At 44.0% G+C, this 57,671-nt stretch carries 55 protein-coding genes (2 of these 55 cut by a window edge); 28 read left to right on the top strand and 27 right to left on the bottom strand.

Annotation, left to right across the window (positions count from 1 at the left end):
• From R7035_RS12870 to ltnD, 6 genes are all read right to left on the bottom strand, one after another.
• Positions 1-1,203, bottom strand: partial view of a GntP family permease gene (locus tag R7035_RS12870; protein WP_170893356.1) — the 5' portion only. Its footprint begins 291 nt before the window's first position; the window shows 1,203 of its 1,494 coding nt (coding positions 1-1,203); it begins with the start codon at positions 1,201-1,203; its stop codon lies off the left edge, out of view.
• Positions 1,203-2,162, bottom strand: a complete 960-nt coding sequence (gene denD / locus R7035_RS12865) for a D-erythronate dehydrogenase (RefSeq protein ID WP_170893357.1) — start codon at positions 2,160-2,162, stop codon at positions 1,203-1,205. The genes R7035_RS12870 and denD overlap by 1 nt, the downstream gene beginning before the upstream one ends.
• A gap of 61 nt (positions 2,163-2,223) precedes the next feature.
• Positions 2,224-3,000: a 2-oxo-tetronate isomerase gene (otnI, locus tag R7035_RS12860; protein WP_005375365.1), complete on the bottom strand. Its 777-nt coding sequence runs from the start codon at positions 2,998-3,000 to the stop codon at positions 2,224-2,226.
• Positions 3,000-3,647: an aldolase gene (locus R7035_RS12855; protein WP_005385078.1), complete on the bottom strand. Its 648-nt coding sequence runs from the start codon at positions 3,645-3,647 to the stop codon at positions 3,000-3,002. The genes otnI and R7035_RS12855 overlap by 1 nt, the downstream gene beginning before the upstream one ends.
• 11 nt (positions 3,648-3,658) lie before the next feature.
• On the bottom strand, positions 3,659-4,915 hold the full coding sequence (gene otnK / locus R7035_RS12850; protein WP_170893389.1) for a 3-oxo-tetronate kinase: 1,257 nt from the start codon (positions 4,913-4,915) through the stop codon (positions 3,659-3,661).
• A gap of 25 nt (positions 4,916-4,940) precedes the next feature.
• Complete coding sequence (ltnD, locus tag R7035_RS12845; RefSeq protein ID WP_064354560.1) at positions 4,941-5,849, bottom strand: L-threonate dehydrogenase; 909 nt, start codon at positions 5,847-5,849, stop codon at positions 4,941-4,943.
• A gap of 274 nt (positions 5,850-6,123) precedes the next feature.
• Between ltnD and R7035_RS12840 the strand changes: the two genes are divergently transcribed.
• Positions 6,124-6,882 (top strand): DeoR/GlpR family DNA-binding transcription regulator, encoded by a 759-nt coding sequence (locus tag R7035_RS12840; RefSeq protein ID WP_005375354.1) that lies wholly within the window; start codon positions 6,124-6,126, stop codon positions 6,880-6,882.
• Positions 6,883-7,059: 177 nt separating this feature from the next.
• On the opposite strand, the gene R7035_RS12835 is transcribed toward R7035_RS12840, so the two are convergent.
• From R7035_RS12835 to ppiC, 6 genes are all read right to left on the bottom strand, one after another.
• Positions 7,060-8,814, bottom strand: a complete 1,755-nt coding sequence (locus R7035_RS12835; protein ID WP_081107500.1) for an ABC transporter permease subunit — start codon at positions 8,812-8,814, stop codon at positions 7,060-7,062.
• A 4-nt stretch (positions 8,815-8,818) separates the two neighbouring features.
• A complete protein-coding gene (locus tag R7035_RS12830) occupies positions 8,819-10,333 on the bottom strand; it encodes an ABC transporter substrate-binding protein (protein ID WP_005441857.1) in 1,515 nt (504 codons plus the stop codon).
• Positions 10,323-11,171, bottom strand: a complete 849-nt coding sequence (locus tag R7035_RS12825) for an ATP-binding cassette domain-containing protein (RefSeq protein WP_170893359.1) — start codon at positions 11,169-11,171, stop codon at positions 10,323-10,325. Before R7035_RS12825 ends, R7035_RS12830 begins: the two co-directional genes overlap by 11 nt.
• 20 nt (positions 11,172-11,191) lie before the next feature.
• The gene (locus tag R7035_RS12820; protein ID WP_170893360.1) at positions 11,192-11,953 is read right to left on the bottom strand and encodes an ATP-binding cassette domain-containing protein; all 762 of its coding nucleotides are present in this window, start codon (positions 11,951-11,953) and stop codon (positions 11,192-11,194) included.
• A gap of 171 nt (positions 11,954-12,124) precedes the next feature.
• The gene (locus R7035_RS12815; RefSeq protein ID WP_170893361.1) at positions 12,125-13,429 is read right to left on the bottom strand and encodes an MATE family efflux transporter; all 1,305 of its coding nucleotides are present in this window, start codon (positions 13,427-13,429) and stop codon (positions 12,125-12,127) included.
• Positions 13,430-13,772: 343 nt separating this feature from the next.
• On the bottom strand, positions 13,773-14,114 hold the full coding sequence (ppiC, locus tag R7035_RS12810) for a peptidylprolyl isomerase PpiC (RefSeq protein ID WP_080276970.1): 342 nt from the start codon (positions 14,112-14,114) through the stop codon (positions 13,773-13,775).
• Between the two features lie 214 nt (positions 14,115-14,328).
• Here ppiC and R7035_RS12805 point away from each other — a divergent pair, with 214 nt between their 5' ends.
• Positions 14,329-15,243 carry a chemotaxis protein gene (locus R7035_RS12805; RefSeq protein ID WP_005385059.1) on the top strand — a complete coding sequence of 305 codons (915 nt, stop codon included), beginning with the start codon at positions 14,329-14,331 and terminating at the stop codon, positions 15,241-15,243.
• Positions 15,244-15,323: 80 nt separating this feature from the next.
• Here the strand turns inward: R7035_RS12805 and R7035_RS12800 are convergent, their stop codons facing one another.
• From R7035_RS12800 to hutW, 4 genes are all read right to left on the bottom strand, one after another.
• Positions 15,324-15,860 (bottom strand): ATP:cob(I)alamin adenosyltransferase, encoded by a 537-nt coding sequence (locus tag R7035_RS12800; protein ID WP_005375333.1) that lies wholly within the window; start codon positions 15,858-15,860, stop codon positions 15,324-15,326.
• Between the two features lie 97 nt (positions 15,861-15,957).
• Positions 15,958-16,488 carry a heme utilization protein HutZ gene (gene hutZ / locus R7035_RS12795; RefSeq protein ID WP_005375331.1) on the bottom strand — a complete coding sequence of 177 codons (531 nt, stop codon included), beginning with the start codon at positions 16,486-16,488 and terminating at the stop codon, positions 15,958-15,960.
• A 56-nt stretch (positions 16,489-16,544) separates the two neighbouring features.
• Positions 16,545-17,048 (bottom strand): heme utilization cystosolic carrier protein HutX, encoded by a 504-nt coding sequence (gene hutX / locus R7035_RS12790; protein ID WP_005375329.1) that lies wholly within the window; start codon positions 17,046-17,048, stop codon positions 16,545-16,547.
• 32 nt (positions 17,049-17,080) lie between these two features.
• Positions 17,081-18,451, bottom strand: a complete 1,371-nt coding sequence (gene hutW / locus R7035_RS12785; RefSeq protein ID WP_025768508.1) for a heme anaerobic degradation radical SAM methyltransferase ChuW/HutW — start codon at positions 18,449-18,451, stop codon at positions 17,081-17,083.
• 160 nt (positions 18,452-18,611) lie between these two features.
• On the opposite strand from hutW, the gene R7035_RS12780 reads away from it, so the two are divergent.
• The 6 genes from R7035_RS12780 to R7035_RS12755 are packed head-to-tail and all read left to right on the top strand — an operon-like array spanning position 18,612 to position 23,193.
• Positions 18,612-19,358: an energy transducer TonB gene (locus tag R7035_RS12780; RefSeq protein ID WP_064354554.1), complete on the top strand. Its 747-nt coding sequence runs from the start codon at positions 18,612-18,614 to the stop codon at positions 19,356-19,358.
• Positions 19,358-20,056 (top strand): MotA/TolQ/ExbB proton channel family protein, encoded by a 699-nt coding sequence (locus tag R7035_RS12775; RefSeq protein ID WP_017821236.1) that lies wholly within the window; start codon positions 19,358-19,360, stop codon positions 20,054-20,056. Before R7035_RS12780 ends, R7035_RS12775 begins: the two co-directional genes overlap by 1 nt.
• Positions 20,053-20,466, top strand: coding sequence for an ExbD/TolR family protein (locus R7035_RS12770; RefSeq protein WP_005375322.1), 414 nt, complete (start codon positions 20,053-20,055; stop codon positions 20,464-20,466). Before R7035_RS12775 ends, R7035_RS12770 begins: the two co-directional genes overlap by 4 nt.
• 28 nt (positions 20,467-20,494) lie before the next feature.
• Positions 20,495-21,364, top strand: coding sequence for a hemin ABC transporter substrate-binding protein (locus R7035_RS12765; RefSeq protein ID WP_170893362.1), 870 nt, complete (start codon positions 20,495-20,497; stop codon positions 21,362-21,364).
• 9 nt (positions 21,365-21,373) lie between these two features.
• Positions 21,374-22,411 (top strand): FecCD family ABC transporter permease, encoded by a 1,038-nt coding sequence (locus R7035_RS12760; RefSeq protein WP_054578656.1) that lies wholly within the window; start codon positions 21,374-21,376, stop codon positions 22,409-22,411.
• Positions 22,411-23,193, top strand: a complete 783-nt coding sequence (locus tag R7035_RS12755) for a heme ABC transporter ATP-binding protein (RefSeq protein ID WP_005385036.1) — start codon at positions 22,411-22,413, stop codon at positions 23,191-23,193. Before R7035_RS12760 ends, R7035_RS12755 begins: the two co-directional genes overlap by 1 nt.
• Before the next feature lie 113 nt (positions 23,194-23,306).
• On the opposite strand, the gene R7035_RS12750 is transcribed toward R7035_RS12755, so the two are convergent.
• Positions 23,307-23,768, bottom strand: a complete 462-nt coding sequence (locus R7035_RS12750; RefSeq protein ID WP_005385033.1) for a TetR/AcrR family transcriptional regulator — start codon at positions 23,766-23,768, stop codon at positions 23,307-23,309.
• Between the two features lie 607 nt (positions 23,769-24,375).
• Between R7035_RS12750 and R7035_RS12745 the strand changes: the two genes are divergently transcribed.
• Complete coding sequence (locus tag R7035_RS12745) at positions 24,376-24,675, top strand: YfcZ/YiiS family protein (protein ID WP_005375307.1); 300 nt, start codon at positions 24,376-24,378, stop codon at positions 24,673-24,675.
• Between the two features lie 88 nt (positions 24,676-24,763).
• On the opposite strand, the gene R7035_RS12740 is transcribed toward R7035_RS12745, so the two are convergent.
• A complete protein-coding gene (locus R7035_RS12740) occupies positions 24,764-25,036 on the bottom strand; it encodes a YnjH family protein (protein ID WP_170890007.1) in 273 nt (90 codons plus the stop codon).
• A gap of 319 nt (positions 25,037-25,355) precedes the next feature.
• Here R7035_RS12740 and R7035_RS12735 point away from each other — a divergent pair, with 319 nt between their 5' ends.
• Positions 25,356-25,955, top strand: coding sequence for a hypothetical protein (locus tag R7035_RS12735; RefSeq protein WP_170893363.1), 600 nt, complete (start codon positions 25,356-25,358; stop codon positions 25,953-25,955).
• Positions 25,956-26,031: 76 nt separating this feature from the next.
• Here R7035_RS12735 and R7035_RS12730 read toward each other — a convergent pair whose 3' ends face one another.
• Entirely contained in the window at positions 26,032-27,138 is a 1,107-nt protein-coding gene (locus R7035_RS12730; RefSeq protein ID WP_136976508.1) for a 1-acyl-sn-glycerol-3-phosphate acyltransferase, read from the bottom strand.
• Positions 27,139-27,329: 191 nt separating this feature from the next.
• Between R7035_RS12730 and R7035_RS12725 the strand changes: the two genes are divergently transcribed.
• Positions 27,330-27,938 carry an AraC family transcriptional regulator gene (locus tag R7035_RS12725; RefSeq protein ID WP_318146156.1) on the top strand — a complete coding sequence of 203 codons (609 nt, stop codon included), beginning with the start codon at positions 27,330-27,332 and terminating at the stop codon, positions 27,936-27,938.
• Positions 27,939-28,047: 109 nt separating this feature from the next.
• On the opposite strand, the gene R7035_RS12720 is transcribed toward R7035_RS12725, so the two are convergent.
• Positions 28,048-28,530, bottom strand: coding sequence for a hypothetical protein (locus R7035_RS12720; protein WP_005375301.1), 483 nt, complete (start codon positions 28,528-28,530; stop codon positions 28,048-28,050).
• Between the two features lie 14 nt (positions 28,531-28,544).
• Complete coding sequence (locus R7035_RS12715) at positions 28,545-29,078, bottom strand: nicotinate-nicotinamide nucleotide adenylyltransferase (protein WP_054578655.1); 534 nt, start codon at positions 29,076-29,078, stop codon at positions 28,545-28,547.
• Positions 29,079-29,256: 178 nt separating this feature from the next.
• Between R7035_RS12715 and nadE the strand changes: the two genes are divergently transcribed.
• Positions 29,257-30,087: an ammonia-dependent NAD(+) synthetase gene (nadE, locus tag R7035_RS12710; RefSeq protein ID WP_005375299.1), complete on the top strand. Its 831-nt coding sequence runs from the start codon at positions 29,257-29,259 to the stop codon at positions 30,085-30,087.
• Positions 30,088-30,187: 100 nt separating this feature from the next.
• On the opposite strand, the gene R7035_RS12705 is transcribed toward nadE, so the two are convergent.
• The gene (locus tag R7035_RS12705; RefSeq protein WP_064354885.1) at positions 30,188-32,005 is read right to left on the bottom strand and encodes a hybrid-cluster NAD(P)-dependent oxidoreductase; all 1,818 of its coding nucleotides are present in this window, start codon (positions 32,003-32,005) and stop codon (positions 30,188-30,190) included.
• 267 nt (positions 32,006-32,272) lie between these two features.
• Between R7035_RS12705 and R7035_RS12700 the strand changes: the two genes are divergently transcribed.
• Together R7035_RS12700 and pyrC are read left to right on the top strand one after the other, a co-directional pair.
• Positions 32,273-32,437 (top strand): YqaE/Pmp3 family membrane protein, encoded by a 165-nt coding sequence (locus tag R7035_RS12700; protein ID WP_005375297.1) that lies wholly within the window; start codon positions 32,273-32,275, stop codon positions 32,435-32,437.
• Between the two features lie 155 nt (positions 32,438-32,592).
• Positions 32,593-33,621 carry a dihydroorotase gene (pyrC, locus tag R7035_RS12695; RefSeq protein ID WP_053350086.1) on the top strand — a complete coding sequence of 343 codons (1,029 nt, stop codon included), beginning with the start codon at positions 32,593-32,595 and terminating at the stop codon, positions 33,619-33,621.
• Positions 33,622-33,716: 95 nt separating this feature from the next.
• Here pyrC and R7035_RS12690 read toward each other — a convergent pair whose 3' ends face one another.
• The gene (locus R7035_RS12690) at positions 33,717-34,622 is read right to left on the bottom strand and encodes a DUF808 domain-containing protein (protein WP_062730918.1); all 906 of its coding nucleotides are present in this window, start codon (positions 34,620-34,622) and stop codon (positions 33,717-33,719) included.
• Positions 34,623-34,794: 172 nt separating this feature from the next.
• On the opposite strand from R7035_RS12690, the gene R7035_RS12685 reads away from it, so the two are divergent.
• From R7035_RS12685 to R7035_RS12655, 7 genes are all read left to right on the top strand, one after another.
• Positions 34,795-35,715 (top strand): M14 family metallocarboxypeptidase, encoded by a 921-nt coding sequence (locus tag R7035_RS12685; protein ID WP_054578652.1) that lies wholly within the window; start codon positions 34,795-34,797, stop codon positions 35,713-35,715.
• 760 nt (positions 35,716-36,475) lie between these two features.
• Positions 36,476-37,420 carry an ABC transporter permease gene (locus R7035_RS12680; protein ID WP_033906772.1) on the top strand — a complete coding sequence of 315 codons (945 nt, stop codon included), beginning with the start codon at positions 36,476-36,478 and terminating at the stop codon, positions 37,418-37,420.
• Positions 37,417-38,370 carry an iron chelate uptake ABC transporter family permease subunit gene (locus R7035_RS12675; protein WP_053307879.1) on the top strand — a complete coding sequence of 318 codons (954 nt, stop codon included), beginning with the start codon at positions 37,417-37,419 and terminating at the stop codon, positions 38,368-38,370. The genes R7035_RS12680 and R7035_RS12675 overlap by 4 nt, the downstream gene beginning before the upstream one ends.
• Before the next feature lie 53 nt (positions 38,371-38,423).
• Complete coding sequence (locus R7035_RS12670; protein ID WP_054701806.1) at positions 38,424-39,392, top strand: siderophore ABC transporter substrate-binding protein; 969 nt, start codon at positions 38,424-38,426, stop codon at positions 39,390-39,392.
• A 94-nt stretch (positions 39,393-39,486) separates the two neighbouring features.
• Positions 39,487-41,667, top strand: coding sequence for a TonB-dependent receptor (locus R7035_RS12665; protein WP_318146155.1), 2,181 nt, complete (start codon positions 39,487-39,489; stop codon positions 41,665-41,667).
• A 264-nt stretch (positions 41,668-41,931) separates the two neighbouring features.
• Positions 41,932-43,542 (top strand): ATP-binding cassette domain-containing protein, encoded by a 1,611-nt coding sequence (locus tag R7035_RS12660; protein ID WP_132936314.1) that lies wholly within the window; start codon positions 41,932-41,934, stop codon positions 43,540-43,542.
• Positions 43,539-45,230, top strand: a complete 1,692-nt coding sequence (locus tag R7035_RS12655; RefSeq protein ID WP_132936313.1) for an ATP-binding cassette domain-containing protein — start codon at positions 43,539-43,541, stop codon at positions 45,228-45,230. The genes R7035_RS12660 and R7035_RS12655 overlap by 4 nt, the downstream gene beginning before the upstream one ends.
• Positions 45,231-45,433: 203 nt before the next feature.
• Here the strand turns inward: R7035_RS12655 and R7035_RS12650 are convergent, their stop codons facing one another.
• Positions 45,434-46,222 carry an AraC family transcriptional regulator gene (locus R7035_RS12650; protein WP_047101782.1) on the bottom strand — a complete coding sequence of 263 codons (789 nt, stop codon included), beginning with the start codon at positions 46,220-46,222 and terminating at the stop codon, positions 45,434-45,436.
• 98 nt (positions 46,223-46,320) lie between these two features.
• Here R7035_RS12650 and R7035_RS12645 point away from each other — a divergent pair, with 98 nt between their 5' ends.
• From R7035_RS12645 to R7035_RS12635, 3 genes are all read left to right on the top strand, one after another.
• Positions 46,321-47,226 (top strand): DMT family transporter, encoded by a 906-nt coding sequence (locus tag R7035_RS12645; protein WP_262651878.1) that lies wholly within the window; start codon positions 46,321-46,323, stop codon positions 47,224-47,226.
• Between the two features lie 145 nt (positions 47,227-47,371).
• Positions 47,372-47,857 carry an acyl-CoA thioesterase gene (locus tag R7035_RS12640; protein WP_005375279.1) on the top strand — a complete coding sequence of 162 codons (486 nt, stop codon included), beginning with the start codon at positions 47,372-47,374 and terminating at the stop codon, positions 47,855-47,857.
• Between the two features lie 171 nt (positions 47,858-48,028).
• Positions 48,029-48,274, top strand: a complete 246-nt coding sequence (locus R7035_RS12635; protein ID WP_005375277.1) for a hypothetical protein — start codon at positions 48,029-48,031, stop codon at positions 48,272-48,274.
• A 367-nt stretch (positions 48,275-48,641) separates the two neighbouring features.
• Here R7035_RS12635 and malG read toward each other — a convergent pair whose 3' ends face one another.
• The 3 genes from malG to malE form a co-directional block, all read right to left on the bottom strand.
• The gene (malG, locus tag R7035_RS12630; RefSeq protein WP_005375275.1) at positions 48,642-49,532 is read right to left on the bottom strand and encodes a maltose ABC transporter permease MalG; all 891 of its coding nucleotides are present in this window, start codon (positions 49,530-49,532) and stop codon (positions 48,642-48,644) included.
• A gap of 12 nt (positions 49,533-49,544) precedes the next feature.
• Positions 49,545-51,119: a maltose ABC transporter permease MalF gene (gene malF / locus R7035_RS12625; protein WP_005375273.1), complete on the bottom strand. Its 1,575-nt coding sequence runs from the start codon at positions 51,117-51,119 to the stop codon at positions 49,545-49,547.
• Between the two features lie 79 nt (positions 51,120-51,198).
• The gene (malE, locus tag R7035_RS12620; protein ID WP_005375272.1) at positions 51,199-52,377 is read right to left on the bottom strand and encodes a maltose/maltodextrin ABC transporter substrate-binding protein MalE; all 1,179 of its coding nucleotides are present in this window, start codon (positions 52,375-52,377) and stop codon (positions 51,199-51,201) included.
• A gap of 672 nt (positions 52,378-53,049) precedes the next feature.
• Between malE and malK the strand changes: the two genes are divergently transcribed.
• The 4 genes from malK to R7035_RS12600 all read left to right on the top strand — a co-directional run.
• A complete protein-coding gene (gene malK, locus R7035_RS12615) occupies positions 53,050-54,168 on the top strand; it encodes a maltose/maltodextrin ABC transporter ATP-binding protein MalK (protein WP_005375271.1) in 1,119 nt (372 codons plus the stop codon).
• A gap of 422 nt (positions 54,169-54,590) precedes the next feature.
• On the top strand, positions 54,591-55,991 hold the full coding sequence (locus R7035_RS12610; protein ID WP_033906767.1) for an undecaprenyl-phosphate glucose phosphotransferase: 1,401 nt from the start codon (positions 54,591-54,593) through the stop codon (positions 55,989-55,991).
• A 10-nt stretch (positions 55,992-56,001) separates the two neighbouring features.
• Positions 56,002-57,207, top strand: coding sequence for an outer membrane beta-barrel protein (locus R7035_RS12605; RefSeq protein WP_318146154.1), 1,206 nt, complete (start codon positions 56,002-56,004; stop codon positions 57,205-57,207).
• A 12-nt stretch (positions 57,208-57,219) separates the two neighbouring features.
• Positions 57,220-57,671 carry the 5' portion of a polysaccharide biosynthesis/export family protein gene (locus tag R7035_RS12600; protein ID WP_005375265.1) on the top strand. Its footprint extends 82 nt past the window's final position, so only the first 452 of its 534 coding nucleotides appear in the window; the start codon lies at positions 57,220-57,222; the stop codon falls past the right edge of the window.

Raw genomic sequence — 57,671 nt, 5'->3', positions numbered from 1 at the left:
TGCGAATAAAAGGTTAACGTCAGGAATATTTACTAAAACTGGGGCAGATATAGAAGCAGCGGTTATCATGGAGACTGTACCAGAGCCCTGAATAATACGAACTAACGTCGCAATAATAAATGGAATCATAACCGCAGAAATAGGAAGCCCTGCAACTTGGTTAGCAATCTCTGCGCCCGCACCCGTTTCACGCAATACGGCACCTAACGCGCCACCAGCTCCTGTTACTAACAAAATGATGCCACAAGTGGAGATTCCTTGTTCCATCTTTTCATTCGCTTCTTCTTTGGTAAGGTTATTACCCAACGTGTAAACCGCTAATAACGTCGCTATTGATAGTGCAATAGTAGGGCTGCCGATAAAAGCGATAAATTGACCAAATGTTGTTGCAGTCAGCCCTTCGAAACCGAAAGTCCCCTCTAATAAACCCATCACTGATTTCGCAAGTATAAGTAAAATAGGGATAATAATTGGAGCGATAGATCTACTTAAAGATGGTAGGTCTTTCGCTTCTTTACTTGCAATGTACTCTTTGTGATCATTAATCAGTTGCTCACTAGACTTCGAGAAATGTTCGGTTGGAATGAATTCAGGAAACTGCTTTTCTAACCATCTTGCATACCAAACAATACCCATGACACAAGGCGCTGCGATCATCAAACCAAAAACTAACATGCTGGCAAGATCGACACCAAAGATACCAGCAACGCCCAAAGGCCCTGGAGTCGGCGGAATAGCGTGATGCGCTACGACCAAGCCGCCCGCCAGAGCAACCGTAAGCGTTAAAATCGAGCGATTGGACGTTTTTGACAAAGACTTCGCAATTGGATAAAGAATGATAAGCGCGCTATCCACAAAGATTGGGATGCTAACAATATAGCCAGTTACAGCAAGAGCGGCCTCTTCTTTCTTTTTTCCTAACCACTTTATAAAATTATAGGCAATACTTTCTCCTGCTCCAGAAGCCTCTAAAATAGCCCCCATCATAACGCCGAGACCGATGACAATCCCTATACCGCCTAATGTTCCACCAAATCCTTTGCTAACGGTCGCAATCGTGTCGTCAACACTTAACCCACCAATAATACCTGCGATACATGCCGCAATTAACATCGCAATTAACACATGTACTTTTGTACGTAATACAAGAAAAACAAGGACTGATACGGCTACTATTAGTCCAATTACTGAGGTTGGTAACATTAGACAATCTCCATATTGTTAACAGAAATAAATTGTTGTAATACATCCTTGAAATTACTGTCTGCTTTAAATCCAAGCTCCAGTTCTTTAGTACAATCAATTTTTTGTGGCCAACTACTCACAATACGATCAATACCCGCATCATGCTCATAAGTAATATAATTAGAAAGTTGTTTACCCATTAGAGTGCCCATTGTTTGAATCATCTCAGCTGGTGTAGTTTGAATACCAGGTAAATTAAGCGTTCTATAGGACAGATTATTTAACTGCTCATAAGGCATTAGCCCTGCATATTGAATATTGTCCACCACTCTAGACGGGCTCGATATCCAAAGTTTTAGCGTAGGGTCTACAGGACAATTTGATTCTTGAGCATTCATAGGCTCACGAATAATTCCGCTTACGAAAGAGCTAGCGGCAAGGTTTGGTTTCCCAGGGCGAATACAAATAGTCGGTAAACGTACGGATACAGCTTTAACAAAGCCTTTACGGGCATAGTCGTTAACCAATAACTCACCTATGGCTTTTTGCGTCCCGTAGGATGACTGAGGATGAAGTGCTGTTATTGGTGTAATCGTTTCCGGAAGATCACCACCAAAGACAGCTAAAGATGAAGCAAACGTAAAACGAATATTAGGGTTTACTTTACGGCAACGCTCAAGCAATAACTGTGTGGTCGTCAGGTTTACAGCTACACCTAAATCAAAATCTTGCTCAGCATGGCTCGATACAATTGCCGCTAAATGAAAAATGTGTGTCGTTTCGGCAGTAATAACTTGGTCTATATTTTCTCGCTTTGTCATATCCATGACTAAAGAAACGACTCGGTCATCAATGCCCTCTAAGCGCGACTTTTGAATGTCGACAATAGTAATACTTTCAGCTTTGTTTTCTTTTAGTAGTGATTTGGCAAGTAGGGTTCCGAGAAAACCCGCCCCTCCAGTTATGATAATATTCATAGTCACGACCCTTTGTTTTTGTAATTGGTTTCAAGTTATTTATGGATAGAAATTAAAATTGTTATAGGTATGGTTTAACCCAACTAAGGCCTAGCTGCGTGCTATGCCTTGGGTTGTATTCACAACCGATCCAGCCTTGGTAACCAGAGTCATCCAAAACATTGAATAGGTGTGGGTAATTCAGTTCGCCTTCCGATGGTTCGTGCCTTTCAGGCACAGAAGCAATTTGAATATGGCCTGTGTATGGCGCCACATCGCGAATCAACGTACTCAGATCACCGTCCATAATTTGTGCGTGATAGAGATCGAGCTGCAATTTCACGTTTGGACGAGCCACTTGTTTGATGAGTTCAACCGCTTCACGTTGATGTGCAACAAAGTAGTTCGGTACATCGCGATTGTTGAGTGGCTCAATCATCAGCTCAACACCATGTTCGGCAAACTTATCCGCTGCATAACGAATGTTTGAGATAAAGGTTTCAATATGCTGATCACGAGTGAAGCGTGAATCAACAATGCCAGACATAGCGTGAACCTTTTTACAGTTCAGTGCCTTGGCGTACATCAACGCAGTCTCGACGCTCGTTTTAAATTCATCCTCACGCCCCGGAATAGCTGCAAAACCTCGTTCACCTGCATCCCAATCACCTGGAGGCATGTTGAATAACGCTTGCTCAAAACCAAACTGCTGTATCTTGCTTGCTAGTTCTTGCGCTTCGAATGCGTATGGAAAAAGGTATTCCACCGCTTTGAAGCCCGCTTGGTGTGCTTTTTCGAAACGATCTAGAAAAGGAACTTCTGTGAACAACATTGTCAGATTTGCCGCGAATTTAGCCATTACTTACCTCTCCCTTTTAGGTCTTGAATCTCAGTATCCGTTAAATAGCGGATGTTGCTGTCTTTAAGAATGAACGCTAGCTTCGCTGTCTCTTCTAGCTCTTCTGCGTTATCCACTGCATCTTCAAAGTCCGTACCCGTGATCACTGGACCATGGTTCGCCAGGAGGAAAGCTCTGTAGTCACTAGCCCGCTGCGCAAGTTCTTCAGCAATCTGAGGGTCGCCCGGGCGCAGGTACGGAATCACTGGCAGTTCGCCAATGCGCATTACAAAGTAAGGTGTGAAAGCTTTGATGGCATTCTCGCGATCTAGACCTTCAAGACAAGAAAGCGCCGTCAAGTAAGTAGAATGCAGATGCACAATCGCATTACACTTTGAGTTATTTCGATAAATCGCCAGATGAAAAGCGACTTCTTTTGATGGCTTTTCACCAGAGATATGGTTGCCATCAATATCCACAACCGAAAGCTCTTCAGCAATCAAGCGGCCGAACGAGGAACCAGTTGGCGTTGCCAGAAAGTGTCCATTAGGCAGCTTTAGAGAAAGGTTGCCAGCGCCGCCAGTCGCATAGCCACGTTCAAACATTGAGCGAGCCATAGTGACCATTTGCTCTCGCAGTTGTTGTTCTGTCATCAATTCTTTATTCATCACAACCTCACCTATTCAAAAAACGACTGTGCTTTGGCAAAGAAGTGTTCATCGCCGAAGTTGCCCGATTTCAGAGCCAAAGAAAGCTCGCCTTCAAGTGACTTCACCCAAGGTACACCAGGTGCGATTTGAGGACCGATATGAAAACCTTTTACGGCTAGGCTTTGGGTTACAACCCCTGAGGTTTCCCCACCCGCAACGATGAAGTTTTTCACACCGTGCTGCTGAAGTTTAACTGCAAGTTGGCTAAAGAACTGTTCAACCGCGTGACTTGAAGCATGCGCGCCAAACTCTTGTTGAATCGCTTTTAACGCCGTTGCATCTGCGGTTGCGTAAACCAGTGGTGCGAACTCGCTTTCGATGTTGGTCATGACCCAATCAAACACTTGATTTGAGTAGTCTTCTTCCGTCAGACACGCCTTCACATCAATAGCAAAGTGTGGCGCTTTTTCTTTGTAAACAGCGACCTGTTGGTTGGTCATGACAGAACAAGATCCAGATAACACAACGGTTGGTGCCTTTTTAGGGTTCCCCTCTTGCTTCGCATCACTTTGATCTTCAAGGTTCTCTATCCAGTTCTTAGCAATACCCGCAGCCAAACCAGAACCACCAGTTACCAGTTTTAGAGACTTCGCTGCTTGGCCAAGTGTGACGAGATGCTCTGCATTGAATGCATCAACCACTGCGTAGCGGTTGCCTTGTACTTTTAGCTCTTCAAAGCGCTCAATTACCGCTTTTGGACCTTGTTCAATTATTTGGAAGTTCACCAGGCCAGATTTGCCTTGAGATTGAGCATCCATCATACGAACTAGGCTTGAATCAGTCATTGGGGTCACAGGGTGATTACGCATACCTGAGTCGCTTAGCAAGTCTTGGAATACAAATAGATGGCCGTTGTAAACTGTGCGACCATTCACTGGTAATGATGGGCATACAATGGTGAACGCTTCACCTAGCTCTGCAAGCAGTGCATCCGTTACAGGACCAATGTTACCTTCTGCTGTGCTGTCAAACGTTGAGCAGTACTTGAAGTAAAACTGCTGACAGCCATTTGCTTGCAGCCACTTAAGCGCAGCTACTGAATCCTCGATTGCCTCATCTACAGGACAAGAGCGAGATTTAAGACTGATCACGACCGCATCTGCGTTTACATCAATCTCTTCTTTTGGAATACCGTTAAGCTGAACTGTGCGCATGCCGTTTTCTACAAGAAAACCTGCGATGTCTGTTGCGCCAGTAAAGTCGTCTGCGATAACGCCTAATAACATCATTTTTTCTCCGTTTTACGTGCGCTTATTTCTGTTTGTTTTCTACACCTGGAAGCTCAATACCATCAAAAATCTTGATAACGGCACTGTCGTCCTCCTGACCAAAACCAGCATTGCTTGCACTCAAAAACATGTTTAGTGCTGTGCTTGATAGAGGAAGTGGAAATTTGAGATCTTTTGCTGTGTCCGATACGAGGTTTAAATCTTTCACAAAGATGTCGACCATAGATTTAGGGGAGTAATCACCATCAACTACATGCTTCATGCGGTTCTCAAACATCCAAGAGTTACCCGCTGCATTCGTCACCACGTCGTACATCAGGTCAAGAGGAATGTTTGCACGTGCCGCTAATGCCATTGCTTCAGCACCAGCTGCGATATGAACACCTGCTAGCAATTGGTGGATAATCTTCACAGTTGCGCCTAGGCCAATCGCTTCACCGATGTTGTAGACTTTAGCTGCCGTTGCGTTGAGTACTGGTTCAAGTGCATCAAATGTGCTTTGCGCTCCCGACGCCATAATAGTCATCTCACCTAATTCTGCTTTTGCAGCACCACCAGATACCGGTGCATCAAGCATCACAAGATTGTGTTCTGCCAATTTCGCTTCAATTTGTTTTGCGTCTTCTGCTGAGATGGTTGCTGAAACCATCACTGGCGTATTCGGCTTAAGCACTTTAGCAAGACCGGTTTTGAACAAGACCGTGTTAACTTGAGCTGCGTTCACAACAAGAACTAGAACCGAATCAAGCTTATCTGCAAACTCAACTGCATTTGTAGAAACTGCTTTTGCACCGAATGAACCTAACTCTTCAAGCGCTTGAGAATTTAAATCGAAACCATAGACATCTAGGCCTGCACGCACACATGACTTTGCGGCGCCCATTCCCATAGAGCCTAAACCGATAACACCTACAGATTGAACTTCACTCATAAAAACAATGCCTTCTGGTCTATTAAACTTTGTTAATTCTTGTTTGGTTGATGTGATTATATGTGAAGATTAATACTAAGACCTCGCTTTGAATCACATTTTTTCACACAAATTAACAATGTCGTGATATATACCTCTTTATGGGCAGAGATATTCCGGGTAGTTAACACAAGCGAAGGCTGTTCTTACAACGTTGAGAACATAATTCACAGATATTCACAACAAATGAAAAGATTGGTAGGATACTGAAAAACAAGAATATAGAAGTGAAACTATGATCCCAGCAGAACGTCAAAGAACCATATTATCCCTGTTATCACATCAAGAAGTGTTAAGCATTTCAGATTTAACCGACCACCTTGGCGTATCACATATGACCATTCGTCGTGATATCGTGAAGCTTGAATCCTCAGGTAAAGTCGTTTCTGTTTCTGGTGGAGTGCAACTCGCTCAAGCTCTACATTCCGAACTTTCCCATGATGCGAAGGTCGAGCAACAAGCGGATGAAAAAATTCAAATTGGTAAGCTGGCGGCTACGTTAATTGGTCAAGACGCTACGATTTACTTGGATGCGGGAACAACCTCTCTAGAAATCGCCCATCAAATAGCAAATCGTAATGATCTTTTAGTGATCACCAATGACTTCTCTATTGCTGCTTTCCTTATGACGCACAGTGAATGTGAGCTTTACCACACAGGGGGAAAAATTGACCGCGAGAACCAATCCACCATTGGTGGAAAAGTCGCAGAGTTCTTGAATGGGCTAAATATTGATATCGCCTTTATTTCGACTTCATCTTGGAGCTTGAAAGGCTTATCAACACCTAATGAAAATAAAGTTCTCGTTAAAAAAGCAATCATCAAGGCGGCACAAACCAATTATCTGATCTCAGACTCAACTAAATACGGTCAGATAGCGAGCTTTCATGCATTAGACATCGAGCAATTGGACGGAATTATTACCGATCGAAACCTATCCGAAGTGGTCACTCAAGAATTAACGGATAAAGGATTACGTGTGTATAAAGAGTAACACTACCTAAACATCTGAGTTCGCGTAACTTTTATACTCGTTAATTTATAGGTGCTTCCAATATACGTAGGCCGTGCTGTGTACTTTCTGGCAGAAAACACATCCTTTTGTTTTCTAAATTACCAAATTACTGATTACATCTGGATATGGAAGCTCACTTCACTTTATCGCTGCTCGTCACTTGTCATCAAAAATCAAATTCACCGCAATTGCCATCAAAACTAAGCCTGAGATTGGTAGCAAGACACCCAATGGTGAGCGCTCTATGTAAGGCAAGTTTTCAGCAATCAATAAGCCCCACTCAGGTTCTGGCGGCTTAACGCCAAGTCCGATAAAACTCAGAGAAGTCAGGCTGAGCGTAATGTAAGGCAAACGCAGAAACGCATGACGAATCAATGGCGGCAGCACATAAGGTAACAAGTAGTAACGGAGTACTCGCCACTGACTGGTTCCCCAAATGGGCGCAAGATGCGTGTAAGGCTGCGCTTTGGCTTCCATCAACAAACTTGCACAGTGCGCCGCTAATGGTGCCCATGACACCATAACAATCGCAATCAAGGCACTGTTTGGGTTCATCCCCGTTAGACCAGCAATCAGCAGACCCGCCACAATGTATGGCACACCTTTGGTGATCTCAATTAAGCCTTGGCTATAACGAGTCACGAAGCCGAGCAACAAACCAATCACCAAACTTAGGAACGTTGCGATGATGCCCATTTTGATTGTCGACATCATACCGCCGCCAACGCGAGCAAGCAGATCTCGCCCGACCGCATCGGCACCAAACGGGGCTGCTAAGCTTGGCGATTCAAGGCGAGTAAATTGGATGGTGTAAGGATCGCGCATTAACGCCCATCCCGCACAACCAATCAGCAAGGCAAAGATTGTGGCACTGACGATGCGTTTGGTAGTGCTTTGGGTAAAACGGAACGTGCTGTGACTGCTGATCAGCTTGCCACTTGTGACACTGTGCCCGAGTAACCAACGTTGCAATAAGATGCTCGCACTGCTGATCAACATCGAGAACACCAGCAACACCAACAAGCCACCTTGCAGCATCGGCAGATCTTGTGACTTCGCCGCGCCTAAAATTAGTCGTCCGATACCTGGAATGGAGAACACCTGTTCCACAGCAACCGCACCGCCGGTTAAACCAATCACCGTCATTGCGATTTGAGGAATCAAGTTACTAACGGCACGCCACAAGGCAAAGCGTAAGATTTGAAACTGACTGACGTTAGCCGATAGCCAAGTGATCACCCAAGGCTCATCTAGTACACGCTTGAGGCTGTCATTGAGCAAGCGCCCGAACAAGCCAGCAGCAGGCAATGCCATTGCCAAACTGGGTAGCCAGAGGTTTTGCACACCTTGCCAACCATAAGGCGGGAACCAGCCCAACCAGATGGAAAACACCATGATCAGCAACGAAGCAATCACGTATTCAGGCAATGAAACCAACACCGAACTGAGCGTGTCATGATGCTTGTCTAAACGATTCTGTTGCCAACGACGCACAGTGTAAAGCACGCTCGCCATGCACATTACAAATGCCATGCCTAGCGCTGTAAGCATCAGTAATAGTGACGTTTTTGCAGTTTGTTGAACGCTCTCCATCACGGATGCGCCACTCACCCAAGAGACACCTAAGTCACCTTGCATGGCAAGCGTCAACCAATCCCACAGTCGCTCAGCAGCGCTGCGGTCAAGTTGAAGATCTTCTCGAATTGCTTGCAGAGCTTCCGCCGTCAGCAATTGTTGAGCACCCGCACGGGCACGCAGGATTGATTGGCTTGGATCGATACCTGCAATATCCGGCATCAAACCCACCAGCACAACCACTACCCCGAGAGACAGGAAGCGCGACAAAAAACGCGTAAACCATTCAGGCATACAAGCGCTCCAACGAGAGCGCATGTTGGCAACAGACGACATCGAGTTAGTTCACCTCAGTAAACTGGTCGATCAGGCGACGCTCACGTGGGTCGCGTTGAGCATTCTTCACGCGGTCACTCTCACCTTGGATTACACGCTCGTGAAGCAGTGGAATCACAGCGTATTGCTCAAGGATTTTGCTTTCTGCTTCGATGATCGCTTGTTGGCGTTTCTCACCCAATGGCTGACGATCAGCGTGTTTCAATGCTGCGTCCACTTCTTCAGAGCAGAATTGTCCTAGGTTGTAAGAACCTTTACAGCTAAAGTCACTTTGCATGTACGCCACTGGGTCACCAGAATCCAGCACTGTTGCACGTGACAACAAGAACGCATCGAACTTACCTGCTAGTGCATCGTTTTCGATTTGTGCATATTCACGAACGTCTAGCTCAACCACAAAGCCAGCCGCTTCAAGTTGTTGCTTTAGCAGCACCGCTACTTCTGGCAACTCAGCACGGTCGGTAAATGTACCGATGGTGATCTTCTCACCATTCGCGTGGCGCATTTCCATGGTTTCCATACGAGGGTTCGCATCACGAATTGGTTGAGCCCATGCCAATGCTGGACCTAACAGACCTTTCGCTGAATCGGCGTGGTTCTCGTAAACCGTTTTGATGATTTGCTCACGGTTAACCGCTTGAGCCGCTGCTTTACGCAAACCGAACTGGCTAAACACATCTGATTTGTTGTTTAGGTAAAGCGTATTGGTACGTGGCATTGCGACTTCGTGCAGTTGTGAAGATTCCATCATCGCGATTTGCGAAACAGGAACGGCTTCAACGACATCCGCCTCACCGGTACGTAGTGCAGCAGCACGAGCAAAACCGTTTGGTACGTATTCAGCAAAAATGCTGTCTACTTTCGCTTTTTCGCCCCAGTAACCATCAAAACGCTTCAGTTTCGCGCTGGTTGTCCCGTTGATTTCTGTCAGAACAAATGGACCCGTACCCGCATTGATTGGCACAACACGACCGTTTTCTTGGTATGCAGCACCAGAAAGGATCGCTAGCTGTGGGCTAGATAGACGGCTTGGCAACAATGGATCGTTAAAGGTCGTTTTGATTTCAACAGTGAAGTCGTCCAATGCGCGAACTTGCCATTCGATACCATCCAAAATGCGTGGCTTAGGTGCGGCATCTAATGCTTTTTGTAGAGAGTTCACAACCGCGTTGGCATCAAGGTCAGAACCATCGTGGAATTTCACGCCCTTACGTACCGTAAATTGCCACGTCATCGGGTCAACTTGTTCCCATTCCGTTGCCAGCATAGGCTCTGCTACCGACTGATCGTTTAGGTTTACCAACGTTTCTGCCGTGCTCCAACGTGATAGTTTGAACGCGTCATCTGAAAGTGGTGACAAACCTGTGCGTGGTGGCTGCATCATGGCAACGCGAATTTCCGTTGCTTGCGGTGCAGCTGCTTTTTCCGCTTCTGGCTTGCTTTCGCCAGAGTCAAAACAACCCGTCAGCAGTGCGCTTAAAGCCAGCGACAAAGCTAACTTGGGAGTACTAAGGTGCATAAGAAACCTCTCCAATGGTTTTTGTGAATTCATTACTTTTGTGTTGAGCGCTCATCAAGGCTCTCGTGATCAAGTGCGATGGGTTATTTGCCACGTTTTGTGCCGTGCCGTGCTCGACAACACGTCCTTTGTCTAACACCAGGATTTCATCGCATAGGGTTTGTGCCGCATCGAGGTCATGTGTCACCAAAATCAGGCGCATCTGACGGCTCTTTTGAATGCCTGCCAACAAGTCGAGAACCTGTTTACGACTGACGGGGTCTAGGCTGCTGGTTGGCTCATCGGCAACCAACACGCAAGGTTCGACAATCAAAGCTCTGGCAATAGCCGCACGTTGCGCTTGCCCAACTGATAATTGCTGCGGGTTGCGATCCAGCAATGTGAGATCCAAACCGACATCCGCCAAAACCTTTTCCACCTTCTCATTGAGCTCTTGCGTCAAACCAATGTTGCTTAACGGCTCCAGTAAGATCTGGCGAACGGTGTAATACGGATTCAAGCTAGACTGCGGCTCTTGCGGAATCAGTTGAATGTGCTGACACAACTCTTGTCGCTGCTTAGCCGAGCTACGCGATAGCGGATAGCCACACACATACACTTCACCAGATGTGGGCTTACGAAGACCGAACAAAAGCTCAATCAAGGTCGATTTACCCGCACCAGAAGGACCAACAATCGCAATATTCTTTGTGTCGATGGCAAGATCCAATTGTTCGAGCGCTTTAAACGGTTTGCCCCCCAACCAACTTGGTTTGGAGTAATAGTGAACACTGGCTTGCTCAAAGCGAACTTCCGCCGATTTAGGCTGCGTGTGCCCGCTCAAGTTGTGCTTAGTCAAAATAGGCTCCAGAGATGAAGTTAAGGCAGCAGTTGCGCAAGTTGTTGGCAGAAAAGATGCGAACTTTGCTGAATGGCTTGCCATGGTGCGCCATAAGCCACCATGGTGTTGTCCGCAATCACCAAGACTTTGTCACACGCCAAAGCCGCAGAGAGATCGTGCGTGATCAACAAACCACTGATGTTGCGTTGCTGAACACTACTGCGGAACAACTCAAGGATCTCCGCTTCGGTGATTGGATCGAGCGCACTGGTAGGCTCATCAGCGATGATCAAGTTGGCACTACCAAGCAACGCAATCGCAATACAAATACGCTGGCGCTGACCACCAGATAACTGGCTTGGATGCTGCGCTAATGTTGCTTTTGGATCCGCAAATCCGAGTTGAGACAACAAGGTCGTCACCGTTTCTCGGTTTGCTGAAGACAAGCGCGTGTTGTTGCCCGTCAATGCCAAACACAGTTGTTGTTCGACAGACGTCAATGGATTCAGCGCTTTAAGTGCATCTTGGAAAATGACCGCGGGACGCTGCGATTGACTGCGTTGCAGCATGGCAGTTTGTGCGACTTCACTGCTGTTAAGCTGGATACTTCCGTCTACCCAAATATCAGACGGCAAAAAACCTGCGACGGCTTTCGACAACATGGATTTACCAATGCCGGAAGGTCCCATAATGGCAAGAACTTCACCTTGAGACAGCTCAAAAGAAATGTCTTTGAAGAGTGTGCGCTCTGAGTCTGTAAGGCTGAGATTATTAACGGAGAGTATTGGTTGAGAAATCACGGCATAAACTAGATGTAATAATATAACATCACAAATAATATCATGCGGGTTAAAGCAAGGAAACCAGTCGGAAAGGTTATTTCATCACCTTTTTCAGATTTATCAACAAGGGCAGATGGCTCCACCCTTGTTATAAGAACATCTAAATTAGGTCATTTGTGACAGTGTGTATTAAAGACACTTTTGTTTAACTTGACCGAGGTATGGAAACAAGAAGACAAAGCGCCCAACGTAGAACAAAGTGAATGCCAGCCACAAACCGTGATTGCCCCAATATTGCACCGCAATAAATTGAGTCACTAAGAACAACACCATGGTTAGAAAGGTAGAGTTACGCACTGGTCGCGTCGTCCCTGTACCGGTAAAGATGCCGTAAAACGTAAGACCAAAACCAGCAACCAACGGGAATGCCAATAACCAAGGGCTCATGTCCAAATACAGCTCAACAAGGTTTGGCAAAGTGGTAAACAACGTCACTAATTGGTGTTTGAACAGCACCAACAACAAGGTCAATACAACGACAAACGCCGCGGTCCATTGCGTGTTTAGCTTAATCACGTTATCAAGCAATGTCGGATTCTTCTGCCCTACTGCTTTACCTGCGAAGACGCTCGACGCATTCGCCACACCATCGAACATGTAGCTGACGATGAAGGTCACTTGCATCAAGATTGCGTTCGCCGCGAGCACATCAGAACCTAGTTGAGAGCCTACACGCGCCATCATGTTGAAGAACACCAGTAGACACACAGTACGAAGCAGCAGATCCATATTGGAAGACGCGATAACTTTGAGATCTTTACGCGTCATTTTTGCGGTCTGAATGTAATCAAACAGCGGGAAGCGACAGGTTTTCAACACCAGCACTGCACCGATAACAAACGTCGAGATTTGTGCGATAAGTGTCGCCACCGCAACACCAGCAATCCCCATATCGAAGTACAACACAAATACGATATCCAGCACGATGTTCAGCACATTACCAAACACTTGCGTGAACAAGGTTTCTTTGGCTTTCGCCTGCCCCATCAACCAACCAATCACGGTGTAGTTCAGCAGCACAAACGGCGCACCAAAGATCATGATATCGAAGTAAATCTTCGCGTTTTCTGCCACGACGGCATCAGGGGAGATAATCAGCTCTGCCCCCATCCAAATCACGGACTGCAACGCAATGAAAATCAAACCAAGGCAGAGCGAAAGCACGAAAGGACGGTATAAGCTGCTCGCTTGATCTTCCGGGCTATTTTTACCTAATGCGATCGCACTTTGCCCAGTCGTACTGACGCGGAAAAAGCCAAACAGCCAATACAAGGTATTCATGATGACGGTGCCGATCGCTACACCACCAATCATCTCAGCCACACCGAGTTTACCGATCACCGCGGTGTCCACCGCCCCCAATAATGGTTGGGTAACAGTAGAAACGATGAAAGGAAATGCGATTTTAAAATAGTCTTTATGAGTCAGGGACATCTTAAATTATGAACAGGGTTAATTTTTATAAGGTCGCTATCATATGCGAATGGCGTCCGAACATGAACCAAAGTTCGCCAGCAAGGAATAGCATTGATAATTGATACAACCAGCAAACGTATTCTCATACCAAAGCTTGAAATAGGATAACGACTTATGAGAAAAGCCAAATTAACTGCATATAAATGAGTTTCTAGTTTGGAAAGATTGGCGTTTGGTGGAGCATGGCAGATCAGAATGTATCTGCCATGTCATAACGGTAGTGATTGGTGAAAAGAGACCGTACAGATGATATTTAATGCTTGTGGGTTTCATCTGACAATGTTTAGGTCGATACCAAGCCTTATGTTCTGTAAAGCACCTTTACAACATGCCAACCGAACTTGGTTTTAACTAAATGCGGCGTTAACACTTCGCCAGAAAAGCACACTTTGTCGAATTGAGGTACCATTTGACCACGGCGGAATTCACCAAGGTCACCACCGCGTTTGCCTGACGGGCAAGTTGAATACTTCTTCGCTAATGTCTGAAACTTTGCGCCTTTTTTCAGTTGCTTGATTATGTCTTCCGCTTGCTCTTTGTGCTTCACAAGAATATGTAATGCGGCTGCTGTATTTGCCATTGATCTATCTCTCACTATTCTGGTCGCGCAAGTGTACCCAATCCTTTTTAACAGACCAAACATTTCTTAATAATAGCTCAGTGGCAAAGGCCAAAATGCACGTGGAATATAAAATCGTCTATATAATGAGTTTAAAATTCAAACAAGTTTTGCTCAGTTAATCACTATTCTCTAAAAGATTGCCTAAAAAGCTCACATTTGTCTCTCCGATGGTTGAAGCCTTCGTCTGATAAGATTAGATTAGACACAATTCGGTGGTATTTATAAGGTTATTTTCATGGCAAAAGTCGTTAGCAAAGCGAATCAGTCTCAGGGCATGTTGATGTTTAAGCTCACCCTGCAACAGAGTTTCGCTATCGGTACGCTAAAAGTCCGTGAAATCGTCCCATACATGCCAACGACGAAGATCCCTTACTCGCATCATCACGTCATTGGAACCGTTACGATACGTAACTTAACAGTACCAGTGATCGATATGTCAGCGGCTGTTGGCTTTCGTCCTATAAGTGAAGAAGAATATAAAAGCTGCTACTTGATCGTGACAGATTGCTTGCGAACCGTAGTAGCTTTTATGGTTCGTAGTATAGAGAAGATCATTGAGTGCGATTGGAAAGCTATTGAAACGCCACCTCCGAGCGCTGGAAAAAATATTTTCGTGACTGGAATTACTCGCTACGAGGACAAAACTGTTCAAATGCTGGATGTGGAACTGCTACTTTCCAAAATTTATCCGCAGTACGAGAATTCAAAGATACCAATGCTGACAGATATTGAGCGAGAACGCCTAAAAGCACTCAGTATTCTATTGGTGGATGACTCTTCCATCGCTCGTAAACAGCTGTGTGACGCACTCGATAGCATCAATATTGGGTATCAAATCTGTAAAAATGGTTTAGATGCATTGGAACTGATGAAAAGTGACGCTGCGGCTCATCGCCCAATTGATATTCTGGTCAGCGATATTGAAATGCCCGGATTAGACGGTTATGAATTAGCATTTGAAGTTCAGAATAATTCCTCTCTGAACCATTCATACCGCATTTTACATACATCGTTATCGAGCGAAATCTGTGTAGACAGAGCTCACCAAGTTGGCGCGCATGAGGCACTTGAGAAATTCAATGCAGGAGAACTAATCGAAGCGATGCTTCGCGGAGCAAAAGAGCTAGAAGCCAAAGCTATGACTTCTTAACTCTTATTGGACGAGTTGATTTGAGAATATAATGCAGTGCTTGTCCTATCCCTGATGCTCACATCCGCTAATTTCTCAGCTCACTTCTTTGGCATCGCGTAACTACGAGAAACGAATTCCGTCTCTTTGACTTGGTGAGCATGATTAATATAAGAAGCTAGGCTGTAAAGTACATTCGCTAATAAGTTCGCGTAACGAAACAAAATAGGTGCGGGCTGCTTCTTACCTGTATGTTCAACGGCAACTAATGCTCGTACCGTTTTTTTAGCTTGGCAACGGCACAAATGCAATTGACTGGCTGCCGGGTGCCCTCCGGGTAGAACAAAGCCTTTGAAGCCGCCATCAATACGTTGCTTGAGCAAAGCATAATCGGCCTTTAACTCTTCAACTTCCGTCTCTGTAATCGCTAATTTCCCGCGAACCGAACCATTTAGATGATAAACATTAGGCTGCATTCTTGTCAGTATATCGCGGCTAAACTCGTCCAACTCCATAGCGAGAACAAGGCCAATACGACTACAAAGTTCATCTGCTGTAATTTCAAAGTCACAAACCGGACTGTCCTCGTAAATAAACGGATAGCAAATCTCGCTCAATTCCTTACTTACAGGTTTCATGCTTTTGTTCCAATATAAAAAAGGGAGTCAGTATAACCTAACTCCCTTTAAACGTTCATTATGCCAAATGATCGACATTCATATGATCGGTTTACAATCAGGCACTTTCGACTTTCTTGTGACCTTCTTGAAGGTGAACAAAATCGACTAAATCATCACCAGACACTTGATACGCCTGACCAAAACCTTTAACAAATAGCCCCGATTCTGGCTTTAAGTTGAACAAAACGAAATCCTCTAGCTGGCTTAGACCATCAATAATCTCACCAAAACGCTCTTTCATTTGTCCAACAACTTGTTGCCACATCTCTGTGTCTCGCTCAACTACATTTGCTACCGCATCAAAAGTTAAGCGCTTACGAGCAAACAGCTGCTTTGAAGACTCTTCATCTTCGATCATCATCAATGAAACATTTGGATTTTCTAAAAGGTTACGGGCATGACGAGCGATTTTAGAAATGAGAACGAAATAACCTTCCTGGTTTTGGACATAAGGCGCGTAGCTTACATTCGGGCGACCTTCTGCATCGACAGTTGCAAGCTGAAGTGTACGGCGCTCCTGACGAAACTCTTTGATCTCTGGCCCTAAACGACCTTGCAAACGCTCTTGTTTAACTTGTTGATCCATATTGATACCTGACTTTACTAATTAGTATTCGAGTTAAGCCTCGATTATGTTTGTGATTACTTTTTTAATTCGGCTTGTAGGGCGCGAAATGCGGTGACTTGCTCTTCAATCAACTCGCGCTTTTCGTTACGGCCTAAATAAATCTTGAAAATATTGCTTCCGCACTCTGAGAAAAAACCAAAATAGTGACTCTCTCTACCCATAAACGGTTTACTGACTAATGCGACATTTTTAACGTTATCTAATTTAAGGTGGCCGTGCAGTTCACCTTCTCTACCCATTAAATTGTAATAGCCACGCGCCACTTTTCCTTTTGGAAACGGCGCTTTAACTTCAAAGATAGAACCAAAAGAGTGGACGATGGTCGTCACCGGGCCAAAACCAACCAAACTTTCTAAGATGCTTTGCGCTTGCTCTCCTGGTGCAATAGCCACCATTTCCTGAGGTAGAGCCGCAACAACCTCAAACTCGGAAATGCCAAGACGCTCTGCCATCGCAGCTGGCAATAATTGTGGTTCTTGCTCTAGTAATACTTCAACTTGTTGCTTGATTGATTCCATTGTGTCTTCCGTTTTTGTTCAATTTGTTTTCATTAATTATTGGATGCTTTCGGTACGGTTTCGTTCATCTCTGACGTGAGTACCTGAATACAACTTTGAGCCAATGACACAGCCCAGAAGCTGCCTGCAAGAGTAAGGACTGCGCTACGTTCATGTAGTTGTACTAAGCCTTTCGCTTGCCACACTTTAAATAGAGGCAATAAAAACCCGAACGCGTCCTCTCCCATAAATGATGGAAGTTGATTTGCTTGAACAATGCCACGGTCAAACGCAGATTTGAGTGCAGAAAAAAGTGGTTCTAGAGGGCTTTGCTTCATCATCATCGCGATGGTGCTTTGACCTTCTTTGACCGCTTTAATATAGGTCTCTAGTGTGCGGTGTTGCATCATCCCGTAGCCACCGATATTACCTCCAGCACCACAGCCAATTGGCAATACCTCTGCATAAGTCTTGGCTAAACTATTGTATAAACTACGCTCGCGGTTATCGATTGCCCAATGGTTCACACTAAGTTGCTTCATATGGTGTTTGGCCATAAAGTTCACACCGAGCTCATACATTCCCGCTTTTTCTGGTGTGGTCGCAGGTGGCGGGATTTTTCCCTTTTCTACGAGGTTGAGCATGGGAGCTGACCCACCAACCACTAACTGATACAAGTCCAGTCCGTGTGCGCCAGTCGAGAGGAAATCATTTAAATCTTGCTCTAACACTTCTTTGGTTTGATAAGGTAAGCCATAGAGTAAATCAATAATGACCGGAATTTTGTCTTCTTTGGCGATCTCGCTCACCCGTTTGAGGACATCTTCTCTATCATCTAAACGTTTTGCGCTGCGGCGCACTTGTGTATTAAAACTTTGCACACCAAAAGAGAAACGATTAAACCCACCGTCTAAAGCGCCTTGATACAACTCATCAGAAAAACGATTGATGCGACCTTCTAAGGTGATTTCGCAGTCTGCGGCCAAAGGAAAGTGGTCTCGGATAGCCTGGCCTAACACACGAACCTGTATTGGAGATAAATCCGTTGGCGTTCCGCCCCCGATATATACGGCGTGAAAAATACCATTTTGTGTCCAAGGTAATGCCGCTTTCTCTCTAAGCTCCTGCATTAATGCTTCAAAGTACTCATCAACCAGTGTGCGACTTGCAGCATTTTGAAAGAAGTTACAAAAAGTGCAACGAACGCGACAAAACGGAACATGAATATAAAGACAGCGCTTATTGGTCGCTTTAATTGAGTTAGCCGTAATACTCGAAAAAATCGCCTGTTGTTGAGACGAGGGCACAGGTACGCTCGCTCCCCCGGCATGTGCAGAATGCTTCTTAACAAAAGCAAATCGCAATGGATCAGGACTATCACTGCCCAACACTGATTCATCAAGCTTATCGATATCGACGCTCATATATACTCGCTTAACTCCCATCATGTAAGGGATGGAAGCTGATCTTGAAAATTCTGCAAGAATCATAATTTGAGCGTAATGATAATGCAATTGATAATTGATCTTATTTCCATTGTAAGTAATAATCTGCCCAAGTTTTCATAGTTTCCCGAGATATTGCGTGAACGTACAAAGATATGTCATTGCAGGAGGTGCTTCCCTTGCCATCCATGCCGCACTTCTTTTTGTTTCTCAAGAGACAAAGGTGTTCGCGATGCCGGCTGGAAACCCAGCAAGTTCGGTAAGTCTAAATCTTGTGTCTGCTCCTCCAGCTGTCGAAAAATCTACACCAGAAAATGTAGCACCACCAAAAGAGCAGCAGCCTCAAGACCAACCTGAACCAGAAAAGAAGATTGTAAAAAAACAGGTCGTCAAGAAAGACGCTGTTAAGAAAAAGGTAGTAGAGAAAAAACCTGAACCGGTTAAACAATCTAAACCTAAAGCGGTCGAGCCCACCAAAACCGTAACAAAGCAAAAGGTTCAGCCCGAAGCGAAACCAAAGAAAAAAACGGAACCAGTGAAGAAAGAGACGGTAGCTCAACAATCCGCACCTGCGAGCCAATCCAAAGGGGCAACGTCTCAGCCTGTCTTGGTCGACAAACCAACGTTTGTGAGTCAACCAACACAACCCCGTTACCCAAGGTCTGCACAAAGACGTGGTATTGAAGGTGTAGCCTTGTATGAGATATGGCTAGATGAGAATGGTAACCAGATTAAACAGGTTTTGATTGAGTCTTCCGGCACAGAGTCGCTAGATGCCTCAGCACTTCGTGCGATCAAACAGTGGCAATTTACACCACATATTTCAGGTGGGCTAAAAGTCGCTCACCGAGTACAAGTACCTGTTCGTTTTAAGTTGGATGGATAATGGAACAACTACAAGAATTACAAACTCAATTTGGGCTGATGACATGGCCTTTGATCATTTGCTCAGCTCTAACCGTGATGATCATCGCCGAGCGATTATTCCATGTGTTAATTAGCCTTGGTGTAGGAAAGCGAGCCATTCGCCAAAAGCTCACAGGATTAGACCCAACAAATGGGAGCGAACTTGAAGCACTTGCTGAAGAGTTGTCGAATAAGCGGCCGCTTCTGTACCGTGGTGTTGCGATGTTGCTTGCTCATCATTCTTTCTCTAAATCTTTAAGAGAGGATGCCGCAGGTATTTGGCTGCAAGAAAAACGCCATCAGCTGCATTCCGGCCTTCGTTTGCTGACGCTGATTGGTGTCATCAGTCCTTTAATTGGCTTGCTTGGTACGGTACTTGGCCTAATTGACATGTTCAAAGGCATCGCGGTTTCAACGGGGAATATCACTCCGAATGATTTGGCTGACGGCCTAGGTCTTGCTATGCGCACCACTGCCGCGGGTCTCATTATCGCACTTCCTGCTATTTCAGGAGCGCAGATCATTGGTTTGTGGGCGGATCGTGTAATCGCCAAGCTTGAGCACACTTTAAACTACGTCAACTTATGGCTTGAAGGTATATCGTTACAGCATGTCTCGCCAGACCACTCAAAAGTAACACTGCGCTCTTCTGGGAAGATTGAGGCCGCAAGTCAATGATTAAAACACCACAAGAAAATAGTCGTAACGGTTTAACCCCCGATTTAACACCGCTGTTAGACATTATTTTTATCGTCATGGTTTTCCTGATGTTAACCGCGGCGGTCAAACTCGATTCATTAGACGTCAATTTACCGAGCACAGAATCTCAGGCTGTTGCAGATGTCGATAAGCAATCCATCACGGTAAATATTCTTAAAGACGAGCCTTACTGGGCTATTAACGGCAAGACATACATCGATTGGGATAACTTTACCCTCGCGCTGTTAGAAGAGAGTAAATCAAGCGATAAACCAATTGTAATTGGAGCAGAAAAAACCGCGAATATTCAGTCGCTAGTACAACTTCTCGGCTTTTTACAAGAAAACGGAATTCAAGCTACTCAGTTACTCACTGAAGAGCCATCATAAAAATAAGTAAGATAGAGATCCTTTCAAAATGAAGAACACACGCATCACTATTCATGCTGTTGTCACGGCAGCCATTTCCCTACTTGCGAGTAGTCAACTTTTTGCCAATGAAACGCCATCCTCAGAGCGCGTTGTTAGCGCAGGCAGCGCCGTCACTGAACTCTTGCTTGAACTCGACGCTAAAGATAGCTTGGTTGCTATCGACGTCACCAGTCAATTACCAAAAGAAATGGAACTGCCTAAAGTGGGCTACCATCGTCGTCTTTCAGCGGAGGGGTTGCTCGCCTTACGTCCGACAAAAGTCATTGGTTCTGATGAGATGGGGCCGAAAACAACATTGAACCAATTGAAATCGGCTGGCGTAGAGGTAGAAATCGTTAATACTGATGCAAATGTCGAGGGCCTTTATCAACGTATTGATCAAATTGCGAACCTTATGGATCGCAAAGCTCAAGCTGAAAGCTTAAAGCAAGATGTCCAGGCGCAAGTACAAGCACTCAATGCAAACCAACCTGATCAAGCGAAGAAAAAGAAAGTGCTCTTTCTGCTGATCCATGAAGGGCGACCTGCAAATGTTGCGGGCTCACAAACGACACCCGATGCAATTATTCAACTCGCCGGCGGACAAAACCCAGCCGCTACACAACTCTCGTCTTACAAGCCTCTATCCACAGAAGCGATGGTAGAGATGCAGCCTGACGTGATTCTTGTTAGTGGTCGCAGCTATGAAACGTTGGGTGGTGCCGATGCAATTTTAAAAGCAATGCCGCTTCTTGCTGCAACACCCGCTGGAAAGAACAAAGACATCATAACGATTGATGGCCATGCTCTGGTAGGTGGTTTGGGCCTTAAAAGCCTTGCAGAAGCTAAACGCTTGAATGCACTGCTTTACCCATAGAGACATGACATGTTGTTAAGACGCATCCCCCTTTCAACGACGTTATCAGTGCTTAGTGGATTTTTAGCATTTATTGCTATCGCCTCTATTACCGTTGGCCCAATGAACATTAGCTTTGCTGACAGTTTGCGTAGCCTAACGGGAGGCAGTTCTGATCTCGCTCCTCACATTCAGTTGGTCATTAACGAAATCCGATTGCCTCGCACCATTTTGTGTATGTTCATCGGCGCCATTTTGGCAATTTGTGGTGTGGTTATGCAGGGCTTGTTCCGTAACCCATTAGCCGAGCCTGGTATCATTGGTGTGTCTGCTGGCGCTGCTCTTGGTGGTGCATTCGCTATTGTTGTATTTGCTGAATTTAGCCAAAACTATCCGCAACTAATGAACTTAGCGGCTCTGCCTCTTTTTGCTTTCATTGGCGGTGCACTAACGACTATTCTCGTTTATAAACTCGGCACAAGTAAGTTTGGTACCTCAGTTACAATTATGTTGTTAGCCGGCGTTGCCATCAGCGCGCTCTCGGGTGCTGCGATTGGCTACATGAACTTTATCGCAGATGATCAGATGCTGCGAGATTTGACGCTTTGGTCGATGGGCTCATTAGCTGGTGCAAATTGGTCAGGGATTGCTCTATCTGCTGTAACACTCGTCATACTATTGCTCTGGTTTCAGAAGAAGTCGATGGCGCTGAATGCTCTGTTGTTAGGGGAATCAGAAGCAAGACACTTAGGAGTTCCGGTTCAAAAACTCAAACGTCAGCTTATTTTACTTTCTGCACTGGGTGTTGGTATTACGGTGAGCATCAGTGGTGCAATTGGCTTTATTGGGCTCGTGATTCCTCACTTAGGGCGCATGCTCGCTGGGCCTGACCATCGAACGCTATTACCAATATCTGCCTTAATGGGAGCACTGCTTCTTACTGCCGCAGATATGTTTGCTCGTGTTGCCGTGGCACCAGCTGAATTACCAGTTGGAATCGTGACCGCATTAATTGGCGCGCCCTTTTTCATCTACTTATTGTTCCAGCAAAAAGGGAAGATTTTGTAATGAACCAGATCGTTTTATCGGGGAAAAACATTTCGATGACATATGGCAACCGTGTGGTGCTCGATGACATCAACATTGATATCCGAGCTGGTGAAGTGACCGCCCTACTCGGCCCCAATGGCGCAGGTAAAAGTACTTTACTCAAGCTTCTATGCGGTGAGATCTCTTCGAATCATCACATCACCTACTTCGGTAAACAAAAGCATGATTGGGAGCCTGAAAAAAGCGCCAAACATATTGCAATGCTCCCGCAGCACAGCACCTTAACCTTCCCATTTCTAGCCAGAGAAGTAGTAGAGCTGGGGGCAATACCGCTATCACTGTCCAATAAAGAAACCACTAAACTGGCTTTACATTACATGGAACAAACCGACGTATTGCATTTAGCAGAAAGCCTGTACCCGTCTTTATCTGGTGGAGAAAAGCAACGACTGCATCTAGCACGAGTGATGACACAACTACATCAATCTGGCGAAAAACGAATCTTAATGCTTGATGAACCTACCTCAGCGTTGGATCTCGCCCATCAACACAACACGTTAAAAATTGCTCGTGAAACGGCAAAAGCACAGAACGCTGCGGTGGTTGTGGTGTTACATGACTTGAATCTAGCCTCTCAGTACGCGGACCGCCTTGTACTCTTGCATAACGGGAAACTAGTTTGTGATGACACGCCATGGAATGCACTAACGTCAGAGCGCATTGAACAAGTTTATGGCTATCGCTCTATTGTGACAAAACATCCGACGCTAGACTTCCCTCAAGTGCATGCCGCAGCATAAAGCGTATCTCCTCTAAAGCCGTCTCGAAAACACTTTGATACGACAAAGGCCCGCAATATGAGAGTTGCGGGCCTTTGCTTTTATATTGGCAGAATTTGTTGCTTTAAACGCTATTACTTGCTCATTTGGATCAATGAACGACCAATCAACCACTCAAGCTCTTTGTCACCACCCGCACCAAACTGGCTTTCAACCATTTTGTATAAGCGGTCAATACCATTAGCAGCAAATTCTTGCGCATTTTCAGCGGTGACAATGTGATGGAATAGCAGTCGTAAAATCGCGAGGAACTCAGCATCTTCCAGCGCTTTAATCCAACTTTGTGAAAATGCATTTAATCCTTTATCAAACTCTAAGTGTTCAATAAACATTTTAAAGATACGGCCATCCAGTGCGGCGGTGAAGTCCGTTTTCTTAGGGAAGTGATGGCTAATACCGGTACGCGATATACCTGTCTGCTGGCTTAGCGTCGTGTACGACATTTTGTCGTAACCTAATCTGAGTAGCTGATCAATAACGGCATCCATGATCTTTTGGATAGTGATTTCGGTATCTTCTTTACTACGCTTTGGCATATTTTAAGCTCTTCTCTTTGTAAATCCATCTAACTCACTATTAAATGAGGCCAGAATGAAATCATTCTTAGCATTATACCCGGCTCGCCGATGCGGTTCGATTAGCGAAAACCTAGAAATCAGGTTGCTAAACGCTGCACTTGAAAGCGCTTTGGGTATATGTATTGCGACTATTTAATATCATGTCGAGTTCCAAACCATAACGTCTTTACACTGCGTAATGTGTAATTTTCAGTTATGTTTTTGTCAATACATGCTACTCAAAATAAGGCGAAAAGTTAGTCTCATCAAAACCTTGCGCCAATTATTCATCGAAACTATTCAAAGACCAAGAATGATAATTATTAAAAATAATCAATCAAGAAATAGTCTTATAAATTAACCATTAGTTCAACTGGACTGAGCAAAATCTCGTCACTATGTTCGTTAATTGATTTTAAATGTTGATATATATCACATTAACGTTCTTGATGATTTAGTAATCCAATCTTTAACCCTTACTTAACAAGTGCCTATTCTGTTCCTTTTTTACGCAAAAGTCGTCATTTTTGTAGATACAGATCAAATACCTGATAGAATACCCTTAGTATTTACAAGAGGATTCGTTATGAGTGTCGAATTAGAAAAAAACCAAGTATGTGAGGCCTGCGGCTGTGCTGGCGAGATAGGCTTTATCATCAAAGAAGGTGACGAAGTTGCCGACGTAACGGTTTTCGCACAGACAAAAACAGAGCTAGAGTCTGAACTACAAAAATACATCGAGCTCGCTAAATCAGTATGTGCTGATGTTGAATACAATGTTTCAGAAATAACCGAAGAATCGAACCAAGCGACGGCTCGATTCAAATTTGAAGTAAGTGCTGAAAAACTTATCTTTGAATTAAAAACTCGCTCACTCGCGCGTTAATGAAAAAAGCGAGCATGATGCTCGCTTTTTATTTTTCCAATCTCTTAATCTTAAACCGCTCTAAATGAAACAGACAACTTCGGCGCGTTTATTTATCTTTTTTGAACACGACCCACTTTAACGAGCCATTGGTTTCAAAATCGTTCTCAGCGGCACACATCAGTAATACGCCTTCAACATTAATCACGGCCCCTGTGGTGTAGGCTTTATCATCGTAGTAACAGATACGCTGACCTACCTTACCGTCAGCAACTATTAGCGCTTTGTTTTCTGGTGTACTGTATGATTTAGCAAAAACGGAACCCGACAGCAGTACTGCAAAAACACCAGCGGTAAAAATAGATACACTTTTTAACTTCATGAAAATCTCCCTCAAACCTCAATAATACTAACAAGGACCCTTGTGAAGTTCTTGGAAGAATCTCATATTATTCAAATATCTACTGATATTTTTCTCACCTCTACACTTGGGTCTGCTTCACATTCAATCATTTAATTTATCTCATTTTAGTAAGCTTGAAGTTACTTAGCGCAGTAAAGAAGCGCACACTTTTAGCGTGCATCTCTAATTTGAATATTTAAGTTATGAATCAAAAACTGTGAGCAAAAAATGCATAATAGGTTTATTTAAGTATAAGATAAGCACCTGTTGATCTCGGTATTTAACTAAATCTTTGACTATGCGTTTTGTTTCCCTATGCCTTACTTCAATCCTGCTCTGCTCGTCTCCTTTGGCATATGAGCTAGATTACTATTCTAAGTTTGGTCACATCGATAATTACGGCAATCTTGATCTTAGAAACAAGCCTTACACCCAACTACCCTCTGGCCTAGTGGTAAAGGGCAACTTAAACATCTCACAAACCCCTATCAAAACCTTGCCTAAAGAGCTTGATGTTGAAGGCAGTCTGGAAGCAACTAACAGCGCACTCAAAGTTATTCGCTCAGGAACAAAGATAAAAGGCTATGCAAACCTACTAGGTAGTAAGATCGAAAACTGGCCTAAAGGCATCAAACTAGGCGGTTACCTAAATCTGACAGATACACCGCTAAAAGCGCTTCCAGCTAAACTTCGAGTAAAAGGTGATCTAAGTGTTATTCGCACTCCTATCTCTGATCTTCCTGAAGGATTGGTGGTTGATGGTAATCTTTATATTGGAGGATCAGCGCTGAAAGTATTTCCAGACACAATGACGGTGAAAGGGAATATCTATTTAGGTGGTAACAGGATCACAAAATGGCCCAGCAATTTAACCCTTGGTGGCGCCGTCGCACCTTAAAGAGCAGATAAACAAAAGCCCCGGCAGACCGAGGCTTTAAGGCATTCTGAATCAACGAGTTCAGTGACGAAAGTTACTATTGATTATTCACAGGATTGGCATAGCTCGCCACCAAATAAGGTCTTGCGCCTTCAGGTAGCTGATCCAACTTATCCGCGAGATGACGCTTAACCGCTTCCGTAATGATGCTCGAATCTTCATGCCCAGCAGCTAACAAGTTGATTGGGTACAATTTGTAGTTGTTGTGAATTTGGCGGTCGATTTCACCAGCAAGAGCTTCCGGCGTTTCAAACTCTTGCTCAATCACATCACCAAACGCAACATGTACACGGCCTTTATAGCCAACGATACCTTGAATGATGCTTTCGATATCTTCAAATTCGCCTTTTTCATAGCGGCCATTTTCTGCTTTTTCGTACAGCTCTTTTGCTTTGGCAATGTCACATGGATCATTTTCATAGGCAATCGAGACAGGAACGATTTTCAGAGAACGCGTGTACTCACCAAAACTGATTTTTTGTTTACGACCTTCAACATGGAACATTTTTAAAATCGCAGGATCAGTAAAGTCGTTTCCATCTTTAGCACGACCTTCCTTTTGGGCAATCCAAATTGAATTGCCAGTATCAAGCGAATGTTTGATATAGCTTGACAGTTGTCCCAATGCTTTCATCATTTCTCTAGGCGCCTTAGCAGAGCGCTTAACGATGAAGCTCTTATTGAGTCGCATCAATTCTGTCGCACATGGCTTCTTCAGCAGGTTATCGCCAATCGCTATACGAACTGTACGGTGCCCACTTTGGTACAAGCCATAATTTACGAGCGCAGGGTCCATCGCAATATCACGGTGGTTAGAAACGAATAGGTATGACGTGTTTTTATCCAGCTTATCCAAACCAGAAAAAGTGACGCCATCCGTTGTCTTATTCAATGTATCTTTCAGATACTTCTTCACTTCAATCTGAATTGCTTCGACAGAATCAAGCTTGCTCCACTTGGCTTTCAGGTAGATTCGCAGGATCGGGCTCATTAGCGTTTTGAACCACGCTGCTTTATTAGCAAAGCGATGTTCTAGGATAGCAGTGATAAATTCATCATCTTGGATTAGACGATCCAGCGCTGCTGGAATTTCTTCGTCGTTGTAAGGACGAATTTCAATATAAGGATCGGTATTGGCTGTCATTGTTCATTACATATCAAAAAAAGCTGGCACATTTTACGCATAGTTTTGCTGACAAGCAGCATTTCAACCCATACTTTTAACATGGTCATACCAGTTAAGCCACCATTTATCATGCTAAAAAATTCTCTCAGCAGGTTGGAATCGTATGGGTTTAACGTTACCCTTAGCGCCAAAAAACACTGGTACTCATAATGAACTACGCAATTGAATTTCACGACGCTAAATACCCCTTTCTTGATGTAGCTGCGCGTAAAAAAGCACTGAAGCACAGTCTACTATCTGTCATCGAAGGGTTAGCCGTCATTAAATTGGGTAAGCAGGAGTATGCCATTGAACCAGGCCAATATTTTTGGATTCCTCAAGGATGTTTGAGCTCCCTCACCTTTTTACCTAATTCTCGTGTATATCGTTGTGATTTTTCTGTGCGTTTAAATGACGACTTCTCACAACAGGCGGGCTTTGTGAAGCCTTCACCGCTACTAAAAGCGCTCGTCGAGAAGCTAGCAACAACTGCCGAACGCTCGGATCTGCAAACCGATCTACTGACAATAGTAAGACATGAAGTATTGACGCTGTCTCCTAAACTAGCGCACTCAACGTTAACGAGAACCATCAATCAATGGACTCCTGGCTGTGACATGAATATTTCTAAAGAGCTTTGCTTGGTACTAACACTACGTGAAGCAAGAAAAATGAAACTGTCGGGGAAGAAGGAAGAGCAAATTGTTGACTCTCTTTTTGCTGGTAACACCGAAGAATATGAACAGCTTTGCTTTTTAGTCTTTGGAGAAGCGCTATAACTTGCTCTTCAACAAGCTACGTCTTCAGCATTACGGACACAGAAAGTAGATTAAAACAAAAAGGGCGTACATTGATAATGTACGCCCTTTTTTCATTTGCTTGAGATGTCTAGAAAGGTACTTCTATCTGCATCATCCAGTCAGCGTCATAATATTCGTGCCAACGATAATCAAACCGCATTCTTGGCTGTCCGTCTGATTTATCACCAAAACCAACGCTGAACATCAACCCGTGACTACGAAGCCACTCTTCTGTATCCATTTTACTCTCTTCGTCTCGGAGCTCTTCCGGCATCCAAAAACCAAGACCAAAGTAATTCTTTTCTAAGTTTTGAGTTAGAAGTGGGGTCTCTTCCGGCTTAATCGCCCACTCCTCCCAATAGTTTTCTGTTGGTCCTTCAAGCTTCGCTTCCGCTGCATACCAAATCAATGCTTCAGTACTTAACACGCCGATGGAATCTAAAATTTCTTCACAGATAGGAAGAGTGTTATCTTCAAACACCACGGAACGATCAGAAAAATAGTTACACGCGGAATGAGCTTGTGTCACCACAAGCAGCGCACATGCACTAAATAAAACGACTCTGACCATGAAAATCTGACCTCTCAGTTCCCAGACAATGTTTCTCTGTATAAGCCTTTACTAAGTAATAAATCACGTACGGAAGGTGTTGTATAGGCACCGATCTCTTCACCCTCGGCCAATGCTTTGCGAATATCCGTGCTTCTGACTTTTACTTTTTCAGGACATGCCATAACAGTCCAACGTTCCGTAATCTCTTCAGCTCTACTAAATTTAGCAAATTTGAAGAAATTATCAGGACCAATGACAAAAGTTATATCGGCAGTTGGGTAGATTTCTTGAGTTTTTTCTAACAACGCATAGGTCGTCACACTTTGTCCAGGTTGGTATAAAGCTTGCTCCGCATCAGAACGCTGAACATTAGAAAGCCCCATATCCTTGATGAACGCGTCAACCATTTTGCACCGAGTTGGGTAATCAAGCATGTTCTTGCCCCAAGCGTGTGCAATGCTCGGCTCAAGTAGCACAAGATCAAAGTGGCTCAAAGACTCAATAACACTTTTATGCCCTAAACTAGGTGGGTTAAATGCACTACCAAAAATGGCGATTTTTTTCATATCCGGTGATTACCTGGTTGAAGAGAGTTTTCTAATCTGATGATTTCGGTATGATACTACTAATCTTTACAGCTTTTGACCCTAAAGTCGCGTTTAATGAGCCTCAACTGTATGGTTTATCACCATTTGAGCAAATGTGCTTTAGAGTCTGAAATATTTGCAGGAAAAGGAACCCTAAATGGAACAATCCATCCGTGACGAAATGCGCGTACTCCCTTCAATTGATCCGCATTTTGAAATTGAACGCCGTGTCGCTTTTATTAAGCGTAAATTGCAAGAAGCGGGCTGTAAGTCTCTTGTTCTTGGCATCAGCGGTGGCGTTGACTCAACGACATGTGGTCGTTTAGCTCAGTTGGCTGTAGACCAGCTGAACGAAGAAGCGGGCAACAATAGCTACCAATTTATCGCAGTTCGCCTGCCTTATGGGGAGCAAAAAGATGAAGATGAGGCTCAGCTCGCTCTGTCTTTTATCCAGCCAACCCATTCTGTATCGGTGAACATCAAAGCAGGTGTTGACGGGCTTCATTCGGCTTCTCACGTTGCATTAGAAGGCACAGACCTTCTACCAACTGATGCAGCAAAAGTCGACTTCGTAAAAGGCAATGTAAAAGCGCGTGCTCGCATGGTTGCTCAATACGAGATCGCGGGCTACGTAGGCGGCCTTGTTCTTGGTACTGATCACTCAGCAGAAAACATCACTGGTTTCTACACTAAATTTGGTGATGGCGCTTGTGACATGGCACCATTGTTCGGATTAAGTAAACGCCAAGTTCGTGAAGTGGCTGCTACATTGGGTGCACCTGAGCAACTAGTGAAGAAAGTGCCAACAGCAGACTTAGAAGAGCTTGCTCCACAAAAAGCAGATGAAGATGCCCTAAGCTTAACTTACGAGCAAATCGACGATTTCTTAGAGGGCAAACCCGTTCCACAGCAAGTAAGTGACCGTCTGGTAGCGATTTACAAAGCAACGCAGCACAAACGCCAGCCAATCCCGACGATTTACGACTAAGCGATATTTTCAGCTCTCTTTAAAACTCAAAACGCTGCTAAAAATAGCAGCGTTTTTTTGTCTAGGAACAGTTTTTGTCGAAGGACAAAGACGTTCTCGCCTAGTTGGTTACTGTTACGTCCGTCTCTGGCACAGCACAACACGCCAATACGGTTCCCATTGCACGTTCCTCATCAGTCAACGCGGGCACGTCCGGATGATGTACTTGACCCGACGTAAGCTGAACCTTACACGCGCCGCATAAGCCAGCACGACAGCTATTGCTAACAACCTTCCCAGCATCCTCGAGCTGATCTAACAACGTTTTTTGGTTGTTGCCTACGACTTTAGTTCCATTAAAGTCAATAGCGAGACTTTTCTCTGGCTTTGACGTAAGAGAAGAAACTCCAAACGCTTCTTGATGGTAGTTTTCTTCTGGCAGCCCTTTTCTTAGCAGGAGATTTTTCGCTTTCTCCATAAAACCATCAGGACCACACACAAACACTTGGCGCTGTTCAACATCTTTGATTTGCTTAATGTGTGACAAACTTAAACGCCCTTTTAACCCAAACCAATCAACGGCAGGCTGCGTTAAACAGACTTTTACTTCTAGCCCTGGGTGCTCACGCTTTAACTGCTCCAACTCTGAGCGACAAGGAATATCATTTTCGGTCCGACATTGATGGTAGAAAACCACGTTCTCCAACTGATTATGATCCGCTAAGTAACGCACCATTGATAACATTGGTGTTACTCCGCTACCCGCAGAGAGTAACAGCAGAGGCTGCGCTTCATGCGTTTTAAGGTGGAACTGACCGTCAGGTTGTTCTGCCTCTAAAACATCACCGACTTGTAAGTTGTCTAAGAGTGAGTTAGAGACTCTTCCGCCCGCGATACGCTTTACAGAAATAGCATAACGACCCGGACGAGAAGGACTGGATGATAAGGTATAGCGTCGACCCACTTTCTTACTATCAATATTCACCTCTATTGGCAGGTGTTGTCCTGGCAAGTAATTAGGCAACGAACCTTTGTTTGGCTCTAACCATAAGGTCACAAAGTCTTGGGCAATTTCTTCACGCTCAACACATGTAAGCTTCATGCGCACTGGCGAGTTATCTGCGTAAAACTCCGGCTCTTTGTACTCCAATACTTCAACTTTATCGCCTTGACGAATAATGCCTTCATTTCGCGCGACAAGATTCTGGCCAAAGAACACACCACCGACATCGTTTGCACGGAACTGTTGCAAGGTTTTGAGCGGCTCTTTGCTCTCACGGAATGTGCCTCTTTGGGTATTCACCGTAGTCAGGATACAGCGCTCGCAAGGTTTGAGAGACTCAAACTCTACCTCACCGATTCGTATGCGCTTCCATGAATCTTCTTCAAATGGCTTAGTATCAGAGACAACTAAGTTAGTACGAAACTGATCCATTGAGTGCAGCTCTGAACTTCTTCGATTCAGCTCATCAAGTGAAGCTTGGCTGATCACTAAAACCGGATAACCATCAGCAAAACTGACGTTTTGACCTAGCTTTTCACGGACACGATTCGATTGCTCACCACTAAATAACAACTCAACGCGCTGCCCCAAAACACGACTAAACCAGTCATCTGCATCATCTGTCGTGGTATAGGCAGTAAATGTATCTTTCCAAACCGTTGCAGGTGTCTCCTGCATTTTGAAATCTTGGTAACGGATTTTAAGTGGCTCCATACCCAAACTACTAAACACCACTCCATCGGACAATAAGGCAGACTTAATGGTTACCATTTGCGGATACTTTCGCGCAGTGATCATCGAGCCATCAGCTTTCGCAATCATAAAGCGACGATCGAAGCTCAATCCTTGCTTCTCAACCCATACGGACGACAGCGATAATCCGCCAACTGACTTAACCGGAAAAACATTAATTTGGGATAAAACGGGTTGCGACATTGCCTTCTTCCTACGGGTGTTTTTTATTTGTTGCGGTATTGTATACTCAAATCACATTAAGTTGCAGAGTCTACTGCCTCTTCATCCATCGCAACTTTCTCGAAACCATATTCTTATAAATTTGGTTTTAGTGACAAGTATTTACTACACTCAACATTCGCGTTTTTTAACACCGTTCTGACCAAATACCGTTTGATAAAGTGTGATACGACACACATAATTCACCCAAGTTATCACTACTCCCATTTATCGATTTGGAGCTTAATTATGGATACAAGAAAACTGGTTCTGATTTTGTTATGTATCTTTCTTCCGCCTGTCGCGGTGTTTATGGAGAAAGGTCTAAATAAAGACTTTTTGATTAATCTAATATTGACGTGTTTCTTCTTTCTACCAGGTACGATCCACGCGCTTTGGTTAACAATGAAGTAACCACTTACACTCTCACTCTTTATAAAATTGAAAAATGGGATGAAATATGAGGGTAATTCCTCTATCATCCTGTCGCCTAAGCGCAAGCGTTTGCTCAAAAGCAAATACGGCGCTTAGGCTCCAATCAGACAACTTTTCAATGGTGGGAGCAATTAATGACAACACTGACTATCACTCGTCCTGACGACTGGCACGTTCACTTACGCGATGGGGAAGTTCTTAAAGACACCGTTCGCGACATCAGCCGCTACAATGGCCGTGCGCTGATTATGCCAAATACCGTCCCACCTGTTACTACAACTGAGCTCGCCCTAGCCTACCGTGACCGAATTCTCAAAGAGCAACATGGCGAGCAGTTTGAGCCTTTAATGGCGCTTTACCTTACAGATAACACGACACCAGACGAAGTACGTAAGGCTAAAGCCACCGGAAACATTGTTGCTGCCAAGCTTTATCCTGCAGGCGCTACCACAAACTCAGATTCCGGTGTGACCAATGCGAAAAACATTTATCACGTTTTAGAAGCAATGGAAGAAGTAGGAATGTTACTTTTGGTTCATGGGGAGGTAACACATCACGATATTGATATATTCGACCGAGAAAAAGAATTCCTTGATACCGTCCTCGCTCCTATCGTCAATGACTTCCCTAATCTTAAAATCGTTCTAGAACATATCACCACCGCCGACGCAGCAAACTTCGTTAGCAACGCCTCAGACAACGTAGCGGCTACCATCACTGCCCACCACCTTCTTTTCAACCGTAACCACATGCTTGTGGGTGGTATTAAACCTCATTTCTACTGTTTGCCAATTCTTAAGCGCGGAACCCACCAGCAAGCGCTGATCGAAGCAGCAACTAGTGGTAGCAAGAAGTTTTTCCTAGGTACAGACTCAGCGCCACATGCGAAAGGGGCAAAAGAATCGGCTTGCGGTTGTGCTGGTTCTTACACTGCACACGCAGCGCTAGAGCTTTATGCAGAAGTCTTCGAAAAAGAAGGCAAGTTGGAAAACTTGGAAGCTTTCGCAAGCTTCAACGGTCCTGATTTTTACGGCATTGCACGTAACACAGATACGGTAACGTTAGAAAAATCCGCTTGGGATGTGCCAGAAACGATGCCATTTGGCAATGATATCGTTGTGCCTATTCGAGCAAATGAACAGATCGAGTGGAAAGTGAAGTAAGTACTTTACTGACGTTTCACCTATAAAACAGGGTCATGCTTTTTGTAAAAAGAAGTCATGACCCTTGTTACTATCGTCTCATGTTTTAGATGTGATTATTGACCACGAAGCTTTTCAACCATCGTCCATACCGCAACCACAACTAACCCTGCCACAAAGCCGATAATACCGTTCAATAAAATAGGCAAAATGGCTGTAGCAACCGAATGGCCACTAAAGTTCATAATAATCGGCTCTACAAAGTGATGAATGGCTGGCACGTTGTGCACCACAATTCCTCCACCCACCAAAAACATCGCAGCAGTTCCTACAATGGTTAACAACTTCATCAACTTTGGTGCAAAAGCGACCAAGGCCCCTCCGACTTTCGCCACCCAACCTTTACCGTTTGAGCGACTTTCAAGGTAAAGGCCTAAATCATCTAGCTTCACAATCCCAGCGACTAGTCCATAAACCCCAACCGTCATAATCACTGCAATTAAACTGACAACTAAAATTTGCGTAACAAGACTGGCTCCTGTCACGGTACCTAACGCAATCACGATGATTTCTGCTGAAAGGATAAAGTCTGTTCGAATTGCACCAGAAACTTTACGCCTTTCATACTCTTCTATCGACTCGCCAGTATTAACTAGCTCCTCTTTTTCTTCGTGCGGATGCGAGTGAGGAAACACTTTCTCAAGTACTTTCTCTGCCCCTTCAAAGCAGAGAAATAAGCCGCCAATTAGCAATAATGGCATGATAAGCCATGGAATAATCGCGCTAATAAGTAAAGCTGAAGGAACTAAAATCAATTTATTTTTGAATGAGCCTTTTGCAACCGCCCAAACTACTGGAATCTCTCGCTCAGATGCAACACCAGACACTTGTTGAGCGTTTAACGCTAGATCATCTCCCAACACACCTGCGGTTTTCTTTGCCGCCATTTTTGACATTAAGGCGACATCATCAAGCACCGTGGCAATATCGTCCAACAGTGTGAGTAAACTTGCTCCAGCCATTTTTGGTCTCTTATATGAAATTGAGTAAGTAACAAAATGTAACACCAATGAATCACTCATCAAAGTGATGATTTTGCAAAGAATACCACCCCAAATGGTGTTTTATATTGCCGTAACGATAAGACGGGTCTAGTCTTGTGATACCTTTCAGCAGTCAAAAGAAAAAGTATAGATGAAAAGTGGATACATTTACCCGATCGGTACTCCTGGCCAACCTTGGACCGAAGAAGAACGTAAAGCTTGGTTAGCAACGCAAGAAGTAAAACGTAGCTACCAAGATGAAGTCGTCAGTAAAATCGATGCCCTACGCGGGCATTTTGATGTTGAACAATATGGTGCGCTCTCATACAACGAGGCACGCTTCCCTCTGTTTTGTATCAAAACACGCAATTGGGATTCAACTAAACCTGTTGTGTTGGTCACAGGCGGCGTGCACGGTTACGAAACCAGCGGTGTACATGGCGCATTAAAGTTTGTAGAAACGGAAGCAGAGCGCTATGCAGAGCATTTCAATATTGTCGTTGCCCCCTGCGTAAGCCCTTGGGGTTACGAGGTGATCAACCGCTGGAATCCAAACGCGATTGATCCAAACCGCTCTTTCTATAAGGATAGTCCTGCCGAAGAATCCGCTAACCTCATAAAGCTAGTTGCAACTTTAGGCGATGTGTTAATGCACATTGATCTACATGAAACGACAGATTCTGACGAAACTGAGTTCCGTCCAGCCTTAGCTGCTCGTGATGGTATTGAGTACATTGAAGGTATGATCCCAGATGGCTTTTACACGGTGGGAGATAGTGAAAACCCTCAGCCTGACTTCCAAAAAGCGGTCATTGAGTCAGTTGCAAAAGTGACTCACATTGCACCAGCAGATGAAAACGGCGAAATCATCGGTTCACCCGTCGTACAGTTTGGCGTTATCAACTACCCAATGGTAAAACTGGGCCTGTGTGGCGGCGTAACAAATTGCGTTTACGGCACGACAACGGAAGTGTACCCAGACAGCCCAACGGTGACCGACGAAGAATGCAACGATGCGCAAGTTGCAGCCGTAGTTGGTGGTTTGAATTACGTACTAAGTAAGCTCGAATAACACAGGTTAACAATAAAGCAACTGACGATGTCTTTGAATTGTGAATCAGCTTTACTTTGCTCCAAAAGCAAGTTGAGACATTAATCCGCTAGTTTATTAGAAATTACCGCATTAACATCGCTAACACTGAAGATGCGAAGCATCACGACTTTATGACGCTATTTTAATGCGGTATCTAATAAATCCTAAAATACAAACGACATCTAGACATCATCGTCACTACTAACTCCTCTTCCTGAACAAACTATCGTCATACCATTTAAATCAAACCTCAACCAACGAGCTTCTGAAGCGAAAAACATCCTTAAACAATAAGAAAGCTTAATGCTCTTTGGCTTTATTTTTTAATCACTTACCCAAAAGCACATGCATTAGCCATTGCCTTGTTTTTTATACGCGATTGATCTTTTTAGAGAAACATATATGAACCTCATTGCTTAACCGAAAAAACAAAGATATAATGAAAATAATTATCATTTGCATTTTAATTTTAAATCGAGAACCTCTTTCTCTTTGCATTGAAAGCGGCACTTTTCTTTTGCTAGTTAATCCAGTTTTAAAGCTAAATCAGCACGTTGAATTTTTAGGTATGGCTAGTGATACTTTGAGGGCTGGATTGTGACCTTAATGTTTATAAAAAATAACTTGGTTATGTTTTGTTGGAATTTAGAACCTATATGCGAATAGATATTCATTATTCGTATTCCATCCCCAAGTCATAAGTTAAGAGAAACTCACTTTATTTTGGGGCAGATTCTGTATGAGTATTCACGTAGTAAGCCTGTTTTTTATACTGTGCTTAACTTCAATTTTCGTCGGCGCAAACCAACTAGATTGGTCGTTATTGCTGACCATGGATGACAAAGCTTGGCTACCGATTACTGCTAGCAGATTACCAAGGCTAATCGCACTAATTCTTACCGGATCTGGTCTCGCAATATGTGGTGTTATTCTTCAACATATTGTTAGAAATCGTTTTGTTGAGCCGGGCACCACAGGCGGTATCGATGCGGCAAAGCTCGGTATTTTGGTATCTATCGTCATGCTTCCATCCTCAGACAAGCTTGAACGTATGCTCTTCGCCGTACTATTTTGCTTCGCCGCTGGCCTTATCTACATTGCCATCGTACGAAAAATTAAATTCAGTAACTCTGCGTTAATACCTGTGATTGGGCTTATGTTTGGTAGTGTACTAAGTGCTATAGCGGAGTTTTATGCTTATCAAAACAACATCTTACAGAGTATGTCCGGTTGGTTAATGGGAGATTTCTCCAAAGTGGTCCAAGAACACTATGAAATAATTTTCTTGATTTTACCCATCACCCTACTGACTTACTTATATGCACATAAGTTTACTGTGATGGGAATGGGCGAAGATGTTGCGTCCAACTTAGGAATTAATATTGCGTTCACTGCCGCCTTGGGTCTAATGCTAGTTTCCGTGACAGTTGCTATAACAGTGGTGACCGTAGGTGCCATTCATTTTATCGGTTTAGTCATACCTAACCTAGTCGCACTAAAATATGGCGATCACCTTAAAAACACCCTACCAATCGTTGCACTAGGCGGCGCTTCGTTACTTATTTTTTGCGATGTCATAGGCAGAGTTGTTGCCTTTCCTTTTGAAGTCCCAATTGGATTAACAGCCAGTGCTATCGGGGGAGTCATGTTTCTTGTGTTTCTTTTGAAAGGAGCACGAGTATGAGATCACATTACTCAAACATGCGAGTGAGCATTATACTCGTTTGCATACTGTCTATCGCCTTTATCTTTACAAGCTCTGGGTGGGATTTTGATTACGTCATCCCTAAGAGGCTGATTAAACTTGGTGCCATAGTTATTGGGGGCAGCTGCGTGGCCATCTCTGCTGTTATTTTCCAAGCTTTAGCTGGTAATCGTATTCTTACGCCATCCATTATGGGATATGAGTCGGTTTATCTGGTTTGGCAAACCCTACTCTTATTACTAGGGGGCACTTCTGGCATTGCTACATTAGGTGTTGTCGGTAATTTCGCTGTCTCTGCAATACTCATTCTGTTGTATTCCTTAGCGATTCAATCTTGGGTACTCAATAGATTTAAACATGACATGCACCAAGTTCTGCTGATTGGCTTTGTTTTGACAATGGTGCTGACAACTCTTGCTCAATTTATCCAGCTCAGAATAAGCCCTGGAGAATTCTCTATCCTTCAAGGGCTCAGCTATACCTCGTTTGAGCGAGCGAAACCTTCTACGTTACTTTTTTCCAGTATTGCGTTAAGCGTTTTGGCACTCTTTGCTAACAGATGGTCACGCGAGCTAGATGTGATAGGTCTAGGTCGAGACCAAGCGATGTCATTAGGACTAAATGATAAGCAATATGTACCAAAGTTCTTTGCTGTAATCGCCATTTTAGTAGCAATTTCGACGAGCTTGATTGGCCCAACGGCTTTTATGGGAATTTTTATTGCCAATATTGCTTATTCCGTTACTAGCGCACCGAACTACAGACACATATTGCTCGTTGCTTGTGCTATTGCAATTGTCATGTTCTTGTCTGGTCAACTTCTGGTAGAGCACTTATTTAACTTTAAAACCACCGTCTCTATTTTGGTGAATGTCCTTTGTGGGGGATATTTCCTAGCCATCACGATAAGAACAAGAAGCCAAATATGAAAACTGTTACTCGCCTGTTTAAAGACAACTCACTGACAAAAAGGAAATACCCCATGTTTAAGAGCCCCCTACGTTTGAGTATCGCGCTTGCTTGCTGCGCTCTAGGAACCTTATCAGGTTGCGAGCCGGAAATAACTAAAATTGAAGATACTCAGCCATTAGAAAAGCTCATCGTGATTGAACACAATCTCGGAGCAACTACTATTTCTCATCGCCCTCAACGAGTGGCAGCATTAGATATGAACGAAGTGGACTTTTTAGATCAGCTAAATGTTCCAATCTCAGGAATGGTGAAAGACTTTGTTCCTCACTTTCTAGCGAAATACAAAGACACACCTGAGATAGCGGATCTTGGTGCGATAGTTCAGCCTAATATGGAAAAGATCTATGCCCTAAAACCAGATCTCGTATTGATGACTCCGCTACATGCTAATCAGTATGAAGAACTCTCTCAACTCGCTCCGACTTTACATTTTGACATCAACTACCGTAATAGTCGTGACCATCACGTCGATACCATTAAGAAACACCTTGTAGAGCTTGGTGAGATCTTTGAAAAGCAGGAGCTAGCCCAACAGAAAGTTGCCGAAATCGATGCAAAAGTCGCAGAAGTGCGCGCTGTTACGAAAGAGCGTTCTGAAAAAGCTTTGGTTGTCATGCATAACAATGGTGCTTTCAGCTCATTTGGCGTTGAGTCTCGTTATGGCTTCGTTTTCGATGTTCTGGGGGTAAAACCAGCGAGTGAAAAAGTGGAGACAGGTTTGCATGGTCAGCCAATTTCTAGCGAGTTCATTAGCCAAGCTGATCCAGACATTCTTTACATCATTGATCGAACAGCAGTAATGGAAGGAAAGCCTGTCATTGATGCGGAACACTTAGCAAACCCACTACTCCGTCAAACCAAAGCATGGAAAAACGACAACGTCGTTTTTGTTGATGCCGATGCTTGGTACATCACTTCAGCAAGCATCACATCTCTGAAAATCATAATTGAAGACATCCTAAAAGGTTACCAAAGCTAAATCTAATAACAATGAGTTGGATCTTAAGTAATTCAACACTCAATCGACGTCAGAGCGGATGTGAGCTAGCCCAAACAAAGAAAAGGAATCTATAATGACTCATGACTATCATCAGATAGCGATGGACTCTTCACAGAAAAACAAACCAAGCCCATGTCATATCGCCCTCTTTATTTCACTTCAATTTAGTACTTTTGTCGTACCAATTAGTATCGCTCAAGCTGAAGAAGTCGTAGATGAATCAATGACAGTTTATGGTGAAGCAAACAGAGTTTATGCCGCTGGCAAAGTTTCTCACGCGAGTAATATAGGAATGCTTGGCGACAAAAACTTCATGGAAACGCCTTTCAATACGATTGGATACACAGAAAAACACATTCAAGACCAACAAGCACGCGATATCTCAGATGTAATCTCAGCTTCTGATCCCTCTGTTTTCACCAGCGGTGAAACCGGCTTAAACAAAGAAAGTTTCAAAATAAGAGGTTTCAACTCAGACATTAGCGACGTTATGCTTAATGGATTGTATGGTATCGCTCCTTATTACCGAACCTCTCCTGAAATGTATCAACGTATTGATGTACTTAAAGGTCCTGCTTCTTTGCTCAACGGTATGCCACCGAATGGATCTGTTGGTGGCACCATCAACTTAGTGACAAAAAGAGCACAAGAAACACCAATCACATCTTTCACCGGCAGCTACTTATCGGACACTCAATTCGGAGGACATATCGATATTGGACGTCGCTTTGGTACAAATGAAGAATTTGGTATTCGTTTCAACGGTGCATTTAAAGATGGAGACACCGCGATAAACAACCAAAGCAACAAAACTCAACTTGCATCATTAAGCCTTGATTGGCGTAATGACATTGCTTTCCTTGAAGCAGATTTTTACTACAGTACAGAGCGAGTTGAAGGTGCAAACCGTGGGTTAAGCATCGCTTCTGGTCTCAAAATCCCATCACCTCCTCTATCTGACACATTATTGACGCCAAGTTGGGCCTACAATGATAGCGAAGATAAAGGGATGATGATTCGCGGGGAGCTAAGCGTTAGTGACTCTGTAACTGTGTACAGCGCATTGGGTGGTAGCCGTACAGATTTTCATTCAAATGTACCGCAACGAATCAAAATCATCGATAACGAGGGTAACCTAGAGGTATCTCTCGGATCAGTTAAGCTTGAGAACAAACGGACTTCAGGTGAGATAGGTGTTCGTAGCAACTTTGACACTGGCCCAGTAGAACACCACCTTGTACTGAATAGTACTTACTTTAGAGAAGATAAAAATGATTCTCCAACAGGTAATAATAATCCAGCCCCTTGGAACTCGAATATTTATGATCCTGTTTGGGGACCAGAAAATTCAGTTTACGACAACTACTATGGTTTACCTATCGATTCAACTCAGGTCAGCTATGGCATTGCCGATACGTTATCTTTTGTTGATGGGAAATACCAAATCACGCTCGGCTTGCGTTACCAGAGCATTGATTATGAATCTGGAATAATAATGAACGGAATGTCGCTTCCTACCACCAAGTTTAAGGAAAGTACTTACACTCCCGCACTTGCAGCATTATACAAAGTTTCGAGCTCAGTTTCGCTTTATGGTAACTACACCGAAGGCTTAACGAATGGGAAAACAGCAGGCTCTAGCGCTGCAAACGCAGGAGAGGCTTTTAAACCCCAAAAAACCAAACAGACTGAAGCAGGCGTGAAGCTTGACCTGGACGGCTTTGCTCATACGTTCAGTTTATTTGAGATTAAAAAGCCAAATGGGTACCAAGATCCGGATACCAACATTTTTTCTTTCGGTGGTGAACAGCGCAATCGCGGTATTGAATGGGGGTTCTACGGCACACTATCAAAGGACTATACACTCATCGGTGGTATCGCCTATACAGATGCAGAGATTACAAAAGCAACAGATGTGACAGAGGAGGGGAAACAAGCAACTAAGCTACCCGATTTACAAGCTAAACTCGCATTAGAATGGAACCTCCCTGCGATGCGTGATCTCACGCTTATCGGCCAAGCGAACTATATGTCTGAACAATACATTGATGCACAAAACACTCAGGCATTACCTGCACAGACTATTCTTGATCTTGGCGCACGCTACAACTCAAAAATTGCTGAAACAAGCGTGGTTTGGCGCCTTAGCGTAAACAATGTACTGGATGAAGATTACTGGACAACCACCCACTATGCGGACCTAGCTCTTGGCGCACCACGTACAGTGATGCTGTCAGCTACTGCGGATTTCTAATCCCTCCACCTCCCCTTTAGCCTGCCTTCTAAGGGGGACTTACTCCCATTTGGCTGTTCATGAAAATTCACAACAAATCAAAGGAAGTACTCATCTTCAACATTCAAGCAGACAAAGAGCTCGCAACACCTACGGCCAAAGTTAATTCAAAACATAATCCATCAACGTCCACTTCCATAGGCTTTATATGAAAAACGATAAGAGCTCAATATGCTCTACCACGTTCTCCTTATTTTCGCTTGATAGGCTAGATAAGGTGACAATATGATAAGTAAAATCAGCCAACATTACGTTACGCCTAGCTTAATGCCAGCCTTAAAGCCATCGATTAAGAAGCTTGCTTTGGGAACGTTTTGTGAAGCACTTGCCGCTGTGGCAAAAGTTGGTGCACTGCTATGCTTGATAAACCTTATCGATAAATTTGCAAACCAATGGATTTACGGTGCCATAGGACTTTGGGCGGCTAGCGCACTTGCCTCATCAGTGGGCTCGTGGTTAGTTCATGATGCCGAGTCGCAGTTTTCCACTCGATTACGTCGCCAAGTTGCTCAGCACTTGACGCGCTTGCCAAGCAAGACCATCTCTCAATATGGTGATAATCAACTGCGTCGCATAGTTTCCGAAGACATCAGCACGCTTCACCACATGGTTGCGCATTTGCCTTCAGAACTCGTGACATTCATTGTCGTACCCGCAACTTCTATTTTTATCATGTTGAATCTCACAGGTCCGGTAGCGATGCTTACTCTGCTCCCTGGCCTAATTGCATCATTGTACTACCTACTCTTTTTACCTAGGTTCGCCGCTAAACATGGCAATGAGCGCATGACAATAATGGGTGATATCGTTACCGCAGTAAACGACTACACAAGAGGTATCCGAGTAAATCGAATTTACGGCACGCAAGCAGGAGCACTCGACAGCTATAATGATGCCACAAGACGCTTTACTCACGGCATAGTGAAATGGGTTGGTAGCGTTGCCCTTCCAGCAGCAATTGCTACCGCATTACTTCAAGCGGTTTCGACTTTCGCAATGGCCTATACCATTGGCTATGAATTAAGTCCCGTGGCAATGGCGTCGCTATTCTTTTTTGGTTTGGCCGTCGTATCACCCGCGCTGAAGCTTGGCCATGGATTGGACTACGTTAACGCAGGAAAGAATGCTGCAAAGAACATCAGCGACTTTTTACAGCAACCACAAATAGAAAGTGGCAGTTTGAGCGCGGGAGAAAAACCGCTATCACTACAAGCATCAAATATCGTAGTGGCTAATGGAACTGTTAATATTATTGATAACTTCTCCCACTACTTCCCACGGGGTTCATTTACAGCCATCATGGGGCCTAGCGGAGCAGGCAAAAGTACGTTACTACGTCTATTAGCAGGTCAAGAAACACCTCTTTCAGGCTTCGTTACCTTAGGTGGCAATCAACTGTCTAAACTCTCTGAGATATCCCGATACTCCGCCATACGCTATGTACCCCAAGATATCGGTGTACTCAAAACTACCATTAGGCAGAATTTGAAACTATCAACGCCAAGTTCAAGTGACGACGAGCTGAACCAAGCTTTGCAACAAGCTCAATTAAAGATTGACCTCAATTCTGATGCAAGCGTGCTTTCAGGAGGCGAGCAACAACGTGTCGCAATAGCTAACACATTTCTAACTCAAGCCAACGTTCTATTACTGGATGAACCAACCAGTGCTCTCGATAAAAATACGGCCTTCACTGTGATCAGAAATCTCGCGAAGTTTGCGAAAACACAAGACAAGATATTGATCATAATTACTCACGACTCAGAACTCGCGAAACTTGCAGACACTACATTGATGCTCAACAGAAAGGCTCAACGACAGGATGAAGAAGTATGACGGCTCACAATACCCTCTATTCCAATTCGACAATTCCACAAAGTGCAAAGCACCGTCTATATCGAGTCGCTATAGGTTGGGGACTAGTTGCATTATTTGAGGCAACGGCTTACACATTTCTTGCAATATCTATTGTCGAACAAGCTTCACCATTGAACGTCATAATAGCTGCTGTTCTAACTGTGATAGTTACCGTTATTGTAACTCGTTCTGGATTTCTCTCTGGTGCGAAACTGGCTGGGGATCTTTATTCATCAGTAGGTCATTCGCTCAGTAAAGCAAAGTTAGCTTGGTTTAATGATCAGCATAGAACTCAGCTCACTCAACTAGCAGAACGAGGAATACCTGGCTTTATGGCCATTCCTGCTCATCAGCTACAAACATTTTTACACGCTCCAATGTTACCCATATTTTTAATTATCGGTATTGGGGTCGTTGGAGGAGGTGAAATTGCACTACTCAGTGCCGTATTGTTACTAGTTGCACTGCTCGTTCAGTACAAGGCGCAAAGATACCTAAGTCGCTCAGATAGCGACCGACATGACGCAGAGCTTCAAGCGACTAAATCAACACTTGAGCTCATAGATCACCTTGAGTTACTTCGCTCAACAGCGGGGCCTGAGCGCTCAATCGAGCGTATTGAACAGAGTTGGCACGCACAAGAAGAAGTTCATTCAACTATTAATCGTAACGCTTCTATCGCAACCTTAGTATCAGGATTGGCAACGATTTTACCCCTTGCAGGTATCGCCATCTATCTCGTCTTAGAGCCGATTACTCAACCCTTATTAGTCTTGGCTTTATTGATATTGATTACCCGTGCAGCTGCACCTTTGGGTGAACTCGCGTTGGCAGGCTTTGCGATTAACGACGTAAAATCCTCAATTAAAAATTACGCTCAGTTAACGAATGTCCCTGTTCTGCCTGAGCCTAATCCTCAATTTGCAACCTCCCCCAAAAACCATAAGTTCGAACTGAACCTTGTGGGCCATTTAGATCTCTTTGAAGATGCTAGCACGGAGATCAAACAAGGTGATACCGTCGTCATCAATGGAGTCAGTGGCAGTGGCAAAAGCACTTTACTGGGCCTGTTTCTAAGGTTTGATGATCCTGACCAAGGTCTTATTTCGCTCGGAGGGATAGATCTAAAGAATATCCCTTATGACGTGCTCACCCAGCATATAGCCTATGTTGCTCAAGAACCGGTCATTTTTACTGGCACATTGGCGGATAACATTCGGTTAGGTAATCCCAATGCAAGTGATTATGAAGTTGAGAGCTTTGCAAGACACGCACAATTGGACAAACTTATTGACTCATCTCCTAAAGGAATACATCAAACAGTAGGACAAAGAGGCTCAGGGTTGTCAGGAGGTGAAAGACAGAGAGTCGCAATTGCGCGAGCTCTCATTAAAAAGGCGCCAATCCTCATTTTCGACGAAGCGACGGCAGCATTAGACGAAGCAACCGAAAAAAGTATTGCTCAACATATTCAAACATTGAACTCGACCGTGATTATTGTGACGCATCGCGATCAGAATATATGGTCACCCACATTGGAACTCACGATTGAGGGTAGAAGAGTTATAGTTGCACAGTACAACTCTACTTCCTTGAAAAGTAGGGACAAATTGGCGGCTGAAGAAACTAATAACAATCAATACTTAAATCTAAGCGGTGTCAATTGAGTTTTTTGTCACTTTAGCACATTGTATCATCTAAAGAATCTTACAGGCATGTTGTAAAGCAATAATAATAAAGCGAATTCTCAAGGTTATAATTCTGACTCAATCTGACACAAGATAGACGTAAGTCTTTCCAATACCATCAGCTTTTCGAGTCGGTCATCATACAGCGCATTGTCAATTTTTTTAAAATAGACTCTACACTTTTACAACAATCGATTCTTGTATTGCTCCGGTGTCATGCCGGAGTATTTCTTGAACATCGCGATAAAAGGGCTAGCTTGGTTATAACCTAACGTCAGAGCGACTTCTTTCACAGTCTGCCCTTTACGCAGCAACTCCATAGAATGTAAATATCGCACACGTAAGCGCCACTCAGTAAAGCTCATGCCCAACTCACTCTGGCAATGTCTCGCTAACGTGCGTTCTGTAGTATGCACTTTTGCCGCCCACTCCGCCAAACTGATCTCATCCGTCGGCGATTCTTCTACTGCTTTTAAAATCGGTTCAAGATACTTATTGTCGGTAGTCGGTAAAAAGTGATGTTCGACTTCTTGCTTTGCAAGCTGGTCCAATAACACTTGTACCAAGCGCTTGTCTTCATCAGTTTGCGCCACGTTAATGTCTCGCTGACGAAAGTCCTCAATAATAGATGACACGATTGGAGTCACTTTGATCAAGCTCGTTTTAGTTGGAAAATGCGCCGTCAATTCAGGGGCAATGTTCAAAGAACAATATTCGATTGGCTTACGGTTGTAGCTAGTGTGACGAACTCCGGCGGGAACCCAAATAGCAAGATGTGGAGGTGCTAGAAATCTTGTGTCTTCTGCATCCATCTCCAGAATCCCACCGCTGATCAGTTGCACTTGCCCCCAAGGGTGGCTATGAATTCGTGTTTCTGTATTAGAGAGAAACGCTTCGAAATTCATAAATACATCTGATGGCGCACGATCGATTGATAAGGAGGGGTGAAGATTTCTGGCGCTCTTTTTCAAAATTGTCTTCCTATCGCTTACGATGTCTTTTAAGAGATACTTTTTATTATAAAGACCTGCCAGACTAGCGCCATCAATAATTGTGCTATAGGGTTCTCATGATTTATTTACTTCCGTTTTTCACCGTTATGATTTGGGGTGGTAACTCAATTGTGAACAAGATGGCTGCGAGCGCCATTGAACCAAGTGCGATGAGTTTCTACCGTTGGTTTGTCGCAATGGTACTCCTAACGCCATTTTGCCTGCCTGCAATCATCAAACAACGACACATTATTCGACCTTACTTAGCTAAGTTGGCGTTTCTTGCGTTACTTGGTATGGTTCTCAACCAGTCACTTGGATACTATGCCGGTTTAACAACAACGGCCTCTAATATGGCCCTGATCACCTCTTTAGTTCCTTTGATCAGTGTGTTTTTAAGTGTCCCATTGCTCGGTAAATCTATATCAATGTTAAGTATCGTCGGTGGTGTCATTTCGCTCGGCGGCTTGGCATTTATGCTTGGTCACGGTGATATCACTTACTTTTTACATCAAGACTTAACGCAAGGTGACAGCTTAATGCTCGTTGCTGCCATGGTATACGCGGCTTATTGTGTTCTGCTAAAACGCTGGAAAATGCCATTCAGTAGTCTGACTCTGGTTTACATGCAGGGCGTCTTTTCTGTTTTGATGCTCACACCACTTTGGCTCTCTAGTGAGCAACTGTTACCAAGCCAAGACGCGCTACCATTAATCGCTTATGCTGGTATTGCTGCTTCCATTTTCGCGCCGCTGATGTGGGTAAAAGCGATTGATTCAATTGGTGCTGATTCAAGCGCTATGTTCATGAACCTAATGCCTGTGGTTTCCGTCATACTTGCTTCAACACTAATTGATGAGAAAATTTACGCTTACCATATTATTGGTGGGTTGTTAGTCATCTCTGGCGTTATCCTGTCGCAAATAAAAGTAAGACAGAGAAAACTATTGTCCAATTCTGAGATTGCCTCTACCACCAATTAACATCTACACCCCAAGCCACAGAACTACGCTGTGGCTTGTCACTCCCAGCGTTCGAATAAAAGTTAATGTTTTGTTTCATTCGCTATTCCCGAAAATTCATCTTGCTGCTAAATTGGGAAAACAATAACCCATCAAGGAAAGACAGATGAGCAGTGGTCAAAGAGACATTACCCTTCGCTTTTTAGCAGAACCCAGCGACGTAAATTTTGGCGGAAAAGTGCACGGCGGCGCCGTAATGAAATGGATCGACTTGGCTGCGTACGCCTGTTCTGCAGCGTGGAGTGGTAAATATTGCATTACCGCATATGCTGGCGGCATTCGGTTTGTTGCTCCGATTCATGTCGGCAACTTAGTCGAAGTTAGCGCGAAAGTCATTTATACCGGACGAAGCTCAATGCACATTGCGATTGACGTGCAAGCTAGTGATCCAAAGCAAATGAAAAACAGACTCACCACTCACTGTATCGTTATCATGGTTGCTGTAGATGAAAACGGAAAACCAACCGATGTACCGAAATGGATTCCAGAGTCAGATGAAGACAAAGCCTTAGAGCAATCCGCTATCCGTCTTATGAACATGCGTAAAGAGATTGGGGAAGAAATGGAAGCACACGTTAAATACCTCAAGTAACTGGCATCCGTTAAGAACGCTATTAAGTACCTCAACGTTACCTAGACCCAGAGTGTGGAGCAACATCATGGTTTTGCCATTTGTTTCACGCTCGCCCTTCTCTGTCATAAATCCTTCACCTAGCTTTGCTTAAATCCATCCGTTATTTTAGAGTTGGATAGAGTTTGGATCTTGAGACTAAAAGAAACGACCTTAAGTGAAGAGACGTTGACCAATTTAAAAGCGGTCGAGTACCAGTGGGTGAGAACCATGTACGTCGAGGGGTATAACGAAACAGAAATTAATCATTACATTCAAACTTGCTTTGGCGGTGACGTTACCTTTGCTAATCTATTTCGTCGCGTCGCACTGCAGCAAGAAAGCTTGTACACGCTGCTTCAATACGTTGGATGCGCACCTTCCAGCCGAGAGTTTTAATCTCTTCCTTCCCTACCTCAATTTAGCTTTTTACTAAGCTCTAGTTATTTATGTGAAGTGCTACGCAGGGCATTATTCAAGCCCTGTGTAATCCATTGCAAAGCCGCTAATCTCTATCTACTTATTGCAAAATTGCCTTTAACAGGCATAAAAAAACCTGAGTCTAAACTCAGGTTATGGTTACAAAAACTGTTAGTGATTGAATCGTAAGGAACTAAGCTAACAGCCAGCTATGCGTAACGCCAATAAAAGCCAAGATATTACTGATCGGCGGCCAAACCAAAATTGTAATATCCGTGCTAAGTATAAGGGCGACCATGTGGTCGCCCTTTTCTAGTTATTCTTATCAATCTCAGACCACAAGAGATTATCCTTTCACACCACCAGCGGTTAGACCACCAACCAACCAGCGCTGCGCAAGTAAGAATACGGCAGTGATTGGCACTGCTGAAAGTACAGCAGCTGCGGCAAAGTCACCCCACAAGTAGTTTTGTGGATATAGGTATTGCTGCATACCCACTGCAAGTGTGTACGAGTCTACATCAGAAAGCAGTAGTGACGCTACAGGAACTTCACCAATTACCATGATGAACGACAAGATGAAGACTACCGCTAGGATTGGTACAGACAGTGGCAGCAATACCAAACGGAATGCTTGCCATGGTGTAGCACCATCAAGAGCCGCCGCTTCTTCTAGAGACGAGTCAATACTTTCGAAGTAGCCTTTAATGGTCCATACGTGCAGTGCGATACCACCTAAGTAAGCGAAGATCAGACCGCCATGCGTATTCAGGCCAAGGAAAGGAATGTACTGACCCAGTTTGTCGAACAACGCGTACAGAGCAACCAGTGCCAACACCGCAGGGAACATCTGGAAGATCATCATCGCTTTAAGAATGGTGTTCTTACCTTTGAACTTCATACGAGCAAACGCGTAAGCCGATGTGGTTGATAGCGCCACGATTAGGATTGCAGAAATACCACCCACTTTTACAGAGTTCCACAGCCATGTCATTACTGGGAATGGTGGCGGTGTAACTGTACCGTCTGGATTAGTCACCGAGAAACCTAATGCCAATTTCCAGTGATCAAGTGTTGGGTTGTCTGGGATCAGGCTACCCGTTGCAAAGTTACCTTCACGGAATGAAATCGCGATGATCATCAGCAAAGGGAAAATAATCAGTGCCAAGAATGCCCACATTGCAATATGAGTAGCCCAAACACGATACTTTAATGACTTACCTTGTACCATTGCCATTGTAATTTCTCCTTAGTCCTGAGCTACTTTAGTTACGCGTAGGTTGATAAGTGCCAATGCGCCAACCAATAGGAAGATAAGCGTTGCTACTGCACTTGCTAGACCGAAGTCTTGACCACCAGCACCTTCGAATGCGATTCGGTAGGTGTAACTTACTAGCAGGTCGGTGTAACCCGCAGGCTCTGATGTACCAATCATGTTTGGACCACCGCCAGTCAACAACTGGATAAGTACGAAGTTGTTGAAGTTAAATGCAAAACTCGCGATCAACAATGGTGTTAACGGCTTCAACATCATTGGTAGTGTGATACGTGTGAAGTTCGTGACAAAGTTCGCACCATCAATTGCTGATGCTTCATATAAATCGTCTGGAATCGCTTTTAGTAAGCCCATACACAAAATCATCATGTAAGGGAAACCAAGCCAAGTGTTCACAATTAAGATCATGGTTTTCGCCATGAACGGGTCAGAGAACCAAGCCGGGCTAATGCCGAACAAGCCTTCCAACAACATGTTGATCTCACCAAAGCTTTGGTTAAACAAACCTTTAAAGATCAAGATAGAAATAAACGCCGGAACTGCATAAGGCAGGATTAGCAACAAACGATAAACTGAGCGACCTTTAAGTGCTTCCCACTGAACCACACTGGCAAGGACAAGACCAATAACAAGCGTAAACAATACGGTTAGCGCAGAGAAAACAATGGTCCAGATAAAGATACTGATAAACGGCTCTTTGATACCATCATCTTTCCAAACACGCTCAAAGTTGTGGGTACCAATGTTCACCACGAAACCTGGTGACACTGTGCTACCAACAAATTGACCGTTTTCATCGACAGGCTGGTAGTAACCTACTTCCATATTTGGACGTAGCGTTTCTTCAGTCCGGTTGTTGTAAAGCGTTTCACCATCTTCTTGTAATGTGTACAAAGGTACAACTGCAGCAAATTTGCGCAGCCCACTCATGCGGATATCATCACCACTTGGCAAATGTAAATCGACACTGCTCAACGCACTGCGGTTCTTAACAATCGCCTTGATTGATTCTTTTTCACCCGTTACTTCTTCAATTGGTGAAAGATCAAACTCCGATGCTGAAAGGTTATCAAGCTGAAAAGTCGGGCTTGCAAGTAGCTCACCATCTTTTTCAACCACAAGTTGATGGCCTTGCTCCGTTTTATACAAAGTGAACGGGTAGCTATCACCACTTTGGTAAGTTCGGTCCAAAAGTACGTTCTGAGCGCGATCAAAAGAGAGTTGGTTCTTCGCGCTATAGTTGGTAAACGCCAAACCTATGGTGTACGCCAAAGGAAAAAGAATGAAAAGGATCATCCCTGCTATACCAGGGTAGATGTAACGGTGTGCGTACGTCTTTTTACTACCAAAGATGAACAACGCTAAAGCGGTAAGAATGAGCGTAAGTAGTGCAAACGCAATCTCACCGCGAGAATACATAAGGATTGTTGCGTAGCCATTGATGATGCCGACTGTGCCTAAAAGTGACCATTTCATGAACACTTTTTTGCTGCTCGGAAGGCTGGCTTCTGGTGCTGTCATAGCATTTGTACCTTGAACTGACTGCATAGGGAACCTGCTAGCGAATATAGAATAAATATAGAAAAGTAAGGAGGAGTTGCCCCCTCCTTAAAAAGGTCTTACTTAATTATTTAGTCATTTGTTTTTCTGCATCTGCAAGAGCTGCATCGACAGTTTGACGACCGTCAACTACGTTGATGATTGCGTTCTTAGCCGCCCCCCAGAATGCGTTCATTTGAGGGATATTTGGCATGATTTCGCCGTTCATCGCATTGTCCATTGTTGCTGCGATACGAGTATCTGAATCTAGCTCACGTTGGAACGAGTTAAGTGCTACCGCACCTAGAGGCTTATCGTTGTTAACCATACGTAGGCCATCGTTTGTTAGTAGGTAGTTCTCAATGAACTCAACTGCTAGATCTTTGTTTGGAGACGCAGTGCTGATACCAGCCGTTAGAACACCAACGAATGGCTTAGAAGATTGACCTTGGAACTTAGGTAGCGTAGTCACGCCGTAGTTAACGCCAGACTTCTCAATGTTGCCCCAAGACCATGGACCGTTGATCGTCATCGCTGTTTTGCCTTGGTTGAACGCAGACTCAGACACTGAGTAATCCATATCCGCAGAGATTACGCCTTTATCAACTAAGCCTTTTACGAAGCTCATTGCGTCTTTAACGCCTTCTTTCGCGATACCAGCGTCTTTAACATCGTAACCTTCAGAAGTGTATTTGAACGCGTAGCCGCCATCAGCCGCCATTAGTGGCCAAGTGAAGTACGGTTCTTTTAGGTTCCACATGATTGCAGACTTGCCGTCTTTTTTAAGTTTTGCATCTAATGCTGCAACCTCTTCCCAAGACTTTGGTGGGTTTGGAACTAGGTCTTTGTTGTAGATTAGAGATAGAGACTCAACCGCAACTGGATAGCCGATCAATTTGCCGTCGTAACGTACTGCATCCCAAGCGAAATCAACGATACCTTCTTGAATATTCTTAGAAGGTTTAATTTCTGCTAGCAGGCCAGCTTCTGCGTAACCACCGAAACGGTCGTGAGCCCAGAATACGATATCAGGACCGTCGCCAGTCGCTGCAGTTTGAGGGAATTTGTCTTGAAGGCCATCTGGGTGAGCCACAGTCACTTTAATGCCTGTGTCTTCTTCAAATTTCTTACCAACTTCAGCAAGGCCGTTGTAGCCTTTATCACCGTTGATCCAGATAGTAAGTTGTCCTTCTTCGATGGCAGCATTAGCACCAAAAGAACCCAAAGCAACAAGAGTACCTAGTGCTACAGCGCTTAACTTTTTCATGTTCGTATCCTTTTTATATTTTTGATGTAGGGCTAGTCCATTGAGGTTCAGCCGTATTTCGACATATATCATCTGAAATAATCCAATATGTCTCATCCTCCTAATCCCTACGCCCTTACAATTATGACGTATTTTCGTGATCTAAATCGCCAAGGGTAAGAGACTCAAATCACAAAATGGATAGTTCCTGTGATCGGTTTCAACTTTAGGTGGTGCAATAATGTGATTTCCGACCAACTGCTTTCTTCCTCCTCCTTTTTTACTCCTCCCTTTCTACTCCCCCTACAATTATTTCTATTAGGAGGATGTCGCACTACGCACAATCTTAGAAACTGCAGTCATCCAAGAGTGGATGGTAAGAACCCTTTCCCAGCAGTGCCTACGTATTAGGAAAAAGATTTGCTGGTTTTGCATTGCCAGACGAGTGGAATGTCATTATTAGTGTTGTTTGTGGTAATTATTTCACGGGGGAGACAATACGAATAATGTGGGGGAGAGAAACTCGTACTTGGCTATGATGGGTAGCACTTCTATTCAGGACATTTTATTGAAGTGCTACCCTACTTTTCTTACCAACCGCAAGAACTTACCGATTCCTACTGTTACTGCTCGCTAGATAATTCATATAATGATGAGCGGTGAATAATAAAAAATTGATCGAGGACGAGCTACATGGCGAGTGTCACGTTAAAAAATGTTTGTAAAGCGTATGGCGACGTACTGATTTCTAAGAACGTAGACCTAACAATCAACGAAGGTGAATTTGTTGTTTTCGTAGGTCCATCAGGTTGTGGTAAATCTACCCTTTTACGTTGTATTGCCGGTCTTGAAGACATTACTTCAGGTGATTTGTATATTGGTGACCAGCGCATGAATGACGTCGAACCATCCAAACGTGGTGTTGGTATGGTATTCCAGTCTTACGCTCTTTACCCGCACCTTAACTTATATGACAACATGTCATTTGGCTTGAAACTAGCAAAAGCAGACAAAGCAGAAATCGACAAGCGTGTTGAACAAGCAGCAGAAATCCTACAACTAGGCCACTTGCTTGAGCGCCAACCAAAAGCACTTTCTGGTGGACAGCGTCAACGTGTGGCGATTGGCCGAACATTGGTATCGCAGCCAAATGTATTCCTTCTAGACGAGCCACTATCAAACTTGGATGCGGCACTGCGTGTAAACATGCGTGCACAAATTACTAAGCTACAACGCCAACTTGGTTGTACCATGATCTACGTAACGCACGATCAGGTAGAAGCGATGACAATGGCAGATAAAATCGTTGTACTAGACGGCGGTTATGTATCGCAAGTTGGTAAGCCGCTTGAGCTTTACCATTACCCACAAAACCGCTTTGTAGCTGGCTTTATCGGTTCTCCGAAAATGAACTTCATGAGCGTATTCATTGATGAAGTAGAAGCAGAGCGCGTCAAAGTTCAACTATCTAACGGCGTATCTTTCTGGATTCCGGTGGATGGTACAACCGTTAACCGCGGCGACCGAATGTCTTTAGGCATTCGCCCTGAGCACCTATTATCCGCTTCTGAAGCTGATGCAAGTATTCACGGTGAAGTGATGATTGTTGAGAAGCTAGGTAACGAAACTCAAGTATACCTAAATCTAGAAGGCGCGGACGCCGACGTTATTTTCCGTCAGCCTGACACGCTTGCAGTCGACACTGGCGATAAAATCGAGATCGGTATTCCAGCTCATCGTTGTCACCTGTTCCACAGTGATGGTCGCGCATGCCGCCGCCTATACAAAGAAAACGGCGTAGAAGTCGAATAGTTCATTCGTCCTTACTCAAAAAAATCCCTCTCACTTGAGAGGGATTTTTTTATCTTAATAAATATCAGCAATTCGATACTAAATCATTAATCGTTAACGAATCAAATCACCCGTTTCTTCTAACCTCACATAAACCATTGTCTTTGTACTGATACTTCATTTTTAATACTTTTCCTCATTCCTCATAAGTAAGTACCAGCTTTTTCCTAACCCGCCAAACTTAGCCAAAGGGCTAAATATCATTCTTATTTCCACTTACCTCAACAAAGCAAATTTTTACACTTATCAACGAAATTACACGTGACAAAAAACTCAGCAGCATTCCACAGAATGCTCTGTGCACTAACTACTAATAACGTTCACGACACGGCAATTGGGGAAGACACCCAAGGGCGGTAGCGTGTCAGAAGGGAAACTGAGTCATGAAACAAAAAGGACTTATCCGCTCTCATGAGATGGAGTTCGCTTTTTTATATCGCATCTCAGATCTTGCTGTCATCGTCTCTTTTATGCTGCTTTTAGTGTTCAAAGACATGAATACTGCGATGGGGAAAGATTACGTCATATTGGCTTTCGTTGGAGGCATCTCCTTTCTATTTATGGCAGAAAGCGGCAATCTGTATCGCTCTTGGCGAACCAGTTCGTTTAAAGAGCAGATGTTTATTGTCTGTGTTGCTTGGGCGGTGACTTCTGCACTTATCTTTATTGTGCTGTATTTTTCTGAAGTCCATACCTTATTTGATAACACAATTTTAGCGCTGTGGTTTGCGATTACGCCCGCTCTGCTTTTAGCATGGCGAGTAACATTCCGTACCGGATTAGCCTATTTGAGAAAAAAAGGATTCAACACTCGCACTGCGATCATCATCGGCCAAACTCCTCACGGCATTACCCTAGCTAACGAAATTCAAAACCACACAGAACACGGCGTGCTTTTTGATGGCTTTTACGACGAACGATCTTCCGACAGATTGCCAAATTCTGATTATCCTATTAAAGGAGCTGTTGACCACGCCCTTGAGCGAGCTAAAAAAGGGGAAGTAGATTACGTCTATATCGCGATGCCAATGCACGCAAAAGAGCGCATTGCGTCACTTCTTAACCAATTCTCAGATACCACCGCAAATACGTATCTGATTCCCGACTTCTTCACTTATAACCTGTTACATTCTCGTTGGGCGCAGATCGGCCAAGTTCAAACACTAAGTGTCTTTGATACACCTTTTGCTGGAATTTCTTCTTGGGTAAAAAGGTTTGAAGACATCTTGTTTTCGAGCATTATTTTGGTCTTAATCGCCCCTATTCTATTCGTCATTGCAATTGGCATTAAGGCAACTTCTAAAGGCCCTGTCATCTTTAAACAACATCGGTACGGTCTTGATGGGCGCAAGATTGAAGTCTGGAAGTTCCGTTCAATGACAACCATGGATCAAGGTTCCAACGTGAAACAGGCGACAAAGAACGATCCTCGTATTACGCCTTTTGGTGGTTTTTTGCGTCGCACCTCTTTGGACGAACTGCCTCAATTTATCAATGTACTGCAAGGGACCATGTCTATTGTTGGTCCACGCCCTCATGCCGTGGCGCACAATGAAGAATACCGTCAGATCGTGGATCGCTACATGCTACGTCACAAAGTAAAACCAGGCATTACTGGCTGGGCGCAAATTAATGGCTATCGCGGCGAAACCGACACCTTAGAAAAAATGGAAAAGAGAGTCGAGTTTGATTTGGATTACATCCACCATTGGTCGGTTTGGATGGACATCAAAATCATCTTTATGACCGTTTTCAAAGGCTTCACTGGTGCTAACGCTTACTAAGGTTAAGATTATGAAGAAACTGACAATGGCAATAGCATTAAGTCTGTTTTCTACTGACTTGCTCGCAGAACCGATGGCTTACCAAACCGAGTCTGGTATAGAGTTGATACCCCTCGTAAAAACTTTCTACGAGGGAGATGACAACATCAATAGAGCGGAAAAATCCGGCAATGTAGAATCGGTCAATATTTGGGGTATAGAACCAAGCTTACTAGCACGTATAGAACGGAATCGCTATCGCGCAGATATTTTATATAAGTTAAAAGCGGGCTTTTCATCTGACGATCGCAACGACTTCGACGACCACACTTTTCAGTTTTCCAACTTTTTCGAATTTAATCATCGTCATCGTTTAGTGGTTGATTACCGTTTTCGCGCCCAGCATGAAGTTCGAGGAGAAGATATTACCGAAGGTAATGGTAGCGCAATCGACTCACCAATAGAGTTCAACCGTAACGATGTAAAAACCAATTATGTCTTTGGATCTAACGGTGCCAAAGGCAGACTCGAATTCGGTTTAGGCTATAGTGATAAAACCTATCAAAACTATCGTGACGGCTTGCCTGGTCGCCCAAACGCTAAAACTAAATACAACGATTTTCGAGCTCCCAATGCACATTTGGAGTTCTATTTAAGAGCGACGCCAAGAACCTATTGGTTAGTCGGAACAAACCAAATCGTAACCGAGTATCAGCACCGAAATTCTGCGCAGCCATCGAAAGATAACAACACCAGTTTCTATTACACCGGTGCCGAATGGGAAGTCACAGGAAAAACCAAAGGCATCGCTCGACTCGGTTATCAAATCAAAGATTTTGACAGCGCTCAACGAGAGACATTTAAAGGCTTTAGTTGGGATATCGGCTTTGAATGGTTGCCTCAAGAACAAACTCTAGTCAGCGTGAAAACCACTCAAGCGGCGGTTAACCCCGATCAAGATGGCGATTACAACCTACAAACTCGTTACCGACTGAACCTCAAGCACGATTGGAATAGTTACCTTGCAACTCGCTTAGCTGCTGTTTATCAACAAGATGATTACACGGGAATCTCCAGAAACGACGATCGGTACACTCTATCTTTTGGTATCGATTATCAGATCAAACGTTGGATACAGCTGCAAGCCGATTGGCAATACCAAGATAAAAACTCTAGCCGATCGGGTTATAGCTTCGAACAAAACATTTGGACTTTAAGCGCACAGTTTTCTCTGTAAAAAGGATTATTAATGAAGGCATTCATCAAATTCATGAGTGTAGCGTTGTTGCTATTTAGCACTTTGGTCAACGCTGACTCAAACGAGGAAGATTACTTACTCGATACTGGCGATACCATTTCCGTGCAGGTCTATGGTGAAGAAGATCTTACGATTAAAAATATTCTAATAACGTCAGATGGCTACTTTGATTACCCCTACCTTGGCCGAATTAAAGCAATCAAAAAAACACCGAAACAACTCAAGTACGAAATAGAAACGGGCTTGAAAGGCGATTATCTCATAAATCCAAAAGTGATGGTTACCATCAATAATTTTCGTCTGTTTTACGTTAATGGCGAAGTTAGGAAACCAGGTGGATTTGAGTACCGTCCAGGGTTAACCATAGAGAAGGCCATCGCTCTAGCAGGCGGCTTGACCGACAGAGCCTCACGCAAAGGCATTAACCTCACCAAGCATAAAAC

The organism is Vibrio sp. 1731 (assembly GCF_033339955.1).
GTDB lineage: Bacteria > Pseudomonadota > Gammaproteobacteria > Enterobacterales > Vibrionaceae > Vibrio > Vibrio alginolyticus.
This window is presented reverse-complemented; position numbering and strand designations above follow the sequence as displayed.

Excerpts from the sequence above, each read along its gene's own strand:
- denD (WP_170893357.1), bottom strand. The coding sequence starts at position 2,162 with ATGAATATTATCATAACTGGAGGGGCGGGTTTTCTCGGAACCCTACTT.
- otnI (WP_005375365.1), bottom strand. The coding sequence starts at position 3,000 with ATGGCTAAATTCGCGGCAAATCTGACAATGTTGTTCACAGAAGTTCCT.
- R7035_RS12855 (WP_005385078.1), bottom strand. The coding sequence starts at position 3,647 with ATGAATAAAGAATTGATGACAGAACAACAACTGCGAGAGCAAATGGTC.
- otnK (WP_170893389.1), bottom strand. The coding sequence starts at position 4,915 with ATGTTATTAGGCGTTATCGCAGACGACTTTACTGGCGCAACAGACATC.
- ltnD (WP_064354560.1), bottom strand. The coding sequence starts at position 5,849 with ATGAGTGAAGTTCAATCTGTAGGTGTTATCGGTTTAGGCTCTATGGGA.
- R7035_RS12840 (WP_005375354.1), top strand. The coding sequence starts at position 6,124 with ATGATCCCAGCAGAACGTCAAAGAACCATATTATCCCTGTTATCACAT.
- R7035_RS12835 (WP_081107500.1), bottom strand. The coding sequence starts at position 8,814 with ATGTCGTCTGTTGCCAACATGCGCTCTCGTTGGAGCGCTTGTATGCCT.
- R7035_RS12830 (WP_005441857.1), bottom strand. The coding sequence starts at position 10,333 with ATGCACCTTAGTACTCCCAAGTTAGCTTTGTCGCTGGCTTTAAGCGCA.
- R7035_RS12815 (WP_170893361.1), bottom strand. The coding sequence starts at position 13,429 with ATGTCCCTGACTCATAAAGACTATTTTAAAATCGCATTTCCTTTCATC.
- ppiC (WP_080276970.1), bottom strand. The coding sequence starts at position 14,114 with ATGTTTGGTCTGTTAAAAAGGATTGGGTACACTTGCGCGACCAGAATA.
- R7035_RS12805 (WP_005385059.1), top strand. The coding sequence starts at position 14,329 with ATGGCAAAAGTCGTTAGCAAAGCGAATCAGTCTCAGGGCATGTTGATG.
- R7035_RS12800 (WP_005375333.1), bottom strand. The coding sequence starts at position 15,860 with ATGAAACCTGTAAGTAAGGAATTGAGCGAGATTTGCTATCCGTTTATT.
- hutZ (WP_005375331.1), bottom strand. The coding sequence starts at position 16,488 with ATGGATCAACAAGTTAAACAAGAGCGTTTGCAAGGTCGTTTAGGGCCA.
- hutX (WP_005375329.1), bottom strand. The coding sequence starts at position 17,048 with ATGGAATCAATCAAGCAACAAGTTGAAGTATTACTAGAGCAAGAACCA.
- hutW (WP_025768508.1), bottom strand. The coding sequence starts at position 18,451 with ATGAGCGTCGATATCGATAAGCTTGATGAATCAGTGTTGGGCAGTGAT.
- R7035_RS12775 (WP_017821236.1), top strand. The coding sequence starts at position 19,358 with ATGGAACAACTACAAGAATTACAAACTCAATTTGGGCTGATGACATGG.
- R7035_RS12770 (WP_005375322.1), top strand. The coding sequence starts at position 20,053 with ATGATTAAAACACCACAAGAAAATAGTCGTAACGGTTTAACCCCCGAT.
- R7035_RS12765 (WP_170893362.1), top strand. The coding sequence starts at position 20,495 with ATGAAGAACACACGCATCACTATTCATGCTGTTGTCACGGCAGCCATT.
- R7035_RS12760 (WP_054578656.1), top strand. The coding sequence starts at position 21,374 with ATGTTGTTAAGACGCATCCCCCTTTCAACGACGTTATCAGTGCTTAGT.
- R7035_RS12755 (WP_005385036.1), top strand. The coding sequence starts at position 22,411 with ATGAACCAGATCGTTTTATCGGGGAAAAACATTTCGATGACATATGGC.
- R7035_RS12750 (WP_005385033.1), bottom strand. The coding sequence starts at position 23,768 with ATGCCAAAGCGTAGTAAAGAAGATACCGAAATCACTATCCAAAAGATC.
- R7035_RS12745 (WP_005375307.1), top strand. The coding sequence starts at position 24,376 with ATGAGTGTCGAATTAGAAAAAAACCAAGTATGTGAGGCCTGCGGCTGT.
- R7035_RS12740 (WP_170890007.1), bottom strand. The coding sequence starts at position 25,036 with ATGAAGTTAAAAAGTGTATCTATTTTTACCGCTGGTGTTTTTGCAGTA.
- R7035_RS12735 (WP_170893363.1), top strand. The coding sequence starts at position 25,356 with ATGCGTTTTGTTTCCCTATGCCTTACTTCAATCCTGCTCTGCTCGTCT.
- R7035_RS12730 (WP_136976508.1), bottom strand. The coding sequence starts at position 27,138 with ATGACAGCCAATACCGATCCTTATATTGAAATTCGTCCTTACAACGAC.
- R7035_RS12725 (WP_318146156.1), top strand. The coding sequence starts at position 27,330 with ATGAACTACGCAATTGAATTTCACGACGCTAAATACCCCTTTCTTGAT.
- R7035_RS12720 (WP_005375301.1), bottom strand. The coding sequence starts at position 28,530 with ATGGTCAGAGTCGTTTTATTTAGTGCATGTGCGCTGCTTGTGGTGACA.
- R7035_RS12715 (WP_054578655.1), bottom strand. The coding sequence starts at position 29,078 with ATGAAAAAAATCGCCATTTTTGGTAGTGCATTTAACCCACCTAGTTTA.
- nadE (WP_005375299.1), top strand. The coding sequence starts at position 29,257 with ATGGAACAATCCATCCGTGACGAAATGCGCGTACTCCCTTCAATTGAT.
- R7035_RS12705 (WP_064354885.1), bottom strand. The coding sequence starts at position 32,005 with ATGTCGCAACCCGTTTTATCCCAAATTAATGTTTTTCCGGTTAAGTCA.
- R7035_RS12700 (WP_005375297.1), top strand. The coding sequence starts at position 32,273 with ATGGATACAAGAAAACTGGTTCTGATTTTGTTATGTATCTTTCTTCCG.
- pyrC (WP_053350086.1), top strand. The coding sequence starts at position 32,593 with ATGACAACACTGACTATCACTCGTCCTGACGACTGGCACGTTCACTTA.
- R7035_RS12690 (WP_062730918.1), bottom strand. The coding sequence starts at position 34,622 with ATGGCTGGAGCAAGTTTACTCACACTGTTGGACGATATTGCCACGGTG.
- R7035_RS12685 (WP_054578652.1), top strand. The coding sequence starts at position 34,795 with ATGAAAAGTGGATACATTTACCCGATCGGTACTCCTGGCCAACCTTGG.
- R7035_RS12680 (WP_033906772.1), top strand. The coding sequence starts at position 36,476 with ATGAGTATTCACGTAGTAAGCCTGTTTTTTATACTGTGCTTAACTTCA.
- R7035_RS12675 (WP_053307879.1), top strand. The coding sequence starts at position 37,417 with ATGAGATCACATTACTCAAACATGCGAGTGAGCATTATACTCGTTTGC.
- R7035_RS12670 (WP_054701806.1), top strand. The coding sequence starts at position 38,424 with ATGTTTAAGAGCCCCCTACGTTTGAGTATCGCGCTTGCTTGCTGCGCT.
- R7035_RS12665 (WP_318146155.1), top strand. The coding sequence starts at position 39,487 with ATGACTCATGACTATCATCAGATAGCGATGGACTCTTCACAGAAAAAC.
- R7035_RS12660 (WP_132936314.1), top strand. The coding sequence starts at position 41,932 with ATGATAAGTAAAATCAGCCAACATTACGTTACGCCTAGCTTAATGCCA.
- R7035_RS12655 (WP_132936313.1), top strand. The coding sequence starts at position 43,539 with ATGACGGCTCACAATACCCTCTATTCCAATTCGACAATTCCACAAAGT.
- R7035_RS12645 (WP_262651878.1), top strand. The coding sequence starts at position 46,321 with ATGATTTATTTACTTCCGTTTTTCACCGTTATGATTTGGGGTGGTAAC.
- R7035_RS12640 (WP_005375279.1), top strand. The coding sequence starts at position 47,372 with ATGAGCAGTGGTCAAAGAGACATTACCCTTCGCTTTTTAGCAGAACCC.
- malG (WP_005375275.1), bottom strand. The coding sequence starts at position 49,532 with ATGGCAATGGTACAAGGTAAGTCATTAAAGTATCGTGTTTGGGCTACT.
- malF (WP_005375273.1), bottom strand. The coding sequence starts at position 51,119 with ATGCAGTCAGTTCAAGGTACAAATGCTATGACAGCACCAGAAGCCAGC.
- malE (WP_005375272.1), bottom strand. The coding sequence starts at position 52,377 with ATGAAAAAGTTAAGCGCTGTAGCACTAGGTACTCTTGTTGCTTTGGGT.
- malK (WP_005375271.1), top strand. The coding sequence starts at position 53,050 with ATGGCGAGTGTCACGTTAAAAAATGTTTGTAAAGCGTATGGCGACGTA.
- R7035_RS12610 (WP_033906767.1), top strand. The coding sequence starts at position 54,591 with ATGAAACAAAAAGGACTTATCCGCTCTCATGAGATGGAGTTCGCTTTT.
- R7035_RS12605 (WP_318146154.1), top strand. The coding sequence starts at position 56,002 with ATGAAGAAACTGACAATGGCAATAGCATTAAGTCTGTTTTCTACTGAC.